Consider the following 57,671-nt stretch of genomic DNA (forward strand, 5'->3'; position numbering starts at 1 on the left):
GCCGTTATCCTTTGTCTTTCAGACTGCTTTGGCTAAAAGTTCTGACCTGTCAATTGACCTTTTGAAAATCCTTTCATGACGATACGCTACAATAATTGAACACCTCTCCATACCAATCCCTTCACTCAATGGGGTTCTGTCTTTCTATATTAGGAGGACAGTCCACTTCCCGTTCTCTATATGATCCCTTTTTAGTTGCATTCATGAAAATTGTCCTTCTCTCGTTATAAAACCAAGCTGCCCACCCATATATTAACCATGAAAACAACGAGAAAGCAGAAAGGTGGGTAGAGCGTGAGTTCAGATTCCCTTTCGTATTATCACCAAAAAAAGGATCAGTATTATCATGGGGTAAACCCGGTCATCGTCAGTCGTATTCGCGCGGAATGGACGTCTTTGTTGGATATCGGATGCGGCACAGGCAAGCTTGGAAAAGTCCTGAAACAAAAGGGCCGAACCATCTATGGCATTGAGTCATTTGAGGACGCAGCAAAAGAGGCTGAGCAAGAGCTGGATCATGTTCTCTGCGGAAATATTGAACAGATGGCTCTCCCTTATGACCATGAACAATTTGACTGCATTATTTTCGGAGATGTCCTCGAGCATTTATTGGACCCTTGGGCCGTTTTAAAAAAGGTGAAACCCTTCCTTAAAAAAGAGGGTGCCATCCTGTCATCTATTCCAAATATCGGCCACATTTCAACGGTTTTAGAATTACTAGCCGGCAGATTTACTTATACAGATGCAGGGTTAATGGATCAAACCCATTTACGCTTCTTCACGCTCCACGAAATACATGCACTCTTTCATTCAGCGGGTTTTCGCATTCGCGAATTCGAGGCTATTCGCGTACAGCATCCTTCCTATGCAAGCGTGTTGAATGATCTACATGAATTACTCATGAAACACGGCATTCGTTCTGATTTTCACGAGGCCGCTACAGCCTATCAATATGTAGTCGAGGCGGTTCCATTTCATGAGTAATCCGACCATCCTGTTTGTTTTATGTGTAAATGATGAATCGATGTTTCAGGCTTGCTTCCGGCAGCTCGCTTCGCTTCCGGCTCCTCATGGATACCATGTGGAGGTCTTACCAATCAGACAGGCATCAAGTATGACCTCTGCCTACAATGAAGCCATCACTCATCCAGCTCAGTTTAAAATTTATCTTCATCAGGATACCTTGATTGTCAAACAGCATATGCTGCTTGAGCTCATCCCCCTTTTTTTACAAAATCCATCACTTGGCATGATTGGCGTGATTGGAGCAGAAAACGTGCCTGACAATGGAATTTGGTGGGAGAGTGCTGATTGCAGGGGAAAAGTCATTGAATATCGCCACGACACCTATCAGCTGCTTTCCTTTGAAAGAGGCCGTCAGCAGCCCGAAGTACAAGATTATATCAAAGCTGCGGCTATTGATGGTCTATTCATGGCAACACAATACGATGTGAGGTGGCGTGAGGACCTCTTTGATGGCTTTCATTTTTATGATGTCTCGCAGTCCTTTGAATTCACTCAGCAGGGCTATGAAGTTGGAATTGCAAAACAAGAAGAGCCTTGGTGTATTCATAAATGCGGAGATCATTTTGACGCAGAAGCATATGAAAAAGCGAGAGAACAATTTCTTGCAAATTATCGATAGAAAGCACCCTTTTCGGGTGCCTTTTTTATGATATACTGTCATAAACAGCCAGATCGTCTCATATGCATTGGAGTACCTTGTCCCTAATTCGTACAAAGGAGGAAACAATGGCAGACAAAAAAGTTCATTATAAGAAGGTTGCCGCTTCAGAGGATTTTCGAAAACTTCTTGAGGAAAAACGCAGATTTATCGTACCGATGACGATTTTCTTTTTTCTCTTTTACTTTTCACTTCCGGTCGCTACATCCTACTTTACCTTTTTGAACACGCCGGCAATTGGCGCGATCTCATGGGCTTGGTTATTCGCCCTCACACAATTTGTCATGACCTGGGTTTTATGTGGACTTTACGCAAAAAAAGCAGCTAAGTTCGACAATTATGTAAGCGCTTTAAAAACTGAATCAAGAGGTGATGACGAATGAGCATGACCGCTTTTATTTTGTTCGTAGCGATCGTAGGTCTCACATTGGTCATCACATATTTTGCTGCGAAAAAAACAAGCAATGCGAGTGATTTTTACACTGCAGGAGGGGGCCTGACTGGGTTTCAAAACGGCCTTGCCATTGCTGGCGACTATATGTCTGCTGCATCCTTTTTAGGGATTGCTGGAATGATCGCGTTAAACGGATTTGACGGCTTTTTCTATAGCATTGGTTTTCTAGTAGCGTATCTTGTCGTTCTTTACGTTGTGGCTGAACCGCTACGAAATCTAGGGAAATATACGATGGCAGACATGATCGCTGCACGATTTAAGCGCCCTGCAATTCGAGGGGTTGCCGCCTTTAATACCATTACAGTCTCTACTTTTTATATGATTGCACAGCTTGTTGGAGCAGGTGCGTTAATCAAGCTGCTTCTTGGCATTGATTACTGGATCGCAGTGCTGATCGTGGGTGTCCTGATGACCATTTATGTCGTGTTTGGCGGCATGATTGCGACCAGCTGGGTACAGATCACCAAGGCTGTGCTTCTCATGCTTGGGACGCTCATTATTTCTCTGCTTGTGTTTGCAAAGTTTGATTTTAGTCTGCTAAAGATGTTTGAACAGATGAAAACTGCAACCCCGCTTGGTGAATCGTTTCTTCACCCGGGAAATAAATATGATGTGCCTTTAGAAACCTTGTCTCTTAACCTCGCCTTAGTGCTTGGGACAGCAGGTCTGCCGCACATTTTGATTCGTTTTTATACAGTAAAGGATGCGATTTCTGCGCGAAAATCGGTTCTTTCTGCTACTTGGATCATCGGGATTTTTTATTTAATGACGGTTTTCCTTGGCTTTGGTGCTGCTGCCTTTGTTGGAACAGAAGCGATAACAGCAGCAGATGCAGCCGGAAATATGGCCGCACCTCTTCTGGCACAAGCCCTTGGAGGAGATTTATTATTTGCCTTTGTTTCCGCTATCGCCTTTGCGACCATATTGGCAGTGGTGACTGGTCTTGTTTTATCCGCCGCGTCAGCTTTTGCCCATGACTTTTATAGTCAGATTATCCGCAAAGGAAAAGCGAGTGAGCGGGAGCAGGTGAAGGCAGCACGCTTTGCTTCAATCGGCGTGGCGATCCTCTCCATCATTCTTGCATTATTTGCCCAGTCCTTAAACGTCGCTTTTCTTGTGTCTCTTGCCTTCGCAGTCGCAGCGAGTGCGAATTTACCTTTGATTATCTTCACTGTTTTTTGGAAACGATTTAACTCTACGGGTGCCATCGCCGGAAGCTTAACAGGCCTTCTGAGCGCACTGATTATCGTCTCGCTCAGCCCAAGCGTCTGGGACCCATCAGGAGCAGCCATCTTCACAGGAGAGCCGCTCATCCCGCTGTCGAACCCTGGGATTATCTCGATTCCACTCGGATTCCTTGCCGCATACTTAGGCACGATATTCTCGTCTGAAAAAGCAGATGAAGACACCTTTACGGAAATTCAAGTAAAGGCACATACAGGCATGCATATGGATACTGATTCATAAGGAAAAGCCGGCTGCTCAGCCGGCTTTTTTTGTGTTCTTCTGTTCAAATCTCAGTAAGGTATAAATTGGCTTTTCAACTTATTTTTATACTTCTCTAATCTGGCAACCCTTCTAAACGTGATGAGAGAGCAGCATGTAATGAGGATTAACAGAATTTCATGAACTTCCCCTCTGTTATCAACCACATTCTTCATCTCTATCCCTCCTCGTAATGAATCTATTTATCGTTATGAATTCCCTGCAAGATGTCATTCCTATGTTATCATGTTATACACATACTGGAAATTATTTAAATCGACACGAAAGAAGTGGGATGACGTATGCAAAGGATTTATTCTGCAAAATTATTATTCGAATCCATCTCATCACCAAGCAGTATTCCCGATAAAATCTTTGAAGAACGAATCGTCTTGGTAAAAGCTAAGAACCAACTGCAAGTGAAGGAAATAGTCAAACAAGGCTTCCCAGAGGAAACCTATGATAATGCAGAAGGTGGCCAAACTAACATAAAATTAGCAGCCATTCTAGATATTTTTGAGCTTGTCGATCACTTAGAGCAAAAATCACTACACTTGAGTGAAGTGTACAGCCGCCACCTTATTTTTGATGAAGAAACTTCTGTTCAAGAAGCCATCGAGGCCTATTCTTTAGACAAATAAAAAAGCCGGCTGCTCAGCCGGCTTTTTAATAGCGCTGGAATAACTCTGGGTTTTTCGGAACGTTTTCTAAATAAACGATCTTCCCATGGTCGTCCAGCTCTGCGATATCAATTCCTTCTGCTGTATAGACACGGCCATCTGAAAGCTTTCCGCACACGGCCCAGTTTGTTTCATACTTTCCATCTTCTCTTTTAATCCATCCATCCCACATATGCTTAATGTCATCATGTACGTGGAAAAATGTGTTCAAAAATTGTGTGAATGCTTGGATTCCAGGCCTCCGGGCGCCATTTAAGACAATCATGACATCGTCAGAAAACAATGCCAGCAATTCATCCAGTTGCTCCTGCCCTTTTCCTGCTTCATCGTATCGGCGAAAATACGTATCGAGCACTTCCATGTTCATTCTCCTTTATTTACCTGTCATTTCGAAAACATTCGAACTATATAATTGTACACAATTGTTTCTCGCCTGTCTATTTTCCCCGACATAAGAAAAGACATGAATTGATTCAATCCATGTCTCCCTCAGATCAAAGAGATGCTTTTTCTGCTTCAACAAGTGATTTCAGCTTTTCTGCTGCTTTTTTTGGATCGGCGCTCTGGCTAATAGCACTAATGATGCTTACACCATCTGCTCCAGCTTGTATGACTGGTGCAGCGTTGTCGTATGTGATCCCTCCGATACCCACAATCGGAATTTGAAGGCCATGACGGCGGACTTCAGTAATCAAAGACACCCCCTGGACACTGCGTGTATCCTTTTTCGTTTCCGTTGGATAGACTGGGCCCATCCCGACATAATCTGCTCCGTCTTTCATGGCTTGTTTCACTTCATCTAAGTTATGCGTCGACACGCCTAATATTTTATTCCCGATCCTTTGTCTGACGTCTTGTGCGTTTGCGTCTTCCTGTCCAACATGAACGCCATCTGCATCAAGATCAATCGCTAGCTGTACATCATCATTCACAATAAAAGGAACATTTGCTTCTTGGCAAAGCGCTTGAATTTGACGAGCCAATTGTTTCTTCTCTTCAGCCTGCAAGGCGTTTTCACCCTTTTCACGAAATTGAAACATGGTGATTCCGCCTTGAATGGCCTCGTTCACAACATCAAGCGGCTGTCTCGTTGAATTTGCTGTTCCCATAATAAAATAAACCGATAATTGCTGTTTGATTTGCTGTTGATCAGCCTTTGTCATGTGAAACTCCCCCTAATTTCCCTAATGTCAGCACATCATCGCCGGTTGTGTGTGTTAGTGCGTTTAACAATTCCATTTGAAAGGTTCCCGGTCCTTTATCCTTTGTGTGCAGAGCTGCCTTTTCAGCTGCCACACCATAAAACAGCAATGCAGCGGCCGACGCATGAAGCGGCCGTTCACCTACTGCACAAAATGCTCCTATGATAGATGTCAGCAAACAGCCGGTTCCCGTCACCTTGGTGAGCCATTCATGTCCATTATGAATGGACAGCACCTCATTTCCATCTGACACCACATCGACTTTTCCTGTGATCACCACTATTGTCTGAAGTACAATGGACGCTTGTTTGGCTAATGCCGATACATCTCCATTCGCCGCTTTCGCATCAACGCCTTTTGACTCCCAGCCATCCACTCCAAGTAAATGAGCCACCTCAGCAGCATTCCCTCGGACAACGGTCATTTTTACTTTCTCTAACAGCTGTTTAGCCGCATTCGCTCGAAACGTTGTCGCACCGACGCCGACAGGATCTAACAAAACAGGTACACCTTTTTCATTGGCGGCTTGTCCAGCGAGAATCATGGCTTCCACCGTCTCATTGGTCAGTGTGCCAATATTAAGCACAAGTGCATCCGCTAATTGCGCCATTTCAGCCACTTCTTCTTTGGCGTTTGCCATGACTGGCGAAGCACCTAAAGCAAGCAGTCCATTCGCTGTGAAATTCGTCACGACTTGATTCGTGATATTATGGACGAGTGGATTTTCCTCTCGAACCTTCTCCAATAAATGAGACGCGCGGCTTGTTTTCATCTGTATCGTCCTCCTTTTACTCTGCATCCCACACGTAAGATTTCGTATGCTTTAACCATTCTCTTGCCGCAAACGACAAATAGCGGTCTTTTCGCCAAATGACACCTAAATGCCACGGGATTGATGGGTTTAGGGAAATGACCTTTACCTTTTCAGGATCAAGATCACGGCAGATTCGTTCTGGCAGAAGTCCAATCCCTAAGTTTTCAGCTACCATTTCACTAATGAAATCCCACTGAGACGTTTCATAAATGACATTTGGCCGGAATCCCGCATTCATACATTCATTTAAAATCCGGCTGTGCAGAACAAAATCTTCTCTAAAGAATATAAACGACTCTTCCCTTAAATCAGCTAAATGTACCTCCTCACGACCGGCCATCGGATGGGATGGATGCGTCACGAGCTTCATGTTCTCTTTAATAATGGTGTACGTATGAAAAATTTTATCATTTGCAGGCAGAACAATGACACCAATATCTAACGACCCATCCTCGACCCCTTCCTCTACTTTAATGGAGCCGTGCTCGACCAATTGAAATGTGACATCTGGATATTGCTGGCGGAATTCTCCCATGACATTCGGGAAGAAACTTGACCCAATCATCGGGGGCAGTCCGATTCGGATATGCCCTTTTTTCACATTCATTAAATCATTTAATTCGCTCGTTAAATTCTGAAATGACTGCGTGATTTCACTCGCCTGTGTATACATGGTTTGGCCGGCATCTGTCATTTCAACCTGCCGTCCATTTCGGTAAAACAACTGCACCCCCAGCTCATCCTCCAAGTTTTTGACCATCTTGGAAATGGTCGGCTGTGATACGTAAAGGGACTGCGATGCTTTCGTGAAGCTCTTTAATCTTGCCACTTCTAAGAAATATGTTAAATGTCTAATGTCCACATGCTTCATCCTTCCTATAGACAAAAGGAATAATTACTATTCGATATATGTATTTTACCTATAACTAAACGTGCTGTACACTTTAAAGTAAGCTCATTAATTGGAACGTTGTCATGTTTTTGTGAAATAGTGAACAATTTATATAGAAAAAGGAGTGAACAGAAAGTGAAATTGCTCAAAAAGCCGCTGATTGCTGCCCTTCAGATTATGGTCTTGTTTATTTTTGCGAAATTCATGAATGTGCTGGCGGCCTTTTTGCATTTAAGAATCCCGGGCACGATCTTAGGCATTCTTGTCATTTTCTTATTACTTCATTTTAAGATCATTCAATTAAAATGGATAGAACTTGGCGCCGTATGGCTGCTCGGAGAACTGCTGCTTTTCTTTATTCCATCAGCAGTTGGTGTCATTGATTATGGAAAACTGCTTTCTCAATCTGGCACAAGTATTGTCCTTGTCGTCTTACTTAGTACGTTTGTGGTCATGCTTTCAACTGGTATCATGACGCAAATGATTGCGAAACGAAAGGAGCGAAAAAAGCTATGTTAGTTGGCGGACTATTTCTGATTTTAACAGTTCTTTTATATCTCGGATCAAAAGCGGTGTACAAACGGCATCCGAAGGTTTATGTCTCACCATTACTTGTCACTCCGCTTGTTCTTGTCGTCTTGCTGTTAATCGTCAACATTCCTTACGATGCTTACAATCAAGGCGGGAAATGGCTCACGAATATGCTGCAGCCTGCGACTGTTGCTTTTGCCATTCCTTTATATAAGTATTTTCATATCCTGAAGAAGCATGCAGTGGAAATTCTTTTGAATGTGGCTTGCGGCTCTATCATTGCGATTTTATCTACGGCATTTATCGCCAAGTTATTTCATCTGGACACAGGCCTTATTGAGAGCCTTGTCCCAAGATCGGTCACAACACCTGTAGCAATGAGTGTGTCAGAAATGATCGGCGGCATGCCGTCCGTTACGGCTGTCTTCGTCATTTTAACCGCACTGTTTGGATCGATTATCGGTCCAATGGTGATCCGTTACTTCCGCATCGATAATGACATTGCCATGGGCGTCCTGCTTGGAACAGGTGCACACGGTGCAGGAACATCGAAAGCCTTTGAAATGAGCTCCGTCTCAGGGACGATCTCAAGTGTATCGATGATTATTTCAGCCATTATTACATTATGTGCAGCGCCGATCCTCATGTCGTTTGCCTTATAAAAAAAGCTATTTCCCTTATAGGAAATAGCTTTTAGATTGTTGACAAAATGCTAAAATGTTCTTTATTTTAGCACTTTATCTTCTTTTCAGCATGATAGAAAACCTTTGCAGCCCTAGGAAGGACGAGGAGCGGAGCGAATTTGACATTCGTGAGCACCGGAGCGCAGACCTGCGGGCGAATGCGAGGGTTTGTCTACACGCTGAAAGCCATTCCTTATCGGAAATGGCTTTTTCTTATGCTTGTATGAAGACAACCTTTAAATAGTTCCCTTCAGGATAATTCTTCGTTGTACGAAAATCCTCAGGAAGTGTATATTCTTCAAGAATCCGATAGGTTTTCCCTGATTCTTTAAAGGCCTGCGCAATAAATCCTTTGAACTTCTTCATGCCAAATGCACTGCTATTCGTTGATGCCACAATGACGCCGTTCTCAGCTGTGATTTGGATGGCTTCTTTTAATAGCTTCTTATAATCCTTCGCCGCACTGAATGTGTGCTTTTTCGTTCGTGCAAAGGAAGGCGGATCTAAGATGACAAGATCATAGGTCCAGCCTTTTTTCGCTGCAAACGGAAAATATTTAAAGACATCCATGACTTTGATATCCTGCCCGTCCACATCAATATCATTGACTTCAAACTGCTCAGATGTTTTTTTCAAGCTGCGGTTTGCAACATCCACACTTGTCGTACGGCTCGCTCCACCAAGCGCAGCTGCTACTGAGAAAGCGCCTGTATAGGAAAACGTATTGAGTACAGTCCTTCCCTTTGCATAACGATCTCGAATCGCTTTTCTCACATGACGCTGATCAAGGAAAATGCCCGTCATCGCACCATCATTTAAGTAAACTGCTACGTTCATGCCGTTTTCTTTCACGATGAGAGGAAATTCACCTTTCTCTCCCTTCACAAAATCATCATCTTCTATATACTGTCCAGACGTATCAAACCGTTTCTTTTCATAAATGCCTTTATAGTCTGGATATACTTGCTCAAGTGCAGTCAATACTTCTGCCTTTAATGTATAGACTCCTTCGCTATACCATTGGATGAGGTAGAATCCGTCATAATGATCAATCGTGACGCCGCCAATTCCATCCCCTTCTCCGTTGAACACACGAAAAGCAGTCGTCTGTGCATCACGAAATAAATGCGTTCTGCTTTTTGCTGCCTGCTCAAGCCTAGAGACAAAAAAAGCTTGATCTATTTTTTCGTTTGCATCAAAGGTTAGTACCCAGCCAATTCCTTTGTTTTGCACACCATAATACCCTTTTCCTAAAAAAGCGCCCCGCTCATCCACCCATTCAATGAGCTCGCCTTCCCGTACACCGTTCACATTCGATACTGCATCTTTGGAAATGAGCGGATATCCCTTTTTCACTTGTTCCGCAAATGTTTGTTTTAATGAGATTTTTTTCATTTGTGTCATCCTTATCCTTAATTGACTCTCTCTATCCTACCATATGAATGTATACGTTACTTCTATTATGATAAGATGAGGAGAAAAATATCAACATGACATAGAGGAGGCACTTCTTTTGACGACATTACGCTTAGATCATACAGGTATTATGGTTTCGAATATTGATCAATCGATTGATTTTTATGAAAAAGTGGTGGGGATGAAATTAAAGGACCGCATCACTCATACAAATGGAGTGATTGAGCTTGCATTTCTCGGTTTTAAAGATGAAACCGAAACGGAAATTGAGCTCATCCAAGGCTACAGCAGTGACCTGCCATCTGAAGGAAAGGTCCATCATCTCGCCTTCACAACAGACAACATTCATGCTGAATTCAATCGTATTCAAAAGCTGCGAATTGAATTAATTGATGAAGAAATCACGACATTACCAAATGGATATTGCTACTTCTTTTTCAGAGGACCAGACCAAGAATGGATCGAATTCTTCCAGCGCTAATATTTCCTAGGAAATGGGGCCGCTAATTCTCCCCCATTTATTCATAAAGAAAAGAGTAAGGGCATGTTTATGCCCTTACTCTTTTTTATAACACCTTACTAAGAAATGATTTTGTACGCTCATGCTGTGGGTTTCCAAAGAGAGCTTCTGGTTTGTCTTCCTCGACAATATATCCGCCATCCATAAAGATGACACGGTCTCCCACCTCTCTTGCAAAGCCCATTTCATGTGTAACCACAATCATTGTCATACCTTCGACAGCTAATTGTTTCATTACAGCTAATACATCCCCTACGACCTCAGGATCAAGAGCTGATGTCGGCTCATCGAATAATAGTACTTTCGGATCCATTGCCAACGCTCTCGCAATAGCGACACGTTGTTTTTGTCCACCAGATAATTGGTTAGGGTAGCTTTGGGCTTTGTCTTTTAAGCCGACTTTTTCAAGCAAGTCTAACGCTTTTTCGACTGCTGCCTTCTTCTCGATGCCTTTTACCTTTATCGGTGCAATTGTGATGTTTTCTAAAACGGTTTTATGAGGGAATAAATTAAAGTGCTGAAACACCATGCCTACTTCTTGTCGTACTTTATTAATATTCACCTTTGGGTCTGTGATCGTGTGTCCGTGGACAACGACCTCTCCAGCCGTGATATCTTCTAATTTATTGAGGCATCTAAGAAACGTGCTTTTCCCTGATCCAGAAGGACCAATGACACACACTACTTCCTTTTCCTCGATGACTGCATTAATATCCTTTAACACTTCGTGATCGCCAAAGGATTTCTTTAAGTTTTTTACCGTAATCATACTCATTTGATATCAAATCTCCTTTCTGCGTAGCTAGCCAGTAGAGAAAGTAAATAAATGATCACGAAATAAATGACACCGACAATGAGCCAGACATTCAATGGATCAAATGTAGCCGATGCTTGAACTTGTCCTCGCTGCATAATATCAGCAATCCCGATAATAGATAAGAGAGATGTATCTTTCAAGCTGATGATGGCTTGGTTTGTAATCGCTGGAAGCATGCGGCGGAAGGCCTGCGGAAGGACGATAAAGCGCATGTTTTGTCCCCCTGTAAAGCCTAATGAGCGCGCAGCTTCTGTTTGCCCTTTATCAATGGACTGAATCCCTGCACGAATAATTTCTGAGAAATAAGCCCCTGCATTAATCGCTACTGTAATAATTCCTGCGGGTACTCGATCAAGCGAAATGAATTCAAGTGTATTCAAACCAAAATAAATGAAGAATAGCTGTACGATAAATGGTGTGCCTCGAATGGCATTCACAAAGACGAGTGCGATGAAATTTAAGATTTTAAATGGTGACAGACGGAATAATGCCACAATTAAACCGATGATAAACCCTAAAATGATGGCAACAACAAAGATATATAAAGTGGTTTGCAAACCATCCATTAAATACGGAAATGCATTAATAATTGTATCCATGTTTCTCCCTCCCTAATTCACATACGGCTGACACATAAAGAAAGCGCGCTCGGAGCGCGCCTCGCTTGTGTTATGACTTCAAATATTTATCAATAATTTTGTCATATTCACCGTTTTTCTTTAGGTTCTCAAGGCCTTTATTGATCTTCTTCAATAGATCTTGGTTTTTCCCCTTCATGACAGAGATACCATACTGGTCTCCATTCAATCGGTCTCCAACTGTTTTCAATTTTAAATCTTGTTGTGCGATCGCATACGTAATGACAGGATAATCCTCAATTAAGGCATCTGCATTTCCGTTTGATACTTCCTGGAACATAGATGGGCTGTCATTGAATTGAACGACTTCATACCCATATTTATCTGCGTTATCAGATGCGAACTTTGCACCAGTCGTCCCGTTTTTAACAGCTAGCTTTTTCCCCTTTAAATCATTAATAGATTTGATGCTGCTGTCCTTTTTCACAACAACTGTCAGCCCAGCGTCGAAGTAAGGATCTGAGAAATCTACTTTCTTCTTACGCTCATCTGTAATACTCATTCCGCCCATTCCAACATCAAGCTGTCCTGCTTGCATCGCTGGAATGATGCCTGAGAAGTCCATCGCTTCAAGCTTCACTTTGAAACCTTGGTCTTTCGCGATTGCATTAATTAAATCAACGTCTATCCCTTCATATTTACCGCCCTTTTCAAATTCAAATGGCGGATAAGTTGTATCGATCCCAATTTTATATGTGCCTTTGCCTTCTCCCGAACCACTGTCCGATTTTGATCCACAGGCTGCCATGACAAGCACAACAATTAGTCCCATGATCAATAACATCGATTTCTTCATAAAACACGACCCCCATTGTCAGTTTTGTCTAAATATTCGCAATAACAATAATACTATAACACGCTAAAGCTATAGTGTGTGATGTTTTTTATCAATACCAAAGATCCATACAATTCTAGATCAATAGTCTCTTTAAATTTTACTTTTTTGCGAATAACTCATTTTATTCTAAAAGAAGAGTCATCCACAATTATAATGTAAGATAATCTTACAAAAAAATGAGACAGCACCTTGATAAATGATGTTTCTTTCTAGTATACGAAAGCAAACTCAACAACCGGCTTCCACTCTTTATTGATATTGTAGTATATTTTTTTCAAAACCCTCTTTTTACCTAAAAATATGTAAGCGTATACAAAATGTCGATTCTCCCTATTTCTTTCACTACTGGTTGAATTTACATCAAAAAACATGTTTTACAAACTGCATGAGAGAGCTTAAAATATAAGAAGATACTGGAATATGGAAAGTTGATTCAAAAGAACGGTTTTTAATAGATGAAGAAAGGAGGATATGAATTGGCAGAAGCAGGTGTTTTGTCGTCCGTTGATGTAGCAAATATGCTCAATGATTGGTATGTCATGATGAAAAAAAGAGAGATACAAGGTGCCATCCAGTTAAAAGAAGACATTCTTCAAGCGTTTGATCGAATGGAAGAAAATCAAGACGTCTTACTTTACTATCAACTGCTAGAGTACCGTTTTAAAGATCTAATAGAAGATACAGCTTCGTTAGATCATAGTCTTTTTGTTGATGAAAATGCCATCCGTACGGATGATATGCTCAGCTATTATTTCTATTTCTTTAAAGGGATGTATGAAATGCGCAGAGGCAATCAGGATACGGCATTTCACCATTTAAAATTGGCCGAAGATAAATTAGATCTCGTGCATGATGACATTGAAAAAGCCGAATTTCATTATAAAACAGGGTGTCTTTACTATAATATCAGGTCCACGCTTCTCTCCATCCACCACTTAAAGAAGGCTTCATCTATTTACGATGCAGATCCATGTTATGTGAAAAAATCAATCAGCTGTCAAATGATGCTTGCTTTGAATTATGCGGATCAGTCGAAATATGATGAGGCAGAATCGTTGTTCGAAGAAGTAATTCATTCACTAGAACAGATGGAAGATCCAGATTTGCTTGGACACGCCTATTGCAATGCAGCCTTTATTAAAAGTCTAAGAAATGAATACAGTGAAGCTGTGCCACTCCTAGAAAAGGCTTTAATGATAGAAACATTCGAAACTTCTTCTCCAGGCGGCTATTTACTTGCCATGTACGCCTACACAAAAGCACTATTTAAGCTAAAAAAGCCAGGTTTGTTCCACTATTATGTACAGCTTTCACTTCAAAAAGCAGAAAATTTAAAACAACGAAACATTTCACTTAAATTATCCATTTTAGAAACACTTATGATTCAGCCAGACAACATGATTGAGCAAATCAAGTCTTATTGTGATCAATTAGAATCGATGAATTTCCTTGTTGATCTTGAAGCTATTTGTCAGGATGCAGCTGCTTACTTAATGGATCTTGGACTTCATGAAGAATCCTCTTATTTTAGAAACAAGGCGTTGTCCTTAAAAACTTGTTAAGAATATGGAGTGATGTATGATGAAGAAATGGCTTATCACAAGTGCGATTTTTACCCTCTTGATAACAGGTGTTTCTATTGGTGCTTCCGTTCAAAAAGACAGCAAACCTGCACAATCTCAAGATATCATTCAAAAGAGGGATCGTGGAACCAACCCTTAATATGAAAAAAGCAGCTGTGATCAAAACAGCTGCTTTTTTATGTGTTAATCAATTTCTCGTTTGATATTTTGCATTTTTTCATCTAAGTAATGGGCAATATCTGCGGCTTCCTTCAGTTCATCGGTCAGCTGATGAGGAACATCGTTTTGCAGTTTATAATAGATTTTATGCTCTAGACTCGCCCAAAAATCCATCGCTATGGTCCGTACCTGAATCTCAACCTTCACATACTCCACACGATTCGTTAAGTAGACAGGAATCTCAACAATTAAGTGAAGGCTTCTGTAGCCATTTGGTTTCGGATGTTGAATGTAGTCCTTCACTTCAAGGATCTTTAAATCCTCTCTTTGCCTCAATACATCCATAATGTTATAGATATCTTGAATAAAAGAACAGATGATGCGGACACCTGCGATATCATGGATATGCTCCTTGGCACATTGTGTCGTGATATCGCATCCTTTTCTTGCTAGTTTATTCACAATGCTTTCAAAGGATTTGATCCGTGATTTTGTATGCTCTATAGGGTTATGTCCATGGATTAAATTATACTCCTGACTGATAATCGAAAACTTTGTATCCATTTCATCTAATGCAAATTTATATACTAATAGTTCATTTTTCCAGTCTTCCATGACATTTTTCAAATCTTCAACATGAGTTGCTGACATATTCATTTTCTTTGTCATCTCCTTTTGGGAAACGGCAGCTGTACCGCTTTCCGTTTACTAGACGGAGAGAGGACTCGAATGGTTTTAAAAAATACGCAGTTAGCCTCTTTGTTTGTAATATGTCAGCGCCAGTGCAAGGGCAAGCACAGAACCTTTCACAATATCCATTGCATAATAAGGGACAGACATCATCACAAGCCCATTTTGTAAGATTCCGATGAGTACAGCCCCGATAAAAGTACCAAATGCGTTTGGCTTACCTGCTCCCATGACGGAAAAGCCGATAAAAGCAGCCGCTACTCCATCCATTAAATATGGTGCACCAGCATTAATTTCTGCTGTCATCACTCTTGATGCCAGCACGATACCTCCGATCGCTGCAAATAACGCAGAAAGCAGATAGGCCGCAATTTTGTATTTGTTCACATGAATGCCAGACAATCGAGCCGCTTCCTTATTCCCACCGATGATGTACATGAATCTGCCATGCTTTGTGTAGGTCATGAAAACATGCGCAAATAGAACAATGGCAGCCATAATGAGAATGATATATGGCACCTGTCCGATTTTGCTGAAAAAGGCAGGGATCGTTCCCGTTGAAAACGTGCCATCGGGCAGCACCATATTTTCAGAAATGGTCGCCCCTTTCGTATACGTTTGAGCCAGCCCTTGAATGATAAACATCATGGCTAATGTCATGAGCATATCTGGAATTTTCATTTTGACGATCATCCATGCATTTAACAATCCAACAATGATAGAAGCCGCTAGTGCAGAAAGGATTGCAATCAGTGGGTTTTGCGAGAACCATACGAACATCGAAATGACAATGGCATTTGACAGCGTAGCGACTGATCCAACTGATAAATCAAAACCGTTTACTGCCAATGAGATGGTTAAGCCCACCGCAATGATGGTCACAATTGAGATAGACCGTAAAATATTGATGATATTTCCCGATTGCAAAAACGCTGGATTCGCTGCCGCAAATACCACAATTAACACGACAATGGTTAAAATCGTCCCATATCGATAAAAGAAATCAAACAGATGAAAGGATGGCCGCTGTTTTTTGATTTGCTGCACAGGGGCTGGAATTTGTTGTTCGCTCATGATTGTCCTCCTGTTGAATGATATAAAAGCTCCTCTTCAGTCGTCGGTGCAGTCATTTCCCGGGCAATGCTGCCATCATATAACACGTATACTCGGTCAGCGATACCTGCAATCTCTGACAGCTCACTCGACGCATAAATGACAGATTTTCCGCGGGCGGCAAGCTCTGCGATCAAAGTGAAAATATCTTTTTTCGCTCCAACGTCTACACCTTTAGTTGGTTCATCAAAGAGATACACATCTGCCTCAGCAAGCAGCCATTTTCCGATGGCAACCTTTTGCTGATTTCCACCAGATAGGTGCTTCACCTTTGCTTCAAGAGACGGCGTTTTGACACCAAGTCGTTTGACGATGTCGCCTGCACCCTGCTTTTCCTTCGAACGATGTAAGAAGCTGAATATCCGTGAAAATGAATGAAGACTTGCAGCCGTTAAGTTCCACCCCACGCTCTCTTCGGTCAGAACCCCTTCTTTTCTCCGCTCTTCAGGCACAAGGGCTATTCCAGCTCTCACAGCTTGATGAGGCGATGTGATGTGAATGGTTTGACCATGCAGCTGCACAGTCCCCGTCTTTTTTTCTGAGGCACCGAAAAGGGCTTTGCACAATTCTGTTTTTCCAGCACCGACAAGTCCTGCGATCCCGAGAATTTCTCCTTTTTTGACATAAAAGTGAATGTTGTTTAATTTGTTTTGATCGTTTAGCTCTTTCACTTCAAGCACAATAGGTGCATCTTTCAAAGGTTTGCGAGACGGGAATTGTTCCTCTAATGGCGCACCTAGCATTTCTTCAATGACTTGCTGCGGATTTGTGTCTTTGACAAGGTGGGCTGCAACATCCGTTCCATTTCGCATCACTGTCAGTTCATCACAGATGGTGAAAATTTCGGGCATGCGATGGGAGATAAACACGATCCCTGTCCCATGCTGTTTCAGCCGATCAATCATGGAGAATAATTTGCTTGTTTCTGCATGACTAAGCGGAGCTGTTGGTTCATCTAAGATTAAAATGCTGCATTGAATGGAAACGGCCTTAGCAATGAGCACCATCTGTTTTTCAGCAAGGGTCAGATCGCTGACAAGTCGTTTTGTGGAGATGTCGATGTCCATTTCTTTTAATAGCTGAGCCGCCTTGCGATGCAGCTCTTTCCAACTGACAAATGTTTTTTTCTCAATCTCATGCATCATCATATTCTCACCAACACTTAAGTAGGGAACAAGAGCCGTATCCACTTCTTGATGGACCGTCTGCACACCATATGAGGATGCATCCTTTGGGGTTTGAATGGTTGCCGCCTGGCCATTGATGTGGATGGTTCCGTCGAAGTGGGAATGAGCGCCAGAAAGAACTTTCATTAACGTGGACTTCCCAGCACCATTCGCTCCAATTAGCGCATGGACCGTCCCTTTTTTTAATGTGAAATTCACTTGATCTAAAGCTTTGACCCCTGGGAATTCAATTGAAATATTTTTCATACGAACAAGCGGCGCTGTCATAGGTGTCCTCCTTCTCTTGATATCATCTGAAAAACGAAACACCCTCTATGGAAAGAGAGTGCACGTCGCTTATTTTGTATAATGCTTCTTCAAGGTCTTCATCCAATCTTCCTCAAAAGCAGTCGATGAACCGAATCCCTTCACTTCGTCTGCAAGATTGACCATGTTAATGGCTTTTCCTGCTTGTTGAAGCTGCTTTTGCGAGATGAGAGAGGCCTCAAGGTCATAGGAAGATGGTGTTTTCTCACCAGCTATTTTCTTCGCAAGAATCCTCACGTCGACTGCGCCGATGAGCTTCGGATCAACCGCTGCTGTGTACTTCCATGGACTGTCCTTCGCTGTCATTTCTTGAAGATCAGCATTTGACACATCAATCCCATAAATCTTCACTTCTGTTCTTCCTGCTTCCTTTAACGCTCTTGCTGCCCCAATGGCAAAGGCATCCCATGTGGCAAAAATAGCGTCCAGTTTGCCCTTTGGATACTTATTCAGCATGGCTGCTACTGCATTTTGCGTTTGAACAGACGTATCAGAAGAGGCTACACCAAAGCGGTCAAGCTCCTTGATCCCTGAATGTTGTTTGAGCGTTTCTTGATAGACCTTATTTCGTCTCACCATTGGCGGGAATCCATCTACCCATAGGTACGCAATATTTGCTTTTCCTTTAAAATCAGAAACGAGCGCGTCTAATGATTTTTTCGCTAATTGTTCGTCATCTTGAGACGTCACTGTGACTCCTTTGATGTCCTTTAGCTTAGGATTTGAATCAAATGCTACAACTGGAATGCCTTTCGCTGTGATCTTTTTCACATCAGCGACTGTCGCCTCGTCGTCCCCGTGAGAGATGATAAAGCCATCATAATTTTCCTCCAGCGCCTGAGAGATGGCATCATGGAATTTTGCTGTATCACCATTTGCGGTGTAGACATCTACCGTAAAGCCGAGTGCTTCACCTTCTGCCTTCGTTCCAGCTAAAAATTGAGCTGTATGATCGTCTCCTCCAATTTTGCGGATCACTTTAATTTTTGCCCCCTGTCCCTTTGCAAATCGCTTCGGTACATTGTCAAAAGAGACTTTTTCGTTTGCATTTGCCTTTGAGCCTGCACTTGATCCAGTGCCGCAGCCAGATAATAGGACGGTTAATGCCGTTAATAAGACAAGAAATGATGTAAAATGCTTACGCTTCATTGCTGTTCCTCCTCAAGTTGTTTTAAATTTTTCACATCGGAAAACTAGGTAAAAAAGTGGAAATACGCCTGTCAAACAGGCATTTGATTCGAAAAAGAGACGAAAAAAAGCCTCTCTTGGAAAGAGAGGCTTGATCACCGTTGCATGAAACATGTATCGGGAAGTCTTCCTCTCTTATCTGTCAAAGCTGTAACAGCTTTGCAGGAATTAGCACCAATTTCTACAATAGAAACGGTTGCTGGGCGTCATAGGGCCAGTCCCTCTGCCTCTCTTGATAAGAGATCCGTTATGAAATTTGTTTTCGTTGAAATGTCTTCTTTACTTTAATGTGATGTCACATCAATGTCAATGACTTTTTTGAAAATTTCTAAAATATCATCAGCTTCCGATAATTTTCTTAGCAGGTGATGATTTCTTCAGACGGAAATCATATTTTTTCTCATTCACAAATTGTGGGTTGAGATGGGCTGATCCTTTATCTTGACCGCTATTAGAGAGATAGGTTTTGTAGCCTTCCATCCATTTCCCGCGCCAAATCCACTGTGATGCTTTCGCACCTTTGCGATCATCATAAACGTTCTTCTGGAAGGTATTCTTTTGGTTCACTTGATAAAGATTCACGACTAAGTAATGCGAGGCGCTAGCCGTCATGATATTATTCGTGATTCGATTGTTCACTGCTTGATACTGCATTAGCAATTGGCCGCCTTCTAAGCCGGCTGTGTCATTTTTGTACAAAATATTATGTGAAATCGTCGTATTGGTTGTACCGCCACGCTTCGTATCATAGCCGCCAATAGATATGCCTGTATAACGGTTTAAATATACTTGATTGTGTTCGATGCGGATGCGATCTGCCATTTTTCCTTTATGTTCGCTTGTGACTTCAATCCCCAGGTCATTGTTATGTGAGATGTTATGATCGATCACAATGTCTTTTCCGCCATCAACATAAATTCCGCCAGCGGAGATGTCGCTTCCATAGGCTGGGTTCCCTGCACTCGTAATCTCATATACCTTGTTTCTAGAGACGACTCCATTTCTAACTTGATCATACTTTTTAGAGGGTGCTACGTTCTCGAAACCAATTAAATCAATGCCAATATTATCAGTGTGCCGGACCGTGTTATGTGTCACACGGAACTTTTTGACGTTTCCATTTAGCACAAGCGCTTCACTGAAGCCCAGTTTTAATTTTTCAACGGTATTTCCTTTGATTTCAATGTCTTCTATTGCTGCAGGAGCTTTTGTCCCATAGACAGCAATTCCATGTGCATTTCCATTTTCATGTTTCGTCTGAATGTCATACACTCGGTTATTGAGCAGTTTTACGCCTTTACCGCTTCCTTTGATGAAAATACCAACTGGTGTTAAATCTTCTTTATTCGTCTTAAGATGTCCTACAGTGAGGCCTTTGAGGGTGATGTAGCTCTTTTGATCGACCGTGACAAGACCGCCATCGGCTTGATTTCCTTTAAGGGATGCCCCACTAATCACAGGTTTTTCTTTTCCGTAAGCTTGAAAGACAACGGGTGCTTTCTTTGTTCCGGAATAACGGACAATCAATTTCTCTTTGTATGTACCGCCTCTCATGTAAATGGTTGTCCCAGCCTTCGCCATACTTGCTGCTTTTTTCAGCGTGCGGAAAGGTTTTTGCTTTGTTCCCGGGTTTTTGTCGTTTCCGTTTACCGCTACGTAATAAGCTGTGCTTTGCTTAGCACCAGCTTCCTCTGTCATCGCTTGACAGCCAAAGCTGATCATGGACATGAATACAATGAGTAAAATGCTTGGTATCACTCGTTTCATCTTGTTGTTTGCTCCTTTCCCTTCTCTTCTTCCTTTATCGGTTAAAAAAAAGAGGATTAAAATATGACAATGTCCCTTGCAATGTACTAGTCAAAAGGTGTATGGTTGAAAGAATATCTTACAGGAAAACCATTCGTTTTTAAATTGTCAGATTAATCAGTTAATAACGTATTTGGATTTTATTTCTTTTTTAAAAAGGGGGGACATGAGCCAAACTGACAGCAGAGAGAAGGAAAGCGCTTTAACAGATTTTTCTTGTCTGAATTCCAGAAAACCTATTGCTAATATTTTGTGAAGGTATAGAATAGAATCATAATTATTTCATATTATTAGAATTTTCAAATAATCAAACAGCAAGGAGATTTACAATGCCAAAACAACCCATCCGCGTTGAACTTAGTTCAACAAAAAAACCAAAACCTCAATCTGATCAACTTGAATTCGGAAAAATCTTCACAGATCACATGTTTGTGATGGATTATTCAATTGATAAAGGCTGGTATGATCCAAGAATTATTCCTTATCAGGCTATTCCAATGGACCCAGCTTCGATGGTCTACCATTATGGTCAATCTGTTTTTGAAGGATTAAAGGCTTATGTTTCTGAGGATCAAAAAATTCTCTTATTCCGTCCAGAAAAGAACATGGAACGCTTAAACAGATCCAATGACCGCCTGTGTATTCCGCAAATTGATTCAGAAACAGTATTAGAGGGCTTAAATGAACTCATTCGCATTGATAAGGATTGGGTACCTGATGCAGAGGGCACTTCCTTGTATATTCGTCCATTCATTATTTCCACTGAGCCGTATTTAGGCGTTGCACCGTCTAGCACGTATAAGCTGATCATTATCTTATCTCCAGTGGGATCATACTATAAAGAAGGCATTCATCCGGTCAAAATTGCCGTTGAAAATGAGTTTGTCCGTGCCGTTAAGGGTGGAACAGGAAATGCCAAAACAGCTGGAAACTATGCCTCAAGCCTTAAAGCACAGCAAGTGGCTGAAACGAAAGGATTTTCACAAGTTCTTTGGCTTGATGGGGTCGAGAAAAAATACATTGAAGAAGTCGGCAGCATGAATATCTTCTTTAAAATCAACGGAGAAATCGTGACGCCTGAATTGAACGGCAGCATTTTAGAAGGCATCACACGTAACTCTGTACTTGAGCTGTTAAAGCATTGGGGAATTCCAGTCACAGAGCGCAAAATTTCAATTGATGAGTTAATTGAAGCACATCAATCTGGCGAGCTTGAAGAAATTTTTGGGACTGGAACGGCGGCCGTGATCTCTCCTGTCGGGGAATTAATTTATCATGATCAGCCATATGTGATCCAAAATGGTCAAACAGGCGAAGTATCCAAGAAATTGTATGAAGCCATTACTGGCATCCAAAAAGGAACACAGCCAGACATCTTCGGCTGGACAGTTGAAGTTGACTCGGTCGTCAAGCAAGCATAAGCATGTAAAAGAACCTTTCATTCACGAAGGGTTCTTTTTTGTTTATTTACCTCTCCAATATACCTTATAATGGTAATAAATTAAGGAGGGATGGTATGTTTTTTACTTATCTATTAGCGTTCATTGGGATCTGTATCGGATCGATGATCGTCGCTACTGGTTTCGACGATTCACCGTTCCTCACCCGGTTTCTATTTAAGGCGCTTGGGATTTCTATCCTTGCTCTTTCCATCTCTTTTGTAAAGGTTAGACGAAAGAAGTTACAGAAACAAAAGGCGAAAAAGGCTTAGTTGACTCGTCTGCTTCCCATCAAATCGTGCACCAAAACAAGACCGATACCCCAACAATCGCCCCAGCGTATATCCACTGTTTTCCCTTGATGCTTCGCTTTCTTTCGATCAGTAAAAAAATCTCAGGCAAAAAGATGATCATGATTTCTAGGATAAAGACAAGATAGTAAACAAGCGGCATCGGCTGGAAATCAAACTTTCTTGCATCTCCTCCAATCGTTGCGAAATACATCAACAGGTTAGTCACTGGAATGGTGAAACAAACAAGCAGGCGGAGAACATAAATCCACACATAGTCCTTATGCCGAATGAGACCAACAAATGAAGCAATAAGGCCATACAAAAACAAGATCACTGTGCCATAACTCATGACAGGCTGTACGACAAATCCGTAAAGCATTAAACCAATTGCAACCATATTCCAACAGTCCTTTCTTTGAAGCCATACATGCTGTTTTTTCTATCATACACTTCTTTCTCCAGTTTCCATATGAAGAAATCATAAAAAATGACCCCATAAAAGGGGTCACTCATTATGTGTTAAGCATTGACTGATTTGAAGAATTGCGGTAAATATTCACGATGCGCTTCAAGCATTTCATCTAAAATTTGCTTTGCAATCTCGTCAGATGGGACGAGCGGGTTGATCGTCATCGCAACAAGAGCCGTCTCGTAATCTCCAGTTACAGCCGCTTCAGCTGCCACACGCTCGAATGATTTGATTTGTTGAACGAGCCCTCTGACAGCTACAGGCAGATCACCTGTCGCGATTGGCTTTGGTCCGTCCTTCGTAATGATACAGTTTACTTCAACCGCTGATTCAGCCGGAATGCTGGCAATCGCCCCTTTGTTCACTGTATTGACTGGTTGAATGTCGTGCTTATCATTATAGATGGAGCTGATTAAGTTACAAGCCGCATCGCTGTAATAGGCTCCGCCTCTTTTTTCGAGCTGCGGTGGTTTAATCGACAAATCAGGATCTTTATAGAGCTCAAATAGTTCCCGCTCGACCTGCTGTACAACCTCCGCTCGTGTTCCTTTTTCTTGAGCCGCCTTTTGTTCTTCTTCCAGCATATCTTTCGTTTTATAGTAATAGCGGTGATACGGACATGGGATGACCCCTAATCCTTTCACAAAAGAAGGCTCCCAGTTTTTCGCTTCAATGTTTTTCATGGACCACTGGCTGTTTGGATTTCCTAGTTCATCAAGCACTTGATCCATAATGCTGACCCCGTCTAAATATACGTCTAATCCATAGACCATGTGATTGAGACCGGCAAACTGTACCTCAATGCGTTCTACATCCACTTCAAGCGCCTTAGCGATTCCCATTTTGATCCCAATCGGCACATTGCATAGACCGACGACTTTTTTGAGATTCGTGTAGCGTAAAACAGCTTCTGTGACCATGCCGGCTGGATTCGTAAAGTTCACAAGCCATGCGTCTGGGCAAAGCTCTTCCATATCCTTCACAATGTCTAAAATGACCGGGATGGTCCGAAGGCCTTTAAATAAACCGCCTGGTCCATTCGTTTCCTGACCGATGACGCCATATTTAAGCGGTATTCTTTCATCCTTTGCCCGTGCTTCCAGCAGTCCTACACGAAATTGTGTCGTCACAAAATCTGCGTCCTTTAAGGCTTCCCGGCGGTCAAGAGTCAGGTGTACCTCAATCGGTAGACCTGCTTTTTCGACCATACGTTTCGCCAGAGCGCCCACGATGTTTAACTTTTCCTGACCCGCTTCAATATCCACAAGCCATAATTCCTTTACAGGCAATTCATGATATCGTTTAATAAACCCTTCGACGAGCTCAGGCGTATAGCTCGATCCACCGCCTATTGTGACAATTTTGATTCCTTCTTTCATGAATTGACACCTCCGAGTTGCTTCATTTTTTCATGGAGCTCAATGATTTCTGCTGCGAGCTCCTTAACGGTCATTGCGTTCATGAGATGATCCTGCGCATGAATCATGAGGAGGCTAATATCCGTCTTTTCGCCCCTGATTTCTCCTTGGATCAGCTCTGTCTGTGCGTGATGCGCCTCATTTAACGCGTCTTGTGCTTCCTGCATTTTTTGCTTCGCCTCATCAAAATTACCTTGCTTTGCACACGTAATGGCTTCCATCGCTGAGCTTCTGCCATTTCCGCCGTGCAGGATGAGTTGAAACACAATTTGTTCCATTTCCATCGGCCGCACCCCCCTTTGTTCCCTCTATTACATGCTGACGACATTTTCATCAGTTGATGCTTTTGTTTCTAGCTCACTTTCTTCTTTCAATTTCTGCTTATCCCACATTCTAAAGAATGGGTAGTATAGAGCAAATGACAACGCAAGGTTAATCAGCTGCATGACAGCACCAGAGATTTTACCTCCTGTGGCGAGATAGCCTGAAATGATTGGCGGCATAGTCCATGGGACAGCAATCCCTGCCGGTTTTGCCACAAGGCCTGTGCTCATTCCGATATATGTGGTGATGATCATCATGATTGGCGTAAGGATAAACGGAATGAGAAGCATTGGGTTCATCACAATCGGCATTCCAAAAATGATCGGCTCGTTGATGTTAAAGATGGCTGGCCCAATGGCAAGGCGGCCAAGCTGTTTCATTTGTTTACTTCTAGCACGTAAGATCATGGTCAGCACCAAAGCTAGCGTTGCACCGCTTCCGCCGACGTTGATGAAGATTTCAAAGAACTGCGCTGTGAAAATATTCGGCAGCACTTCTCCTGCTTGAAATGCAAGACGGTTCTCATCCATTGCACCGAGCCAAATTGGCCCCATGACGCCCCCGACAATGGTTGCTCCGTGAATACCACATGCCCATAGGAGCATTTGCACACCCATCGCAACGATACTGCCGCCTAAGCTGCCACCAAGAATGGAAAGCGGTGTGCCAATTAAGACCGTGATGATATTATGAATACTCTCAAAAGGTGTCATCTCAATCACAAGTCTAGAGACCCAGATCAGCGTGATGACCACAAAACCTGGAATAAGTGCAATAAACGATTTACTGACTGCTGGCGGTACACCATCAGGCATTTTGATGACGATATTCCGCTGTACAATAAAGCGGTAAATTTCGGTTGAAAGCATGGCAATAATCATGGCAACGAATAAACCTTTACTGCCCATCAGTGTGACAGGAATTCCTCCGCCAACTAGGATAGCTTCTGTTGAGCCTTCAGGTGTGAAAGGTACTTGATATGGAGTAGCCAACAGGAAAGCCGCAACAGCGATCGCACCAGATGATAGTGCATCAACGGCATACTTTTCAGCTAGCCTGTAAGCAATCCCGAAGGTCGCAACAAGTGCCATAATGTCAAAGGTTGCATTAACAGGATAGGATAGTTTCGTGGCCCATTCTGCTCCGAAGATACTTGCCATAAAATCGCTGTATCCTGGGATCGGAAGGTTGGCTAAAATGAGAAACAGTGAACCGACAATAATGAGAGGCATCGTTAAAACAATTCCGTCACGCAATGCTTGTAAATGTCTTTGAGCGGCAATCTTCCCTGCAAACGGCATGACCTTCTCTTCTAGAAATCGGTTGAATCCATTCATCCCCTCCGCCCCCTTTATCCGTTCACTAGCTGTTCAGCAGATTTTAAAACCTCGGCGCCATTACATACGCCATAATGCACGGTATTAATTACGTCTACTGGTATTCCTTTTTCTTCTCCGAGCTTTTTCATTTGCGGTAATAAATATCGAACCTGAGGTCCTAATAAAAGCACATCGGCTTGATCAATATGATTTTTCGCAGAATCTCCAGATACTGCCCAAATACGATAATCTTTTCCTTGTTCTTGTGCGCTTTTCTCCATTTTTGTGACAAGTAAGCTTGTAGACATACCTGCTGCGCAAACCAATAAGATATTCATGTGTAAACGCCCCCTTTTCAAAGTGTGAAGCTATTCTTTACACATTCATCATATTATGAAACCGCTTTCATAAACACCCATACTTTTTCCTTTAGGAAGCGGAAAAAGTTAATATCACACAGTTAGTTCTTGTACGAAGGAGCCTTTTTATACATGATATCAAGCATGTCTTCAAATGTATCACAGGCGATCAGGTGCTGAATGAATTTCACATTATGCACAAGCTCCCCCAGCAGGCGGTACATGCCTTTTAAATCTTTGGCATTCTCTTTTTCGACACAAAGCAGGCAGACAAATTGAACCTTTTTCTCTCCCCAAATGATTGGTTTTTCTAATGTACATATCGCCCAAAACGTCTCATCTGTCAGCGGCGTCATCGGGTGCGGAATCGCCGTATAATGTCCGAAAGAGGTAGGAGCAGCCTTTTCTCTTTCCATGACAGATGGTGTGAGCTCAGCTGGCGCTAATCCCATATCGATGACTTTTTGCGTTAAAAAGGTGATGACCTCTTCTTTTGTGTGAAAGGTGCGTTTTGTAAAAACCAATTCCTTTTTCATATATTGCGAGGCCAATGTCACCCTTGTTTCACTCGTCAGGGCTTCTTCAATTTTTAAAAAATCGCCGCCTCCCAAAATGGTGTTCACTTGAATGACTGGAACCGGTAATTCCATATGAATTGGAATGGTTGTAATAATTAAATCCAGTGCATGTAAAGAGACATGCGGAAGCGAATATAGCTCTGCTGTTCCTAAAATGGTCAGTTTTGATCCAAATTGTGAACGCAAACGATCCTGCAGCAGCCTTGCACTCCCTGCACCAGACGCACAGACAATGAGACACCGCTTCGGCGGGATCTCCATTTTCCTCCGCTCTAAAGCCGCACCAAAATGAAGCGCCATATATCCGATTTCATTCTCATGAATACTCAGCCCCTCCTCTTCTTCAAGGACCCTGCTGGCGATAATCCCCGCTTCAAAGGCAAGTGGATACCCCGCTTTTATTTCATCAAGCATCGGATTTCTTAAGTTCATTCCATATTTACATCGGTTGATGGCAGGCTTTAAGTGCAGACTCAATCCAATCATTAGTTCCGTATCTCCGGCTAAATCAAGCTGCAATTTTTGATCAATGGCCTTCAGCATGAGCTGTACAAGCCGACTCGTGTCATCATCGACAATTTGTTTTTGACCGCTCGAGGAAAAGGACTGTACCATTTTGGCTGTTCCTAGTAAATGAATGGTGATATAGACGATTTCCTCTTGTGGAAATGAGACATCCAGCAGCCCTTCAAGACGCTCCACCATTTTTTTAGCGACCTTGTATTCTTTTGCCCGCGGAATTTCGCTGATTTCCTCTGGAAGAACAGATACATAGTTTCCGTGTCTAATTCGTTTGCAGGCAATAGCAACATGAACGATTAAATTATTCATGCAAATGTCTGATAGATTCATGCCTTCCTCATTGATATAATCTATCATTGTTTTCTGAAGCAATTCGAGTTCATGCTTTGGCAAAATGGTGACCGCTGTGTTCAGCATCGTTTGATAAGAACGACGTTCATTGAATAAATATTCTGACATGCAATAACGAATTTTCATCTCTGATCCCTTGATCCGGCAGCCTTTGCTCGGCTTCGCTTCCAGCTTCAGATCAAAGGGCTCCAGCTTACGTTTGACCGATTTCACATCGTTGCTCATCGTCGATTTACTAATAAACAGCTGCTCCTGTAAATCCTCCAGCTTCACATAGGATTCTGCCAAAAGAAGCCTTTTTAAAATAAACCGAACTCGCTCCTCTGGCAGCACAGCAAGCGGCTCTTCCTGCTCAACCTCCTCCTTCATAAAACGGCGAAAGGCATTCTCATCGTTGATCAACAGCTCATAGCCAGCTCCTCTTACAGCTGTTACAGCTGCTTGATAAGGGGCAAGACGGTCGTTCAGTTCCTTTATGTCTGTACGAATGGTGCGGCTTGTCACTTGTAAACTGGCAGATAGTGCAGCGCTTGTGAGCGGGGTCTCAGCTGCCATGAGCTGACTTAAGATGTGCGCCAGTCTTTTACTCAGCATCAGATCGGCCTCCTTATGTAGGGGTGGAGAATCTGCCTTGTCTGGACAGGTTGTATACGCTTGCAGTTCTCTTCATTACTCATATTCTACTGAAAAGAAATAAAAATTGCCAACTCATTTATATGACAAATGCCCCTATTTATACAACTAACCATATCTAATGTCCTATGAATCTTTTTGAAAGATACTTGCGAAAACCACGAAAAAAAGGCGTACACCATCGTGTATCCGCCTTCTTTATGAAGAGATCATCTGGGTAAAGACAACCAATCTTTTTTCATGCGTGCCTGTAGCATGATCAAATGTCCCTGTACAAGTGATTAAATTGAGATTCCGTGTAAAGGCGTATCCAAAAAACGCATTGGGCTTCTCCTCACGCGGATAGCTTCTTACTTTTATGACTTCAAAGGTTCGCTTTTTCCCCGATGAGGACGTGACGATCACCTTGTCTCCTTTTTTTAGCTCCTTTAATCGATAAAAAACCGATGGCCCCCATTTATTATCTACATGGCCATTCATGACGGCATTCCCTTTATCTCCCGGTTTTGGACCATCTTTAAACCAAGCTGTGTTGTCTGTATCCCGAGGGACACCCATACTGCCATCCTTTAATAAAGCTGTTTTCTCCACTTTTGCTTTGACATCAATAGCGGGAATGGCGATTTCAGCTGGCACAATACCAGATGGCTCGTCTTTTAATGTATCGTGTGAGTGGTTCTGTTTCTCAGCTTGATGTGTGGTCATTTCCTTAGAAGCTACTATGTTTTTTGAGGATGACGATTCATCCATTGACTGTGATGAACAGCCTGTGATGATGAGAAACGAAAGAATGCTGAGCAGCCAATTCTTCATCTAAGCCGGCCTCCTTTTGAAGAAAGGAACGGCACGATTGTGCACGTTCCCATCTGTCTTTATGAGTTAGAATTTGATGCCTTACGGCGATTAAGGAAGAATGCACCTGCCACGCCGCCTGCGAGGATCAAACTTGCGATCATTCCCACAAATGCTTCATAGGACATGCCTAAAGGACCGGCTGTGCCCCCCATACCTGTTTTCGGCATTTCATTAGGCATGTTCGATTTGAACAGCTCAGGATGCTGATCAACAATCGCTGCTGCGACATCCTGACCAACCATGAACATATGACCATAAGCCTCTCTCACTGTCGGGTAAAGCTGATCATATTCACCATTATGATAAGACGTATATGTTTTGATCAGCTCATCAATATGTGTTTTCAAACCAGCTTCTAAATCAGCTGCCTTCAAACGTCCATCTGTCGCTTGATCTAGGAATTTCGCTTGCTTCATTCGATACGCATCTAAATCTTTGACAGCCTTTTCTTTTGCTTGATGATCCCCTGATGCATCCGCTTTGACATAATCAACTAAGTAACCGATATGGCTTGACCAAATGTCTTTGAATTGTTTGCCTGCATCCTTACCATAAACAGATGCAATTGCATCAGATAAATCATTTGTGTTTTCATTTAAAGCCGCTGCTGCTTGCTCAAAGTCCTTGCTGCCATCATTTCCTTTTTGCATGGCAACTACTGCGAGTGCCAAATGCTCTGAGAACAAGTAGTTTAAATCTTCACGAAGATCCGCTGCTGGTGTATCCACTGACTTTTGATCAAATTTCCCAGGAAATTGATCTGTGATGGCCCATGACACGCCTTTTCCTACCTCAAACATATGATGAATGGATTTTCTCACCGTTTCATAGGTCGTATCAAAATCCTTTTCATTATAGCTATCAAACGCTTTTAGCAGTTCGTTCACATGCATCTTCAAGCCCTCTTCAAGCTCACTTGCTTTCAGTCTGCCGTCTGTTGCTTGATCGAGCATATCGGCTTGTTTCATTCGATATTGGTCAAGCTGCTTGATCGCTTTCTTTTTACCTGCATCATCTTTTTTCGCTGTGGCTTGTACATAGTCAACAAAGTAGCCGATATGACTTGACCAAATGTCTTTGAATTGTTTGCCTGCTTTTTTACCATACACAGAGGCTATTGCATCTGATAAGTCATTCGTGTTGTCATTTAAAGCCGCCGCTGCTTGATCGAAGTCTTTACTGCCGTCAATTCCTTTTTGCATCGTGATCACCGCTAAATAGGCATGCTCTGAAAACAGCTGATCTAGTGCTGCTCGAAGATCTGTTGCTTTATTTGATACCTCTTGTGACGAAGACGTCTTCTTCGCCTCCCCATGCATATGTCCTTCGTGTGCACTTGCGCTATGAGCCGCCGGGAATAGTAACGCTGCGCTCAGTGGAATGGTTAACATTGCTTTCTTCATGTTCATCTTTTATTTCCTCCTCTTTCCGTTTGTTATGTACTTAACGGAGAGAGGGATGAAATGGATCATTCGATTCTATTATTTTTTTTACAACACAGGATCTGTATGTTTACATAAAAAAAGCCGGATTATCCGGCTGATACGTTACGACGTTTAGATGCTTTTCGCTCTTTATATATTTTCCTCACCACTGGATAAATCACAGGTGCCCATTTGACAATTTGTTTCAGCCATTTTTTCATTTCTCCCGCGCCTCCTTATTGTCATTCTTAAAGGACGATTCCCCATCTTGTCATGAAATAAACAGGTGCGGGAGAGCAGGAGTTAAATCACGCCTTGTGCGATCATGGCATCTGCCACCTTACGAAATCCTGCAATATTTGCTCCAACCATGATGTTCCCTGAGTGTCCATATTCGTCCGCTGTCTCTGTACATTGACGATAAATAGACTGCATCATTTGTTTCAGCTGATCATCTACTTCTTCAAATGTCCAAGACATTCTTGCACTGTTTTGCGCCATTTCTAGTGCTGAGACACCTACTCCGCCAGCATTCGCCGCTTTTGCCGGCGCAAACAAAATACGATTCTCTTCAAATACTTTGACCGCCTTAAGAGTGGACGGCATATTGGCTCCTTCTCCAACAGCGATGACACCATTTGCCACAAGCTGCTGTGCATGCGCCTCTGATATTTCATTTTGTGTTGCACATGGCAGCGCAATATCACAAGGAACGGACCAAATTTGTTCGCAATCTTCAATTAATTCAGCATGCGGGTGAATGTCTAGGTATGCCCCAATCCGCTGATTCTCGACTTCCTTCAGCTGCTTAATGGTCTCAAGTGAAATCCCTTGAGGATCATAAATTGCTCCGCTTGAATCACTGCAAGCCACAACCTTACCGCCTAATTCCATTACCTTTTCCATTGCATAAATAGACACATTTCCTGAGCCCGACACAACAACTGAACGCCCTTCAAATTGGAGCCCATGTGCTTTCAGCATTTCTTCCATGAAGTACACCAGTCCGTAGCCTGTCGCCTCTTTTCTCGCTAAGCTGCCTCCAAATCCAGGGCTTTTCCCCGTGAGTACACCCGCTTCATAAGCGCCGCGCATTTTCTTATACTGTCCGAACATATAGCCAATTTCGCGTGCTCCTACACCAATATCACCTGCTGGCACATCTTGATCAGGTCCGATATATCGGCCGAGTTCACTCATAAAGCTTTGAACGAAACGCATGATTTCTCCATCAGACTTTCCTTTAGGGTCAAAATCCGATCCGCCTTTCCCTCCACCGATCGGCATACCAGTCAGTGCGTTTTTAAAGATTTGTTCAAACCCTAAAAACTTGATAATGCTTGCATTGACGGTTGGATGGAAACGAATGCCTCCTTTATAAGGACCGATGGCACTATTGAATTGAACCCTAAACCCTCGATTGACTTGTACTTTGCCCTCATCGTCTACCCATGGCACTCGAAATACCACAAGCCGCTCAGGCTCAATGAGCCGTTCTAAAATGCCCTGTTTTTCATACTCTGGATGCTTCGCAAAAACTGGGACGAGTGATTCCAGAATTTCTTTTACCGCTTGCTGGAATTCCTCCTCGCCGGGATTTCGTTTTTCCACCTCTTCTAACACACGGTGGATGTAGCTTTGTGCTGTTTGTGCTGCTCGATCTAAGGTCAACATGCCGCATCTGCCTCCTTGTAGATATCTCCACACTTTTAATTGTTAGATTTTCTAACGCATATTGAGATTAATTTAACACCAATTGTAAAATCTGATCAATATTGATAACAGATGAAAATGATGCCGAATTGAGATAGATCAAGCAGCCGCAGCAATTGACTTTAAAAATAAGCGCTCAAGGAATGACTAATGTGCTAGAAACGAACGAGCGGATGTTTCTCGTCCCGTTTTCTTTGACAAATACATGAATCATGATGAATTTCTAGCTTGTTTTCCAACGAAAAAAGGGTCAAAAGTTTGATCGGATGCACTCAATCTTTTCGGAGCTTCCCGCCTCTTTTTCGATCAGGTAGCACGACACAAAGCCAATATAAAATAGAAGACGATGGAAAGTTAATGAGACCGACAATGCCCCAGAACCACTTGTAACGCCCTCTTTTCTTTGCATCCATAAATAAAAGAAAGCCCTGTGCAAACAATAACGGCAAGACGCACAATAAGATGATCATTTCCGTCTGACTCATAAGGAAGACCCTCCTTTAATATGTTGATATTCCTTGTAGCCAACAATAAAGCAGATGGGTACGCTCACTATTTGGAGAAGAATGAAGATGATAGGCAAATGGGTAATGGCAGCTGCAAAGAGTGCCAGAATGGTCAAACTAGTCAAAACGTATGCCAGCACTTCTTGTTTAAAACGCCTTTTCTCTTGTTCCTTCGCCTGTTTCAGCATCATCATGACAGCCTGCTCACTTGGCTGTTCCACTTCAATTTGTTCGTCTAGCTGCCGCAGCTCTTCTTTTAAACGTTCGGTCAAACGATCTTCCTTCATACATCCCACTCCTTTCGAATTTTCTTTAATCCATGATGAACCCTCGATTTCACAGTGCCTTCTCTCATTCCGAGCATTGAAGCCATTTCTGGGTAGGTAAAGCCATAATAATAGTGCAGAATAATCGGTGCTCTCTCCTGAGCCTTTAGTTCATTTAAAGCATCCCACATGTCATGCCATTTGTTCCCCTTTTGCTGAACGTCCCATTTGAAACGGCGTATGGCCTCCTGATTGGCTTTTCCTTCTCTCAATTGTTCACGTTTTCTTTTCTTCTGGTGATCTAAAAATTGCCTAGATGCAATCGAAATGAGCCAGGTTGAAAATAAGGCATCTCCTCTAAATGAAGAAAGTTTCATATACGCTTTCAGCATCGTTTCTTGCATGATTTCCTCTGCCAGCTCTTGTTGAAGGGTCAGCTTCAGCATATATCGGTAAAGAAAGGAATAATGATGCCGATAAAGGGCTGTAAACGCGGCATCATCGCCCTGTTTTGCCCGCTGAATCAATAATGTCTCTTCTGTCTGCTCCAAACACGTCCCTCCTTCCCTTTCTTCTCTTACTCATGAGACGACACGAATGACAATACCGTTTAAAATAGACCTTATTTTTTAGCATAACTTCTATGAAACCCATTTTATATGCCATTTTTTCTTATGTAATGATTATGGCATTCCTTCTTCTCTAACAAAATGATGCGTTTTGATTTTCTAGCAAATGGAGAGCCTCCTCTCCATAATCATGATGTCATCCACATACCTATCGACAATGGTCCTTATCTCATGAAGATGAAATAAAATAATCATTGGCTTAGCTTCCTAGAAAATCATGGAATACGCCGCGCCTATCCTTAGCCGATGATACCTTTTTGCATGCTATGCTCTTCCTACATTCCGAATGAGGCGATGCTTGTGAAGGAAGGAGGATTGGTTGAATCACAGCTTATTTTGGAAACGTTTTCATTAAAACAAAATAGAGAATGGAGATGTTGACTTTGAAGAGAAAAGTTCCAATGTTAGCCGGTGTATTAGCTGTTGGTCTCGTCACTTCATTATTTGCACCAAACGGGGAGGCAAAGGCAGCAGCCAAATACCCAGAAAGCCCTTCTATTATGGCCAACTTTAATCAACAAGGCTTCTCCACATTAAATGGCGGCACAACAGGCGGTGAAGGCGGTAAAACCGTCACAGTCAAGACTGGAAATGAATTATTGGCTGCCCTCAAAAATAAAGGAACAAACGAAAAATTAAAAATTGTAGTAGACGGGACGATTACCCCTTCTAATACATCAGCCAATAAAATCGATGTGAAAGATACAAATAATGTTTCGATCGTCGGTAAAGGGACGAACGGCGAATTTAATGGGATTGGCATTAAAGTATGGCGTGCCAATAACATCATCATCCGCAACTTGAAAATCCACCACAGCAAAATCGGTGACAAAGATGCGATCGGGATCGAAGGCGGTTCTAAAAACATATGGGTCGACCATAATGAACTGTACAACACATTGAATTCTGGGAAGGATGACTACGATGGTTTATTTGATGTAAAAAATGACTCTGACTATATTACCTTCTCGTGGAACTATGTACATGACAGCTGGAAAACAATGCTCATGGGCAGCTCCGATAACGATAACTATAATCGAAAAATTACGTTCCACAACAACCGTTTTGAAAACCTGAACTCTCGTGTACCGTCTATGCGCTTCGGGGAAGGCCATGTCTATAACAACTATTATAAAGGCATCTTGGCAACAGCGATTAACTCACGTATGGGCGCAAAGATGAGAATAGAACACAACTTATTTGAAAACACCAATAATGCCATTGGAAGCTGGGACAGCCGTCAAGTTGGAACATGGCATGTCATCAACAACTCTTATATTAACAGCACAGGCAGTCTGCCAACATCTTCAACAGGTACGTATAACCCTCCTTATAACTACTCTTTGCTTAACGTGAACAATGTGAAATCAGAAGTGATCTCAAATGCAGGTGTTGGTAAAGTAAACCCTTAAACCACAAAACGTTCGGGCAGAGATTTCCTGTCCGAACGTTTTTGTCATTTCATTTAGATTGTAGAAAAAGGACGATCCATTTCATACAACTTTTGATAACGCTTGTTTTCTTTTAGTAAAACCTGATGCTGACCCTGCATCTCAATGCGTCCGTCTTCAATAAACATGATGCGGTCACACGCCTCACAGCCAGTCAGATGATGGGTTATCCAAATAACTGTTTTCCCTTTTAACACACGGAAGATGGTTTCAAGCAATTCACGCTCTGTCCGTGGATCAAGCCCGACGGTCGGTTCATCTAATACAACAACCGGCGTGTCCTGCAGCAAAATCCGAGCTAATGCCATACGCTGTCTTTCTCCACCTGAAAATCGAACCCCTGTCTCCTGAACACCTGTGTGATAACCTTCTGGCAAAGACTCGATGTAATCATGCAGCTGCACTTGTCTAGCTGCTTCTTTTACCTGCTCTTCTGTCGCCTCTGGAGATCCTAAACGGATATTGTTTAAAACAGACGTATCAAATAAATAAGGCTGTTGATTGAGCACAGACACATAGGCAGACACCTTCTCTTGAATGCTTTGAACCGGTTTTCCTTGAATGCTGACAGCTCCTTGATTTGGAACGACTGCCCCTTCTAACAATTTTAAAATGGTCGATTTGCCGGCACCGCTTTTTCCTAGGAGCGCGAGTGATTCCCCTTGCTTCAGAGAAAAGGACAGGTCTTGAAGTACATATTGATGCGTGTCATACCGAAAGGACACTTGATCGAAACAGACAGCTTCATCGTGAGAAAGGGTTGACTGATCCACTGCCTCGCTCTCAGTTTCTCCTTCATATGACTGCTTTTCATAATGATGTAATCTGCTGACAGCATGCTGATAGACAGGGATATCACCTGCCGCATCTGACAGCGGAAGAAAGGCTTCTGTTAACGGAAACAGCACAAGCACAAAGGCTGCAATCAGTGTGTGTGACATGGATCCTGACTGAACGACCAAGCCGCTCCAATACACGACTAGTACGACAGCTCCTCCAATCAAGAGCTGTGCAAAAAATTGGCGCAAGCGGATAAACCGGTGCTTGGCTGATTCAAGCGCTAACAGCTGCGCTTCTTTTTGTTCATAACCATCAACAAAATCTTTCTGCCTGCCGCTGAACAGCCAGTCACTAACGCCCATAACTGCATCTGTTAAATGGCTGTACAGTTCATTTCTGCCTTTTTTCATTTGAATTTGTCTTGCCCGGTTCACAAGCACTGTGACGTATGGGAAGACGAAGACGAGAAGTGCCATATAAAGCAGCATCAGTCCAGCAAAAGGCCATGAGAAAAGGCCAAGTGCTCCAATGGATGCGGCATATAAAAGCAGTGCACCGATGGATGGGAAGATGGTTTTTAAATAGGCATCCTGCAGTCTCTCCACATCATCTGACAAAAGACCAAGCATTTCACCTGTCCCCAGCTTTGTCTGTTTCGCACTTCGTTCAGCCATGTCATACAGACGCACACGCATTTTTTCAATCATTGTCAAAATGAGTTGATGGCTCGCCAGCCTTTCTGCATAGCGGGCAGCAGAGCGCGAAATACCAAAGGTACGTACAGCCACGATTGGGACGTAGACCATGAGTATATTCTCAGGTCTTGTCGCGGCTTTTGAAATGAGAAAGCCCGACGTGTACATCAGCATAGATGCAGAGAATACCGCAATGGCCCCTAAAAATAAAACCAAGGCAAACAGCTTTCGATTCTCCTTGATATAAGGTATAAACCAGCCTTTACTGATCATGTGTGACCGCCCCCATTTGCTCCTGTACCAATTGATAATACACGCCTTTTCTTTGCATTAATGAATCATGTGTCCCCATTTCTGCGACGGTTCCTTGATCCATGACAATGATTTCATCCATGTCCGGCATCCAATGGAGTCTGTGTGTCGCTAAGAACACAAGTTTATGTTCAAACAGTGGAAGCATTGTTTTCTTCAGTTCGTACTCTGTTTCAATATCGAGATGCGCCGTTGGTTCATCTAACAGCATAATGGACCGCTGGCCCAGCACAGTTCGAGCAAGGGCAATTCTTTGCGCCTGTCCGCCGCTTAGCCCTCTTCCCTGTTCTCCAATGACCTCATCCAGACCATTTGGCAGCTGTGTGACAAGCTGAGTTAAACCAGCCTCATGCACAGCTCTTTCCACTTCCGCGTCTGTTGCATTCGGTTCATAAAAACGAATGTTTTCTCTTAATGTCATGTGAAATAAATAGGGATGCTGCGGCATATAGACAACTTCCTTTTGCCATTCCTTCATCTGTAAATGAACAAGCGGCTGGCCGTTCAGCGTGATTTGACCCGAAGACGGTTCAACAAAGCCGCCGAGGACATCGGTTAACGTCGATTTCCCTGAACCACTGGCACCAATAATGCCGATTTTTTTCTTCCCTTTGACAGTGAGATCTACATCCTGAATGGAATAAGGGGCATGTTCATCATGCTGGACACAAACATCTTGCAGCGTGAGCACGGATTGTGCATCCCACTTGCCTAGCTGCACAGATTGTGTCTCCTGCGTGCGGAAGCCCTTTTCTTCTAAAATGACCTGCATAGCTTCATTCGCTTCTTTTCCATTTAACGTCGCATGATAATCATTTCCTACTTCACGTACCGGCAGGAAATACTCTGGCGCCAGCATAAGCGCCGTCAAAGCCGGCAATAAGAGAAGCTCTCCTTCAATTAATCGCAAGCCAAGAAAAACAGCGACGGTTGCAATTGATAGCATGGAAAAGAAATCGAGCGCAAACGATGACAGAAAGGCGACCTTCAGTGTGCTCATGGTCGCTTTGCGATATCGCTTTGATACCTCCGCAATATTACGGGAGTGTTTTTTGCTGATACCTAAGTAACGAAGCGTCTCAAGGCCGCGGAGAGAGTCAGTAAAATGATTGGATAATTTCTCATACGATCTCCATTGTTTGGCCGCTTTACGCTGAGCAACAAGGCCTAGCAAAATCATAAAAATAATTAATATAGGCAGCGTCACAATTAAAATGACAGCCGATGTTTCATCTAATGTCCACACATAGATAAGGACCATTGCCGGAATCACTGCCATGTTCACCATTTTCGGCAAAAACAGCTGTAAATACTGACGGTATTGAGCAATTCCTTCCATTGCTAGTGTGACAAGCTTTCCTGTCCCTTTTTTCTTTGCGAAGGCAGGCCCTAATCGAAAGAGTTGGTCTAGCAGCTGCTTTCTGACGTCTGCTCCAATTCGGGAAGAGTACGTAAACATGACCTTCTCCCGAATCAAGGTGAGACCGTGCCGCACAAGAAAGGCAGCAAGAAACAGCAGGACATAAGGCGTTGCCTGCGAGAGGCTTTTCCCGTCAAACAGCGTTGTAATGGCATGTGCCAGCCACTGTGCTTGGAAAATAATACTTGCTCCTTGGATGAGTGACACAATACCTAAGAGGGCAAGAAGCCCTCTCATTCCTTTTAGTTGAAGCAGACGTTTATCCATTAGTAGGTCATTGGCTCCTTACCGCTTACACGTTTACGGAAGACGTAATAGCTCCAAATTTGATACCCAAGCACAAAGGGCAGCAAAGAAATGGCCACAATCGTCATGACCGTCAGTGAATAAGATCCAGATGCAGCGTTTTGAATCGTGAGATCAAATGAATGGCTGATTGAACTAATCATGACGCGCGGGAACAATGCAGTGAACAGCATGGACACCGTCACCATGATGCCTGCGCCTGTGAATAAGAATGTCCAGCCATCACGTTCTTTTCTCATCAAAACAAGAGCAGCTATATAACAAGCCACAATCAGCACAGTTAACGGAATGGTGATGATCGGGCGTACGGTATAAATATCTGTTTCAATGATAGACACACCGACAAAGATGACAAGAACAGGGAGTGCAATGAGCAGGACACGCTGACCTAGTTTTCTTGCACGATCTCTTAGATCACCTTCTGTACGAAGTGTGACGAAAATCAAGCCATGCAGCAGGCAAAGAACTGTCACAGCTACCCCGCCGATCACTGAATAAAGATTCACAAAGTCCGTAAAACCAGCGTACATGTTCATGTCTTGATCAATTGGCATCCCGCGTAAAATACTCGTGAATAATACACCTAGTAAAAATGGCGGAAGCAGACTGCCAAAGAAGATGACCCAGTCCCACACCTTGATCCAAGAGGCTTTCTCAACCTTCCCTCGGAATTCAAAGGCGACCCCGCGCCCAATGAGCGCTAAGAGGAGAACCGCAAACGGAATATAGTATCCGCTGAACATCGTGGCATACCAGTTAGGAAATGCAGCGAAAATAGCGCCGCCAGCTGTAATCAGCCAGACCTCATTCGCATCCCAGAAAGGACCAATCGTATTGATTAAAATGCGGCGCTCGTGCGCGTCCTTTCCAAGCAGCTGCATGGACATCCCGACACCAAAATCAAATCCTTCTAAGAAGAAAAATCCAACAAACAATACTGCGACAAGAATAAACCAAATCTCGTTAAGATATGCCATGATATGCGCCTCCATCAAATGGATCTGTAGACAGGTCCGTTTCATCCTTTTGATCTGTATCTTCTTCAGAATGTGCACCTTTTTTAATTTCTCGAATGAATAAGTAAGCGAGCACAATAGCAAGAATCAGATACATCGCCGTAAAGCTAATGACTGAGAATAACAGCATGCCATACGATACGTTCGGTGAAATCGATTGAGCCGTCGTCATCATGCCAAAGACGGTCCACGGCTGACGCCCGATCTCAGTCATGATCCAGCCGGCTGAGTTCGCAATAAACGGGAACGCAATCATCCATACCATGAAGCGTAAATACCATTTGTTTGTTTCGAGTTTCTTTCTAAAGCTTAAGTATAAGCCAATCATACTAGCAAAAATCATCAGCATGCCTGCACCGACCATGATTCTAAAGCTCCAGAATGTTGTTTTCACTGGCGGAATGTAGTCCCCGGGACCAAACTTGGCTTCATATTCTTTTTGAAGCGTCAGCATACCTGGAACGTCTCCACTGAACTTCGAATAAGCCAAATAACTTAAGGCAAACGGAATATTGATCTCCGCAGAGTTTTCTTTTTTATCTGTGTCAATGTTGGCAAATAGTGTCCAAGCCGCTGGATCTCCACTATCCTTCCAAAGGGCTTCACTTGCTGCCATTTTCATTGGCTGTGATTTCATTAAATGCTTCGCTTGATCATGTCCAGAGAACGCCACACCTAAGCCAGAAATTAAAGCGAGGACCATCGCAATCTGGAATGACTTTTTGAAAAAGGCGATTTCTTGTTTTTTAATCATTTTATAGGCACTAACTCCTGCAATAAAGAAAGCTCCTGTTGCCAGTGCACCAAACAGAACGTGCGGGAACTCAACCCAAAGCTGCGGGTTCGTCACAAGAGCGCCAAAATCATTCATTTCTGCACGGCCATTTTTAATGGCAAATCCAACTGGCTCCTGCATAAATGAGTTGGCGAGTAAAATCCAAAACGCCGAAAAGATCGTACCAAGGGAAACAAGCCAAATGCACAATAAATGAATTTTCTTCGGCAGACGATCCCAGCCGAATATCCAAAGTCCAATAAATGTAGATTCAAGGAAAAAGGCCAAAAGCGCTTCAATGGCAAGCGGTGCACCAAAGACATCACCGACAAACCTTGAATAATCTGACCAGTTCATCCCAAACTGGAATTCCTGCAGAATCCCTGTCACCACACCTACTGCAAAGTTAAGTAAGAACAGGTGACCCCAAAACTTCGCCATCTTTTTATAGATGTCTTTTTTCTTGACGACATAAAGGGTCTGCATCAATGCGACGATAAACACCAAACCTATTGACATAGGAACAAAAATAAAATGAAATAATGTCGTTGAAGCAAATTGAAATCTTGCTAAAAACAGCTCACTCACAGCCTTACATCCTCCCTTACTTTCACATGCCGAACGATTCATGCTCACCATTTCACAAAATGTTCACTATTTGTTCAATGTTTCACAAATAAAAGTCCATTTGAAATGGTTCACTCGGTGAAATTTTACTCTTGATTTTCATTCGGTTAGTTATTTATACCTGTACTTTACACCCATACGCTTCAAAAATAAAGTAAATTTTACCTAAAAATTGGATGGTATTGTGTCAGTTATTTGAATACTTTGTCAACAATATGTGACGGAAAATAAAAAACCGCAAAAAAAGAGCGCTGCATGTGGGCCGCAGCGCTGTATTTCTTTTTTAGGCTTTTTTCTGTAATGCAGGTCTTGTGACTTGCACTTCATAATACGTAATTTTATTTTTTAAAATGCCTTCAGGTTTTGCTTTTCCGTGAGCGTGTGCATCTCCAAATGCCTGAGATTTTGTCCAATTCACAAAATCTTCTTTTCGATTCCAGCGGGTATGAATGGTCACTTCATCGTAATCGGTTGTCTGCTGTGTGACCCAGACTTCCATGCCTAAAAATCCTTCCATGAATTCTACTTGTCCCTGCTTGTTAAAACGCTTGACGAGGTGGTCTGCACTGCCTTTTTCTACTCTAACCTGGTTGTTTACAATGATCATGTTTGGTTCATCTCCCTTTTGTTGTTGGATCGAAGCGATTGGGATAATGAGCGGATGCTCTCCATCTAAGTGAACCTCTGCCTGAATCCCAAAGACTTCTTTGAAAAAGTTTTCTGTTAATACTTCGTTTGGTGTCCCTATTTGGTAAACCTGACCACTCTTCATCGCAATCAGGCGGTCACAATATTTTGCTGCCTGCTGCAGGTCATGAAGAACCATTAAAATGGTGATCCCATGCGTTTCATTCAGCTGTTTGAGCAGCTCCAGTAAATCAAGCTGGTGCGCAATATCTAAGAAAGTGGTAGGCTCATCCAGAATAATCGTCTCTGTCTTCTGAGCCAGTGCCATTGCAATATACGCCTTTTGCCTTTCTCCGCCTGACAATGTATGCAGCATCCTGTTTTCATTTACGCGGCTATTTGTCACATCAAGCGCCCACTCTATCGCTTCCTGATCTGCCTGCGAGCTCTTTTTCCAGATCGAACGATGCGGACTGCGTCCAAGTGCAACCAGCTCACGTACTGTCATCGATGGGATGGCAGTTCTCGTCTGCATTAGAACGGCGATTTCCTGTGCAATCTCCTGCGCTGTCATTTCTTTTTGCGGGATATCGTGAATATAAATCATGCCGCTTTCGATCGACGTAAGGCGTGCGGCCGCTTTAATTAACGTCGACTTCCCTGACCCATTCGGTCCAATAATTCCTGTTACACTCCCTTTAGGCACAGCTGCTGAAATAGACGACAATCGAAAGCCTCCTTGACTGAGACTCACGTCATTCATCGCAATCACATCCAACTTAACCCCTCCCTTTCTTTTTTAATAAATAGAGGAAGAAAGGTGCACCGATACAGGCAAGCAGAATACCCACAGGCAGTTCAACCGGTGTAAACCATACCCGTGCCGCTGTATCTGCAAAGACCACAAGTACGCCGCCGCCCAGCATTGAGATCGGAAGCAGGTACCGGTAGTCATCTCCAATTAAAAGGCGGATAAAATGAGGGACGACAAGACCGACAAATCCAATTAAACCGCTCACGCTTACCGCCGCACCCGCCAAAAGCGCCGCCAGTGCAATTAAGAAAAAACGGGTTCGCTCGACTCTAAGGCCGAGCAGCTGCGCTGACTCATCACCAAGTAAAAGAAGATTTGCGGGCTTGATCGCAAAAAAACAAAGACACAAACCGGCAAGCGCATAGGGTGACACAAAGCTCAGATGATGCCAGCTCCGTCCATTTAATCCTCCCGATAAAAAAGGCAGAACAGCCTGCACACGCTCACTATAAAGCACCATCAACCCATTCATGACCGCACCAAGCAGCGCATTGACTGCCACTCCCGCCAGAATCAATTTCAGTGGCGAAACCCCTTGGTCAAACGACAGGATATACACAACGAGTGCCGCTAATAAAGCGCCAAGGAAGGCAGCTGCTGGAAGCAGATATGTGAATTGTGGAAACACAATCATGCTGAGTACAGCAGCTAACCCACCGCCGGCGGTCACACCGATGATGCCGGGATCAGCGAGTGGATTTCGGACGACTCCTTGTAAAATCGCTCCTGATGCTGCGAGACAGGCCCCGACGATGAAGCCTATGAGAACGCGCGGCAGGCGTAAATCCATGACGATTTTTTCATGGACAGGCTGGCCTGATCGCGTCAAAGCAGCGATCAAATCTGGCAGCGATAATTGAACAGAACCTAATGCAAGCCCTAAACATAAGCCCACACCAAGCGAGAGAAGTAGTCCCGGTATCAACCATTTTCGTCTCGACTGTCTTTTTTGAAAATCTAACTCTGCATTCACCTTCATGATGACAATCGCTTCAATCTCTTCTCTAGTTCATCAATCGCCTTGATGACGTCTGCGCCTGGATTCGTCCCGAATAAATCACTAGGCAAAATCTCCACGCGGCCATTTTTGACAGCTGATACGTCGTGCCATGCTGCATTTTGTTTCATTTCACTCATAAAGCCCGCTTTCACATCTTCAGGATTGCTGTGTGTCATGAGCAGAATGAGATCAGGATCGGCTTCGATCACCATTTCAGCATTGATTTGGGCGTATTGAGGGAATTTTTCGAGTGCCGGTTCATTCTCAGCAATGTTTGCACCCCCGGCGATATGCAATAAATCTCCGCTTAAGGATTGAGGAAGCGCCGCCATATATGTGCCGGGTGCACCGTACACAACGAGTGTTTTTACTTTTTTCTTAGGCTGCTTGACCTGCTTTTTCCGCTCATCAATTTGATCATTGAGTGCTTTAGCCTTTTGCTGCTTCCCAAGCAACTCCCCAAATAACGAAATTTGGCGCTGGATGTCCTTCACTGAATTGGCGCTTGTCAAAAGAAGCTGTGAACCAATTCCTTCTATTGTAAAGATGTCCTTGCTGTTTAATTGTTCATTTCCAAGCACAACATCAGGGTTTAAGCTTGTGATCAGCTCTACATCAAATTGATGCGTTGTGCCAATCGTTTGTACGGACTTTGCCTTTTGTAAGCTGTCTGGTAACTCGGCAGTTGGCCTGCCGACCGCCTCACCGCCTAAAGCATATAGAATGCTCAAGTCCCCGGTCGATAAGGCGACAATACGCTGAGGGGATTCATCAAATGACAGCGTTCTTCCGGTAAAATCCTTTATCTTCAGCGCTCCTGCCGCGCTTTCTTTCTCTACAGGTGCTGCCTGACTGCATCCGCCGAGGAGAAGCATTAAGACGAGTCCCGCCAAGATCACATATGAAATTTTCAACCGTCTGTCTCTCCTTTTCTAGTAAACTTTCTTTAGCTTTGCCTGTACCACGAGACGCCCGTTTTTAGGTGCAAGCACATGATCACAGGTCGATAAGGTGAGGATGAGGTCATCTGTGGACACGTCTGTCTTCGTTTGATAGATTGATTTCTTCCGCACAGCTTGCAAGTAATGGGCATATTCGCCAAGATCCTGAAAATCGGTTTGAATATAATCGAAGTCAACCGTCGTTTCATACACGGCAAAAATCTCCGCTTCATAGCTTTGATACAGCGTATCGTACTGAAATGTCCGGTGCTCATTAAAGAAATCTTTTTTTAGATAGTTTGTGAGTCCAGCAAACATGGATCCATCCCTCATCCGATGGCCGTACACCACTGTATTTGGGCTTTCATGCAGGACATCATTACGATAATCCATAAAGATACTGCCTGCCCGGGTGTCGTTTTTTAAATAATTACGAGTTAAGTAGAACGCATTATCGCGAGATTGAACGATCGGATACTGAATCATCGTATCCTCCATATTGATCCAGCCGACAATGTCCTCATTCACCTTCCGCAGCTCATCAAATGACGAACGGATCTTTCCCGACTCCCGTTTTTCATTCATTTCTTCATGTCCATACATCGTCTGGGCCTTTGCAAGCACCTGGCGATTTTGATAATAACCGAAAAGCTCGAAGCCGATAGCTGTACCGCTATAAATAAATACGCCTAAACAAACGATCGTCAGCATCCGCTGCCAAAGCCGTTTTCCTCGTTTCACACTGTCTCACCTGCTTTTTGCCCAGCTTATATACCAACAGGCACGATGTACATCCCTGTTTCTGCATCCTGTCTAATCGTCACGGACACATCATAAATGTGTCGCACATTTTCCTCTGTTAACACATCATTTGGCTGTCCTTCACTGATAATCTGTCCATCCTTCATCGCTATGATGATATCGCTGTAGCGGACAGCCTGATTCATATCGTGGAGCACCATGACAATGGTTAATCCGTGCCTGGCATTCAGCTCCCGAATCAGCTCAAGAATGTCAAATTGATAGTAGATATCCAAATAAGTTGTCGGTTCATCTAAGAAAAGGATCGGTGTTTTTTGCGCAAGTGCCATCGCAATCCATACACGCTGCCGCTCTCCACCTGACAGTGAGGCGAGCGGCACCTTTCGTTTGTCCGTTAGCTTTGTACTGGACAGCGCCCATTCTATCGCTCTCTCGTCCTCTTCCTTGTCTCCTCCGCGCATTGTCTGATACGGCGTTCTGCCGAATGCCACGACCCGTTCGATCGTTAAATCAAGAGGCGCTTCATTTTGCTGATGGACGACAGCGAGCTTTTTCGCCAGCTCCTTTGGCTTGAACGCATTCAGCGCTTGCCCGTCTAAGTGTATCTGCCCTTTATTTGGACAATGATTATTTGCCATTAAGGAAAGCAGTGTGGATTTTCCCGAGCCATTTGGACCGATAATGGTTGTGATTTTCCCCTTTTCAATCTGTGTTGTTACCGATTGAACGATGTCCTTCTGCTGGTCATATGAGAATGACACCTCACGAATGTCCATGGAGACGGTCCCCCCTTCTTAATAAAAAGATCAGAAACGGCCCGCCAATCACGGCCATGATCGTAGAAGCAGGAATCTCATTTGGCGCCACAAGCGTCCTGCCAAGCGTATCAGCCGTCAAAATCAGCAAAGCCCCGCTTAACGCAGAAAATGGAATCAGTACTCGGTGATCCGAGCCGACAAGCCTTCTTGAAATGTGCGGAATGAGCAAGCCGACAAAGGCTATTACGCCCGCTACTGCTGCTGTCACTGCCGCAAGTAAAACGGCTGTGATGGAAATCAAAAGGCGCATTCTGGTCACACGCAATCCTAAGTTTTTCGCTGTCTTGTCTTGAAGAGCCAACAGGTTACACCATCTGCTGAAGAAGAGTGCCACGACAAGGCCAACGACACCATAAACACCGATTAAACGGACATCTCCCCACGTTTTCATCGTGAGATTCGACTGTCCTGACTGATTAATTGTGATATTGAAATAGCTGCAAATGGTCACAAATGCTTCAGCCATCCCAGTAAACATGGCATTGATGGCGATCCCAACTAAGATCATGCGGATCGGGCTTAAACCACCCTTCCAAGATAGAACGTATACGAGGAAACAAGCAATCGCCCCGCCTAATACCGAAAATAAAGGTGAGTAGAAATAAAATTGAGGAAGCGCTGTAATCGCCATTAATGAAAAGAAGCTGGCTCCTGATGAAATCCCAATGACGCCGGCATCAGCTAACGGATTCCTCATGACCGACTGCAGCAGTACACCGGAGACAGATAAGGCGGCCCCTGTAAACATCGCGATGAGCACGCGGGGGATTCTCAAATCTTTAATGATTTCTACCTGTGCATGTTGACCGGTGATGAGCCCTTCTAATAATTCAATTGGGGTCACATGAATGCTCCCAGTAATGGCTGAATAAATAAACACGCAGACCAGTAAGAGACTGACTATCAGAAATAAAAATCCTGTTTTTTTCATCTTGAACGTCCTTTTATCATTAAGATTCGCAAACTTATGACGGATACAACATACGAGTCAATTCATCTAATGCCTCTGCTGCCTTTAAATTGCCTGTTGTCCCGAATAAGCTTTCTTCGAGGTCATACACCCGGTCTTGTTTGACCGCATTAAAATGTTTCCAGATGTCATTTGTTTTAAATTCTTGATCAAACATTTTGACGACTTCATCCGGCATCCCATGTGCGGCTCGGAGAATGATATCTGGATTGGCTTTTTGTAAATACTCCGTATTGGATTCCAAATACTCCATTTTCTCGCCTTCCACAATGTTCTTTCCTCCTGCGATACGTACAAGATCACCAATATATGAATTTTCTGTCGCCACCAAATAACTTCCTGGCACACCAAGCAAAATCAGAACGGACGGCTTGCGTTTTCCTTTTGTCTTCTCTTGTATGTCTTTCTTTTTTTGCTCAAACGCAGACACAATGCGCTCAGCCTGCTTCTTCCTGTCATACTTATCCCCAAGCTTCGTGATGGCCTTCTCCATGTTGACCATACTCTCGAGATTTAAGTATGTGGCAGGGACACCTGCTTGCTGAAAGGGTTTCTCTAAATCATATTGAAGGGTTGTGACAGACAGGACATCTGTCGGTTGAAGTGATTGGATGATTTCCATGTCCGGGCTCATGGGATTGCCGACTTCCGGCAGTCCTTTGTAACGAGCTGGCAAGGATTTTTGACTTGTTGGCACCCCGACAAGATCAACCTCTAAAGCATCCATGATTTCCGCGGCTGCTACAGTCGTTGCTACAATACGCTCACTTGATTCAGCGCTTTTTTTGCCTTTTGCTGAGCTTTCAGCTGACTGTGAGCAGCCAGATAAGATCATGCACACACTGAAGGCAGCGATCAAGGTACATAACATTCGATGCTTCAAAAACAGAAGCCTCCTTTCGAAAAAAGAGAGTGGATGCGCCGAGGAAAAAGACGCATCTCACTTAAAATAAAACGAACTATCTTGTCCGTGTTTGATATTTTCTGACGAGTACGAATAACGAACCGCCGAATAAAAGAATATACACCCAAAGAAGAGAGGTATCTCCCGTTTTCGGATTCAGCTGTCCAGACTCAGATTTGGTTTGGTCATCTGATGGCGTAAATGTCATCTGCTCCGCACCCGTTTCCTCTGGTGCTATATTCTCAAGTTGAGGTGTTTGAGAATCGTGATCATTTGGATTTTTGACAAATCCGATACTCTCATCGTCTCCAATGACCGTTGAAATGCCGCTTCCCTCACCGAGAGCGATTCCTTTTGTGTCGTAGACAAGTTTGACATCGTACTGCTCATGATAGTTCGCAGCTGGAATATCAATTTTTACGCGTGCAGCCTGAGCACTGCTTAAACTTTTTGCTTCATATTGAATGACACGTGTATCTGCTTTTTGATCTGTTTTCGCGACAAGTGTCTCTTCAAACTTTCCGCCTGTTCCTACTTGGAATGACGTGATGGCTGAGCTGTTTTTCACTTTATATGAAACGAAATGGCGGCCATTTTTCACAACCAGTGTCGCAGGGCTCACGACGTAATCGTTCATGCGGGAAAGCTCATCCTTGTCTGCTTTCTTCATTGAGAAAGGAAGCTTGTATACACCATCTTTTAGCTGAGTAGTCTCTTGATCAGCTCCGCTGTTATTTGTTTCTGGTGATGGTGTATTTGGTTTTGGCGTTTCTGGTGTAGCTGGTGGTTCTTCCTCTACCACCTGTCCGTCCTTCACTGGAGCGATACTCTTTGAGTCAAATTGAAAACGAATATCGTAGGTTTGGTCATAGTTAGCGGCTGCTACTACAATGTGTACTTTTCCTTTCACCGCTTTTTTCAAATCAGCAGCATCAAATGAAACCACTCTTGTGTTCTTCGTTTCATCCTTGCTGACTGTTTTCGCTTCTTGATAAGAACCGTCTTTCTCTGTTTTCAAAGAAGCTACAGACTTATCGTCTTTCACCGTAAAGGAGATGGTTTGTTTTCCATTTTTGACAGTTAAAGATGCAGGATGTGAGAAGTAATTGCTCATTCGAGATGCCTCATCCGTATCCCCTTTTAGCACACTGTAATTGATACGATATACGCCATCTTTTAATTGATTTTGCGCAGAATCATCTGGTTTTGTGCCATTGTTATTGCCTGGTGTTGTCGATTGATCGTCTGGCTTTGTGCCATTTTGATCATCCGGTTTTGTTTCATTGTCATCTGGCTTTGTACCGTTTTGATCATCCGGTTTTGTTTCGTTATCGTCTGGCTTTGTACCGTTTTGATCATCTGGCTTTGGTTCGTTATCGTCTGGCTTTGTGCCATTTTGATCATCTGGTTTTGGTTCGTTTTCTTCTGGCTCTGCAGAATTAACGAGTGTAAGGCTGCTTTGATCGAATGCAAGCTGTACGTCATATGCTTCGTCATAAATAAAGCCGCCTAAATCCCAGTAAATTTTCACCCAGCCGTTTAATTTCGCTGATAAGTCGGCGACATCAAATTTGATCACACGTGTATTGGCTGTTTCGTCCTCACTGACTGTTTCAGTGGTGACGAGCGCACCATTTTGTTCAACCTTGAAGTCTGTAATTTCTTGGCTTTGTTTCAGTGTGACATAAGCTGTTGTCTTGCCATTTTCCACAATCAGCTTAGCTGGCTTTTCTGTATAGGTATCCATCATAGACGCTTCTGAGGTACCATCTTTTAAAATGGTGAATCCGACTGTGTATTCCCCATCAACGAATGATGCCGCTTGAGCTGTTCCTTGAGGAATCTGAAACGCAGTCAACAAACTGAATAAAACAAGCAGAATGGCTGCCTTTAGATGAAAAAGACGTTTCAAATGGTGACACTTCCTTCCGTTAATGCTTGATGATCCACTTTCTTGCTAAAAATCCGCCTGAACATAAGACAAGCACAAGGAGCCATCCTATCTGGCTTGTATCACCAGTTTGAGGGTTGTCTTCTTGTTGTTTCGTTGTGGATGTATCAGCTTTGTTTGTTGATTCTTTTGATGGCTGCTGACTTTCTTGTGCACCCGTTGATTTATTTTCACTGGTAGACGATAGCGATTTCATACTGCTTTCATCAAATTTCAGCTGAATGGTGTAATCATGATCATAATCAGCAGATTTTACAGTGACATGAATTTTTGACTTGATCGGTTTAGACAAGCTCTGAGCTTGGAACTGAACGAGTCTTGTATTCGCTTTTTTATTCGTTGAGAGAACAGTTGTGTCGACATAGCCGCCATTTCCAGGCACTTTAAATTCCGTTACCCAGCTGCTATTTTTAATCGTCATTTGCACAGTCAACTTCCCATTTTTCGCAACCACTTTTGCCGGCTTCAGCCAGTAATCATTTGCCATTGATACCGCATTTCCTTCAGCTTTCAGCACAGTATAATTGACGGAGTATGTACCATCCTTTAACGTGGCAGCCTGTGCGTTTGAAAAAGGCAGTAGAAGTGCCAGTAAAAAAACCGCCATGAAGACTGACAGCCTCATTCTTTTTTTCATCAAGCGAATTTCCTCCCTTTCTATTGAACAGTTGCCGCATCAAACTTGAGGCGAATGTCGTAATTGCCTGTATATCCGATTGCTGGTACAGTCACACTCACTTTTGCTGGTACAACCTCAGTCAGGCTGTTCACATTGAATTCTACGGTTCTCTTATTCGCAGCTGTATTTGTACTGATCACCTTCGCATCTTTGTAGACACCTTGATCGAGCGTTTTAAAGCTTGTGATCCAAGAGCTATTCGTTAACGTGACTTGCGCTTTGATTTTTCCATCCTTTACGACAAGCTTAGCTGGTTTTTCAAAATACGTATTCGCTGTTGAAGTCGAATCGCTATCTGCCTTCCATACCACATATTGCGCTGAATATTGACCATCTGCTAAGCCAGCTGCTGAAGCTGAGCTAACAGGGGCTAGAGCAAATAATAGAACAAAACTAAGGAATAATAATACGGGTGATGTTGAACGAATGACTTTCATGTGAACCCTCCTAAATGATATTGATAATTATTCTCAATAGATAATAAAAAAAATAACCTTCACAAGTGCTGGAACACACTTATAGATGATTATGATAATCATTATCAATTGAGTTGAAAAAATAAATCTTTGCTTCCTAAAAGTCAAAGATGTCTGCTTCTAAATGATGGATTGATACGAGTTTTAGGCAATCTGTCCCATTTATAATACCATGGCATAACCTCCATTCCATTACAGGGAAAAGAACCCTCTTCTCCTTGATATTATATAATGCATGAAATGATTGTCAACATCATTTTTCATACTATTGTCTTAGTTTTCTGGAAAATCACACAAAAAAATTTCGATCAGACACACTGATCGAAATGGATTAAGATGAAACATGTTCCTCTATTTTGCTGTGTTTACGATCTAAAGACCAAGCATACATTTCACGAATAATCGGTTCAATTTTCTTCCCTTGAACTGTTAATTCGTATTCAATCCGCACTGGAATATCGGGGTATACTTTTTTCTCAACAAGTCCCTCAGCTTCTAAATCCTTCAGCCTTTCTGATAGTAATCTTCCGCTGATGTTCATTTCATTTTCAAGCTGACAAAAACGCTTAGGCCCTGTCAGAAGCTGATTGATGATGAGAATGACCCACTTCTTGCCTAGAATCTCCATGGCATCTGTAATTGGACAGCCATCTACTTGAGCCATATCTTACTCCCTCCTGCTTTTTTCTCTTTTTTTTATTATAACACAATTAATTACTTGAAATAAGTCACTAACTATTATATAGTTTAGTTACTAAAAGTAACAAGGTATTCATTTTTTATAGATTTTCAAAAACATTTGAACATGCCGATGCATATATCATGAAGGAGATGACCGAGCTTGAAGACAATTGAGCAGCTAAGGCTGGGTGTAACAGAATTACATGTGTCCAGCTTTGATCGTTCTTTACCTTTTTATACAGACATTTTAGGATTTTCTATATTAGAAAAGACAGATTCCACGGTGACACTTGGCAGCAATGCAAAGGAACCGATTCTTTTGTTAAAAGAAGATGCACAACTGAAAGAAAAGCCTGATCATGAGCCAGGACTTTATCATTTTGCTGTTTTATTACCTACCAGAAAAAACCTGGGCACATGGCTGGCACATGTAATCAAAAAAGGCTATCCTTTAATTGGAGCAAGCGATCACTTTTTCAGTGAAGCCATTTATTTAAGTGATCCTGACGGCATTGGCGTAGAAATTTATGCTGACCGTCCTCAGGACATTTGGGTCGGTGAGCATGGAGAACTGAAAGGTGGCGGAAATGCACCGCTTGATGGAGATGGACTCCTGCAAGAAGCAGCTGATACCACATGGGAAGGACTCCCTGCCGGTACAGTGATGGGACACTTGCATTTCCATCTCAACCCAGAAGAAGCGGATTCCTTTTATGTCAATACGCTCGGTTTTCATATCCGAATGGCTCCACCAGCAAGCGTATTTATCGCCGCTGGTGTGTACCACCACCACCTTGCCTTTAATGCATGGGGACGCGGACGAAAAGGAGCCATTGATCCACGTTTTTCAGGAATTAGAAGCTATACACTGGTTTTCCCAGAAGAAGCAGACAGACAATCCGTCGTCGAACGTCTGACAAAAGCAGGCACTCAAGTCAACACGACAGGAAAAAGCAGCGAATTTGTTGATCCATTTGGCGTTCTCGTTCGTTTACAGATTGAAGAAACAGACTAAAAAGAAGGTGCAGAATATGGACAAACACACAGAGCTTAAAACAGCCATATTAAAAGATAAAATCAAACGAGTACAGCAAGAAGACGGGTATATCTATATCACTGGACCCATTAAACTGCCAGTGAATTTAGACGGCAGAACCGTGATGTTTAACTGGTATTCATGGTTAAAAGACGATGGAAAAGAGCCACTGTCAGATGAAGCTTTAATTGAAAGCCTTTCGTCCCGCCAGCTGGCTGATCATCAGCAGTCAAGCGTTCTTGTGTATGGGGATTTCGAGCACGCTGACGAAGCTCTTATCCGTATGCATTCCATTTGCCACACTGGCGATATTTTCGGAAGCAAGCGCTGCGACTGTGGATTCCAATTGAAGCAGTCTATGCGAATGATTGAGGACAATGGAGCAGGAGCCCTGTTTTACTTAGCCAATCATGAAGGCCGCGGCATTGGTCTTTTCAGTAAAGCCATGGCTTATATTCTTCAAGAAAACGGCTATGATACAGTAGAAGCGAATGAAGCACTTGGTTTTGAAGATGACACACGTCAATACGAAGAAGCCATTGCCGTTCTTCAAACACTTCGTACAAAGCCGGTCAGACTCATTACCAATAACCCGAAAAAGACAGATGCGATCAGCCATGCAGGTTTATCTCTTTCTGGACGCATTCCGCTTTGGGGAGATGTCTCTGAATTTAACGAGAAATACTTGCAGACAAAAATCAACCGCTCAGGTCACATGAAGGCGGAGCAAGAGGTGCGTACGATTGCCACATCATGAGCGATATATGAAGCTAGCCCTTGATAATGCACGAGCAATGAAAGGTCAGACATCTCCGAATCCGCTCGTCGGGGCTGTGATTGTGCGAGAGAATGAGATTGTTGGAGTCGGCGCTCATATGAAAGCCGGTGAACCGCATGCTGAAATTCATGCACTTAACATGGCTGGAGACAAGGCAAAAGGAGCCACGATTTATGTGACCCTTGAGCCTTGTTCCCACCATGGGCGCACAGGCCCTTGTGCCGAAGCACTTGTGAAAGCCGGCGTCGAAACCGTTGTCGTCGCAGCTCTTGATCCGAATCCACTTGTCGCTGGCCGCGGGATTGCCATTTTACAAGACGCGGGCATCCAAGTTATCACGGGCGTACTTGAACAAGAATCCATACTGATGAATGAAGTATTTAATCACTTTATTACGAAAAAAACACCTTTCGTGACGCTCAAAGCGGGCATTACCTTAGATGGGAAAATCGCCTCTGCCACGTCTGACAGCAAGTGGATTACATCTGAGACATCCCGTTATGATGCTCACCATATCCGCAGTATCAATGATGCGATTTTGGTCGGTGCTCAAACTGTCATTCACGATGATCCTTCATTAACTGCGCGGATTCCAAATGGAAACAATCCGATTCGAATTGTCTTAGACTCTAAGCTGTCTACACCACTGACAGCAAAGATCGTCACAGATCAGATGGCACCTACATGGATTTTTACAACAAAGCAAGCCGATGAGGAAAAACGAGCGGCTTTAGAAGAAGCTGGCGTCCGTGTCTTTATGACTGACAGCGACACGCGGGTTCCCCTGCAGGAAGTGCTTCAAGTACTGGGAGAAAAAAATATCTCCTCTCTCATGATTGAAGGCGGCGGCCAGATTAACGCCTCTTTCTTAGAACAGCAGCTTGTAGATAAATTGGTCATCTATATGGCGCCTAAACTCATTGGCGGACGACTTTCCCCTTCCTTTTTCGGAGGCGAAGGCATACGCCTCATGAGTGATGCCATTGAACTGGATCAACTCACCGTGGAACCACTCGGGAAAGATATCAAAATGACGGGCTATCCCGTTTATCAATAAACAAAAAAAGGTTGTAGATCGACATCTACAACCTTTTTTCTCATCATTTATTATGAGGTGATTAATTTGAAAGTAAAAGGAATAAACCATCTGTTATTTTCTGTTTCAGATTTAGAGGCATCTATTGATTTTTACACAAAGATCTTTGATGCTACATTGTTAGCAAAGGGACGAACGACAGCTTACTTCGATTTGAACGGACTATGGCTTGCCCTCAATGTAGAAAAGGATATTCCTCGCCAAGATATTCATGAATCATACACACACATCGCTTTTTCAATTGATGAAGAGGATATAAATTACATGTACAACAAACTAAAAAATATGAACGTCAACTTATTGCAAGGCCGTCCAAGAGATGAAAAGGATCGTCAATCGATCTACTTTACGGACCCTGATGGACATAAATTCGAATTTCATACTGGAACACTAAAAAATCGATTGGAGTATTATAAGCAAGAGAAAACCCATATAGAATTTTTTGACAAATGATGAAAGAATGCGAGGAAAAACCAAAGTGCTATTCGTTATTTAATAGAAGTAATGGTAAAATATACATAGAAACGTGTAGCAATCGATAGTCCTCCCCCCTTCTATACTAAAGGTGTTTTTATGCCGAGAAAGGAGGGGTCAGTTTGGGAACAAAACTTGTGCGTTCACGCGTTGAAAGACGCAAGAACAAAAAGAAAGAAGCTTGTACCTGCAAGTACAAGCTTTGGTTTCTTATCTTAAATTTAATACGAACTCTAGTCCAGTTCATAGCATGGATGATAGATAAGAGACCGTTCTGAAATAACCCTTAAAATGATAATGAAAAATAAAGTGGCACCTTCATTACCTCTAGTCAAGGTAATGCTGGTTCTATCTCGTTTCTGTTTTTTGGAGGGCTGCTTTATTTTTTCTATATTACTTCAGTATATTCATCACATTTTAAATTTATACATAGAAAAAGCACACGGTAGTCAGCCGAGTGCTCAAATTAAATTTCTTTTCAGTTATATGGTGACGTTCAAGAAATTCACCTTGAAGCTCTCGTGCTTCAGTTTGAAAACTAGTTCAACTTAGTCCGAGTTGAACAAAAAACTTGTGCAATTACATGTTACCATAAGTAACAAATTGTTACCATAGATAAGCGTACTTTTTAAAGCTTAATGTGTAAAAAACTATAAGAGCTTTAGTTACAGTAATTTAAAATTAGAGTGTGCTCAATTGATCAAATAACTTGTTCAACAATCTTATAAATTAGAAGTCTGAGTACTTTTCTTCTATGCCCCCTACTTTATATTGGCAACTGTATGACCTAGTTTAACTAAATAAAAAAGAATCAGTATATTAAAAACTGATTCCTTATATTGCATGAATCTATTTAAATCCAAAACAAGTTTTATTCAGGTATCGCGAAACTTGTCGTAAAATGTTTCATGTGAAACATTGATCTTTACTTCGCTTCAACGAGCCTGCCAAAGCTTTCTGGTGAAAGTCCCGGTGAAATGCGGACGCGGTGCAAGGACATCATGCCTTGTTCCTTCTTCGCATGTCCTGGTTCAGTGGTAACAGCCATTTGGTATCCGGCTTCCTTCGCCAGCTTCAACGTCTCTTCATTATAGCGCCCGACAGGATAGCTGACCATTCTCGTACGCTGAGAAAATCGCTGATCAAAGAATGTCTTTGATCCTTTTAACTCCTCTTCCTGCTGCTGCTTTGATAATTGATTGAGCTCTAAATGATGAATCGTATGACTCTCAATCGAGATCCCATGTGCCATCATCTCATCCATTTGCTCATCCGTTAAGTGATTCGGACGGCCAATGGATTGCTCAATCATGAAAATCGTTGCTTTCATTCCATGCTGTTTTAAAATCGGAAATGCCTTTGTATAGTTATCCGTATATCCATCATCAAATGTAATGAGGACACTCTTCTTACTTGGCATCGAATTTGTTGTGAAAACGCGGTACGCCTCTTCTGGCGACAGTGTGACATAGTCGTTGTCCTTCAGCCATTTCATATGGGATGCAAATTCGCTCTTTGGCACACGTAACGAGTTACCGCTTGAGATGCTGTGATACATCAAAATTGGAAGCTCGACCGGCTCCTTTTGCTTCATCCAGTTTTGTGTCTTTATCACTGCCGTTTCTTTTTTCTGATGCATATCTTTTGTTTGTAATGGACCCTTTTCCTCTTTGACGACTTGCTGGCTTCCTTCCGCCTGCTCCTTCATTCCCGTACAGCCCGAAATGAGCAGCAGCATAAGACCAACCGTCATCAGCATACATGTTTTCTTCATTCACCAATCCTGCTTTCTCTTTATCTACCGAATGATTATAACAGAAATTGGTTATTCATTGATATCTATTTTGACAGGGTATTCATTTTTTTACACATTTCGATCATCTCGATGGCGAGCAGATGAATGGTCTCTGTTGTGAGCATTTGATCTTCTGCGTGTATCAGCAGTAAAGAAAACGGAAGCTGTTCACCTGCCGCTTCTTTTTGAATCAGCGACAAGTGCAGGTTGTGGATGCTTCGAAACGCTTCCTCCCCTTTTTCGATCAACTGCTGCGCTTTTTCAAAATCATCAGCTCTTGCTAGACGAATCGCTTCTACATAATGACTTCTTGCCTCGCCTGCATGGGCAATGATTTGAAAGGCTGCTCCCTGCATTTCCTCTAATACCGTCATCTGCTTCTCCTCCAATTACTCAAGATTCATTTGCTAGTTTCAGTGCATGATCTAGGATTTTTTCTCCGTTTGCTGTTCCGTATAATCTCACATTGACGACATCGACAGGGATTTGATAAGGTGCCGCTGTTTTTTCTGCTGCTTTTTTCATAAAACTTACTTGCGGTCCAAGTAAAATCGCCTGTACATCCTCTCCATGCTCTTCTAGTTCATCCGCAATGGCTCCTTCAGGTATAGCATAAATATAGTAATCCAGCCCTTTAGCTTCTGCGGCGGCCTTCATTTTCGACACCACAATGGACGTCGACATTCCTGCTGCACAAGCGAGA

The 57,671-nt window shown here is 42.9% G+C and carries 61 protein-coding genes and 1 riboswitch (1 of these 62 cut by a window edge); of the genes, 17 read left to right on the forward strand and 44 right to left on the reverse strand.

Annotated elements, in window-relative coordinates:
- Positions 1-294: 294 nt before the first annotated feature.
- The 5 genes from AC3WTB_RS08925 to AC3WTB_RS08945 all read left to right on the forward strand — a co-directional run bounded on the left by AC3WTB_RS08925 (position 295) and on the right by AC3WTB_RS08945 (position 4,264).
- Positions 295-984, forward strand: a complete 690-nt coding sequence (locus AC3WTB_RS08925; protein WP_492333605.1) for a class I SAM-dependent methyltransferase — start codon at positions 295-297, stop codon at positions 982-984.
- Positions 977-1,645: a glycosyltransferase family protein gene (locus tag AC3WTB_RS08930; RefSeq protein WP_268473527.1), complete on the forward strand. Its 669-nt coding sequence runs from the start codon at positions 977-979 to the stop codon at positions 1,643-1,645. The genes AC3WTB_RS08925 and AC3WTB_RS08930 overlap by 8 nt, the downstream gene beginning before the upstream one ends.
- 107 nt (positions 1,646-1,752) lie before the next feature.
- Positions 1,753-2,067: a DUF485 domain-containing protein gene (locus tag AC3WTB_RS08935; protein ID WP_024423845.1), complete on the forward strand. Its 315-nt coding sequence runs from the start codon at positions 1,753-1,755 to the stop codon at positions 2,065-2,067.
- Positions 2,064-3,605 (forward strand): solute symporter family protein, encoded by a 1,542-nt coding sequence (locus AC3WTB_RS08940; RefSeq protein WP_024423846.1) that lies wholly within the window; start codon positions 2,064-2,066, stop codon positions 3,603-3,605. The genes AC3WTB_RS08935 and AC3WTB_RS08940 overlap by 4 nt, the downstream gene beginning before the upstream one ends.
- Positions 3,606-3,925: 320 nt before the next feature.
- On the forward strand, positions 3,926-4,264 hold the full coding sequence (locus AC3WTB_RS08945) for a DUF4288 domain-containing protein (RefSeq protein WP_058838474.1): 339 nt from the start codon (positions 3,926-3,928) through the stop codon (positions 4,262-4,264).
- 25 nt (positions 4,265-4,289) lie between these two features.
- Here AC3WTB_RS08945 and AC3WTB_RS08950 read toward each other — a convergent pair whose 3' ends face one another.
- From AC3WTB_RS08950 to cidR, 4 genes are all read right to left on the reverse strand, one after another.
- Positions 4,290-4,664 carry a nuclear transport factor 2 family protein gene (locus AC3WTB_RS08950; RefSeq protein WP_039182402.1) on the reverse strand — a complete coding sequence of 125 codons (375 nt, stop codon included), beginning with the start codon at positions 4,662-4,664 and terminating at the stop codon, positions 4,290-4,292.
- A gap of 133 nt (positions 4,665-4,797) precedes the next feature.
- On the reverse strand, positions 4,798-5,466 hold the full coding sequence (gene thiE, locus AC3WTB_RS08955; RefSeq protein WP_492333606.1) for a thiamine phosphate synthase: 669 nt from the start codon (positions 5,464-5,466) through the stop codon (positions 4,798-4,800).
- A complete protein-coding gene (thiM, locus tag AC3WTB_RS08960; protein ID WP_492333607.1) occupies positions 5,453-6,277 on the reverse strand; it encodes a hydroxyethylthiazole kinase in 825 nt (274 codons plus the stop codon). Before thiM ends, thiE begins: the two co-directional genes overlap by 14 nt.
- Positions 6,278-6,293: 16 nt before the next feature.
- Complete coding sequence (gene cidR / locus AC3WTB_RS08965) at positions 6,294-7,181, reverse strand: cidABC operon transcriptional activator CidR (protein WP_039182411.1); 888 nt, start codon at positions 7,179-7,181, stop codon at positions 6,294-6,296.
- Positions 7,182-7,346: 165 nt separating this feature from the next.
- Between cidR and AC3WTB_RS08970 the strand changes: the two genes are divergently transcribed.
- Together AC3WTB_RS08970 and AC3WTB_RS08975 are read left to right on the forward strand one after the other, a co-directional pair.
- A complete protein-coding gene (locus AC3WTB_RS08970; protein ID WP_106025464.1) occupies positions 7,347-7,730 on the forward strand; it encodes a CidA/LrgA family holin-like protein in 384 nt (127 codons plus the stop codon).
- Positions 7,724-8,404: a CidB/LrgB family autolysis modulator gene (locus AC3WTB_RS08975; RefSeq protein WP_039182414.1), complete on the forward strand. Its 681-nt coding sequence runs from the start codon at positions 7,724-7,726 to the stop codon at positions 8,402-8,404. The genes AC3WTB_RS08970 and AC3WTB_RS08975 overlap by 7 nt, the downstream gene beginning before the upstream one ends.
- A 234-nt stretch (positions 8,405-8,638) precedes the next feature.
- On the opposite strand, the gene AC3WTB_RS08980 is transcribed toward AC3WTB_RS08975, so the two are convergent.
- Positions 8,639-9,820: a class I SAM-dependent rRNA methyltransferase gene (locus AC3WTB_RS08980; protein WP_492333608.1), complete on the reverse strand. Its 1,182-nt coding sequence runs from the start codon at positions 9,818-9,820 to the stop codon at positions 8,639-8,641.
- 118 nt (positions 9,821-9,938) lie between these two features.
- Between AC3WTB_RS08980 and glxA the strand changes: the two genes are divergently transcribed.
- On the forward strand, positions 9,939-10,322 hold the full coding sequence (gene glxA / locus AC3WTB_RS08985; protein ID WP_492333609.1) for a glyoxalase GlxA: 384 nt from the start codon (positions 9,939-9,941) through the stop codon (positions 10,320-10,322).
- An 85-nt stretch (positions 10,323-10,407) separates the two neighbouring features.
- Here glxA and AC3WTB_RS08990 read toward each other — a convergent pair whose 3' ends face one another.
- The 3 genes from AC3WTB_RS08990 to AC3WTB_RS09000 all read right to left on the reverse strand — a co-directional run bounded on the left by AC3WTB_RS08990 (position 10,408) and on the right by AC3WTB_RS09000 (position 12,612).
- Positions 10,408-11,136 (reverse strand): amino acid ABC transporter ATP-binding protein, encoded by a 729-nt coding sequence (locus tag AC3WTB_RS08990; RefSeq protein WP_034281322.1) that lies wholly within the window; start codon positions 11,134-11,136, stop codon positions 10,408-10,410.
- Entirely contained in the window at positions 11,133-11,777 is a 645-nt protein-coding gene (locus AC3WTB_RS08995) for an amino acid ABC transporter permease (RefSeq protein ID WP_024423856.1), read from the reverse strand. Before AC3WTB_RS08995 ends, AC3WTB_RS08990 begins: the two co-directional genes overlap by 4 nt.
- Before the next feature lie 70 nt (positions 11,778-11,847).
- The gene (locus tag AC3WTB_RS09000; RefSeq protein WP_024423857.1) at positions 11,848-12,612 is read right to left on the reverse strand and encodes a transporter substrate-binding domain-containing protein; all 765 of its coding nucleotides are present in this window, start codon (positions 12,610-12,612) and stop codon (positions 11,848-11,850) included.
- 518 nt (positions 12,613-13,130) lie between these two features.
- On the opposite strand from AC3WTB_RS09000, the gene AC3WTB_RS09005 reads away from it, so the two are divergent.
- Both AC3WTB_RS09005 and AC3WTB_RS09010 read left to right on the forward strand, forming a co-directional pair.
- Complete coding sequence (locus tag AC3WTB_RS09005; protein ID WP_039182425.1) at positions 13,131-14,216, forward strand: Rap family tetratricopeptide repeat protein; 1,086 nt, start codon at positions 13,131-13,133, stop codon at positions 14,214-14,216.
- 19 nt (positions 14,217-14,235) lie between these two features.
- Positions 14,236-14,376, forward strand: coding sequence for a hypothetical protein (locus tag AC3WTB_RS09010; RefSeq protein ID WP_189292475.1), 141 nt, complete (start codon positions 14,236-14,238; stop codon positions 14,374-14,376).
- A 44-nt stretch (positions 14,377-14,420) separates the two neighbouring features.
- Here the strand turns inward: AC3WTB_RS09010 and ywaC are convergent, their stop codons facing one another.
- The 5 genes from ywaC to AC3WTB_RS09035 form a co-directional block, all read right to left on the reverse strand.
- On the reverse strand, positions 14,421-15,053 hold the full coding sequence (gene ywaC / locus AC3WTB_RS09015) for a GTP pyrophosphokinase YwaC (RefSeq protein ID WP_039182427.1): 633 nt from the start codon (positions 15,051-15,053) through the stop codon (positions 14,421-14,423).
- 93 nt (positions 15,054-15,146) lie between these two features.
- Positions 15,147-16,160, reverse strand: coding sequence for an ABC transporter permease (locus tag AC3WTB_RS09020; protein ID WP_039182429.1), 1,014 nt, complete (start codon positions 16,158-16,160; stop codon positions 15,147-15,149).
- On the reverse strand, positions 16,157-17,653 hold the full coding sequence (locus AC3WTB_RS09025; protein WP_126682480.1) for a sugar ABC transporter ATP-binding protein: 1,497 nt from the start codon (positions 17,651-17,653) through the stop codon (positions 16,157-16,159). Before AC3WTB_RS09025 ends, AC3WTB_RS09020 begins: the two co-directional genes overlap by 4 nt.
- Before the next feature lie 69 nt (positions 17,654-17,722).
- A complete protein-coding gene (locus AC3WTB_RS09030; protein WP_041087658.1) occupies positions 17,723-18,841 on the reverse strand; it encodes a sugar ABC transporter substrate-binding protein in 1,119 nt (372 codons plus the stop codon).
- Between the two features lie 171 nt (positions 18,842-19,012).
- Positions 19,013-19,122: riboswitch (SAM riboswitch) on the reverse strand.
- 97 nt (positions 19,123-19,219) lie between these two features.
- On the reverse strand, positions 19,220-20,647 hold the full coding sequence (locus AC3WTB_RS09035) for a right-handed parallel beta-helix repeat-containing protein (protein ID WP_251180940.1): 1,428 nt from the start codon (positions 20,645-20,647) through the stop codon (positions 19,220-19,222).
- A gap of 368 nt (positions 20,648-21,015) precedes the next feature.
- On the opposite strand from AC3WTB_RS09035, the gene AC3WTB_RS09040 reads away from it, so the two are divergent.
- Together AC3WTB_RS09040 and AC3WTB_RS09045 are read left to right on the forward strand one after the other, a co-directional pair.
- A complete protein-coding gene (locus AC3WTB_RS09040; protein ID WP_039182437.1) occupies positions 21,016-22,107 on the forward strand; it encodes a branched-chain amino acid aminotransferase in 1,092 nt (363 codons plus the stop codon).
- A 95-nt stretch (positions 22,108-22,202) separates the two neighbouring features.
- Positions 22,203-22,397: a hypothetical protein gene (locus AC3WTB_RS09045; RefSeq protein WP_099663799.1), complete on the forward strand. Its 195-nt coding sequence runs from the start codon at positions 22,203-22,205 to the stop codon at positions 22,395-22,397.
- Between the two features lie 19 nt (positions 22,398-22,416).
- Here AC3WTB_RS09045 and AC3WTB_RS09050 read toward each other — a convergent pair whose 3' ends face one another.
- The 13 genes from AC3WTB_RS09050 to sigY all read right to left on the reverse strand — a co-directional run bounded on the left by AC3WTB_RS09050 (position 22,417) and on the right by sigY (position 33,706).
- Positions 22,417-22,815: a hypothetical protein gene (locus AC3WTB_RS09050; protein ID WP_099663800.1), complete on the reverse strand. Its 399-nt coding sequence runs from the start codon at positions 22,813-22,815 to the stop codon at positions 22,417-22,419.
- 122 nt (positions 22,816-22,937) lie between these two features.
- Complete coding sequence (locus AC3WTB_RS09055) at positions 22,938-24,266, reverse strand: 6-phospho-beta-glucosidase (RefSeq protein ID WP_251180939.1); 1,329 nt, start codon at positions 24,264-24,266, stop codon at positions 22,938-22,940.
- A complete protein-coding gene (locus AC3WTB_RS09060) occupies positions 24,263-24,589 on the reverse strand; it encodes a PTS lactose/cellobiose transporter subunit IIA (RefSeq protein ID WP_039182451.1) in 327 nt (108 codons plus the stop codon). The genes AC3WTB_RS09055 and AC3WTB_RS09060 overlap by 4 nt, the downstream gene beginning before the upstream one ends.
- 27 nt (positions 24,590-24,616) lie before the next feature.
- Positions 24,617-25,966, reverse strand: a complete 1,350-nt coding sequence (gene celB, locus AC3WTB_RS09065) for a PTS cellobiose transporter subunit IIC (protein WP_492333610.1) — start codon at positions 25,964-25,966, stop codon at positions 24,617-24,619.
- A gap of 14 nt (positions 25,967-25,980) precedes the next feature.
- Positions 25,981-26,286, reverse strand: coding sequence for a PTS sugar transporter subunit IIB (locus AC3WTB_RS09070; RefSeq protein ID WP_003214824.1), 306 nt, complete (start codon positions 26,284-26,286; stop codon positions 25,981-25,983).
- A 122-nt stretch (positions 26,287-26,408) separates the two neighbouring features.
- Positions 26,409-28,352 carry a BglG family transcription antiterminator gene (locus tag AC3WTB_RS09075; protein ID WP_492333611.1) on the reverse strand — a complete coding sequence of 648 codons (1,944 nt, stop codon included), beginning with the start codon at positions 28,350-28,352 and terminating at the stop codon, positions 26,409-26,411.
- A gap of 237 nt (positions 28,353-28,589) precedes the next feature.
- Positions 28,590-29,204, reverse strand: coding sequence for a class F sortase (locus AC3WTB_RS09080; protein ID WP_492333612.1), 615 nt, complete (start codon positions 29,202-29,204; stop codon positions 28,590-28,592).
- A gap of 59 nt (positions 29,205-29,263) precedes the next feature.
- Entirely contained in the window at positions 29,264-30,655 is a 1,392-nt protein-coding gene (locus AC3WTB_RS09085; protein ID WP_426052429.1) for a copper amine oxidase, read from the reverse strand.
- A 122-nt stretch (positions 30,656-30,777) separates the two neighbouring features.
- Positions 30,778-30,891, reverse strand: coding sequence for a small protein YxzF (locus tag AC3WTB_RS09090; protein ID WP_223250414.1), 114 nt, complete (start codon positions 30,889-30,891; stop codon positions 30,778-30,780).
- Between the two features lie 82 nt (positions 30,892-30,973).
- Entirely contained in the window at positions 30,974-32,344 is a 1,371-nt protein-coding gene (gdhA, locus tag AC3WTB_RS09095; RefSeq protein ID WP_268473507.1) for an NADP-specific glutamate dehydrogenase, read from the reverse strand.
- A gap of 311 nt (positions 32,345-32,655) precedes the next feature.
- The gene (locus AC3WTB_RS09100; RefSeq protein WP_039182469.1) at positions 32,656-32,868 is read right to left on the reverse strand and encodes a hypothetical protein; all 213 of its coding nucleotides are present in this window, start codon (positions 32,866-32,868) and stop codon (positions 32,656-32,658) included.
- A complete protein-coding gene (locus AC3WTB_RS09105; RefSeq protein WP_492333613.1) occupies positions 32,865-33,176 on the reverse strand; it encodes a YxlC family protein in 312 nt (103 codons plus the stop codon). The genes AC3WTB_RS09100 and AC3WTB_RS09105 overlap by 4 nt, the downstream gene beginning before the upstream one ends.
- Positions 33,173-33,706 carry an RNA polymerase sigma factor SigY gene (sigY, locus tag AC3WTB_RS09110; protein ID WP_492333614.1) on the reverse strand — a complete coding sequence of 178 codons (534 nt, stop codon included), beginning with the start codon at positions 33,704-33,706 and terminating at the stop codon, positions 33,173-33,175. The genes AC3WTB_RS09105 and sigY overlap by 4 nt, the downstream gene beginning before the upstream one ends.
- A gap of 452 nt (positions 33,707-34,158) precedes the next feature.
- Between sigY and AC3WTB_RS09115 the strand changes: the two genes are divergently transcribed.
- Positions 34,159-35,196, forward strand: a complete 1,038-nt coding sequence (locus tag AC3WTB_RS09115; protein WP_492333615.1) for a pectate lyase family protein — start codon at positions 34,159-34,161, stop codon at positions 35,194-35,196.
- 53 nt (positions 35,197-35,249) lie between these two features.
- Here AC3WTB_RS09115 and cydC read toward each other — a convergent pair whose 3' ends face one another.
- From cydC to AC3WTB_RS09190, 15 genes are all read right to left on the reverse strand, one after another.
- A complete protein-coding gene (gene cydC / locus AC3WTB_RS09120) occupies positions 35,250-36,983 on the reverse strand; it encodes a thiol reductant ABC exporter subunit CydC (protein ID WP_492333616.1) in 1,734 nt (577 codons plus the stop codon).
- Positions 36,973-38,709, reverse strand: a complete 1,737-nt coding sequence (gene cydD / locus AC3WTB_RS09125) for a thiol reductant ABC exporter subunit CydD (protein ID WP_492333617.1) — start codon at positions 38,707-38,709, stop codon at positions 36,973-36,975. The genes cydC and cydD overlap by 11 nt, the downstream gene beginning before the upstream one ends.
- On the reverse strand, positions 38,709-39,725 hold the full coding sequence (gene cydB / locus AC3WTB_RS09130) for a cytochrome d ubiquinol oxidase subunit II (protein ID WP_047202951.1): 1,017 nt from the start codon (positions 39,723-39,725) through the stop codon (positions 38,709-38,711). Before cydB ends, cydD begins: the two co-directional genes overlap by 1 nt.
- Positions 39,712-41,127 (reverse strand): cytochrome ubiquinol oxidase subunit I, encoded by a 1,416-nt coding sequence (locus AC3WTB_RS09135; protein WP_039182485.1) that lies wholly within the window; start codon positions 41,125-41,127, stop codon positions 39,712-39,714. Before AC3WTB_RS09135 ends, cydB begins: the two co-directional genes overlap by 14 nt.
- A gap of 322 nt (positions 41,128-41,449) precedes the next feature.
- The gene (isdG, locus tag AC3WTB_RS09140) at positions 41,450-42,565 is read right to left on the reverse strand and encodes a heme oxygenase (protein ID WP_492333688.1); all 1,116 of its coding nucleotides are present in this window, start codon (positions 42,563-42,565) and stop codon (positions 41,450-41,452) included.
- A gap of 7 nt (positions 42,566-42,572) precedes the next feature.
- On the reverse strand, positions 42,573-43,586 hold the full coding sequence (locus AC3WTB_RS09145; protein WP_492333618.1) for a FecCD family ABC transporter permease: 1,014 nt from the start codon (positions 43,584-43,586) through the stop codon (positions 42,573-42,575).
- Positions 43,583-44,521, reverse strand: a complete 939-nt coding sequence (locus tag AC3WTB_RS09150; RefSeq protein ID WP_126682495.1) for an ABC transporter substrate-binding protein — start codon at positions 44,519-44,521, stop codon at positions 43,583-43,585. The genes AC3WTB_RS09145 and AC3WTB_RS09150 overlap by 4 nt, the downstream gene beginning before the upstream one ends.
- Positions 44,522-44,539: 18 nt before the next feature.
- Positions 44,540-45,289, reverse strand: coding sequence for a class B sortase (gene srtB, locus AC3WTB_RS09155; RefSeq protein WP_492333619.1), 750 nt, complete (start codon positions 45,287-45,289; stop codon positions 44,540-44,542).
- A 26-nt stretch (positions 45,290-45,315) separates the two neighbouring features.
- Positions 45,316-46,086 carry an ABC transporter ATP-binding protein gene (locus AC3WTB_RS09160; RefSeq protein ID WP_064498835.1) on the reverse strand — a complete coding sequence of 257 codons (771 nt, stop codon included), beginning with the start codon at positions 46,084-46,086 and terminating at the stop codon, positions 45,316-45,318.
- The gene (locus tag AC3WTB_RS09165) at positions 46,073-47,059 is read right to left on the reverse strand and encodes a FecCD family ABC transporter permease (protein ID WP_039182499.1); all 987 of its coding nucleotides are present in this window, start codon (positions 47,057-47,059) and stop codon (positions 46,073-46,075) included. The genes AC3WTB_RS09160 and AC3WTB_RS09165 overlap by 14 nt, the downstream gene beginning before the upstream one ends.
- A gap of 34 nt (positions 47,060-47,093) precedes the next feature.
- The gene (gene isdE, locus AC3WTB_RS09170; protein WP_126682497.1) at positions 47,094-47,981 is read right to left on the reverse strand and encodes a heme ABC transporter substrate-binding protein IsdE; all 888 of its coding nucleotides are present in this window, start codon (positions 47,979-47,981) and stop codon (positions 47,094-47,096) included.
- A gap of 76 nt (positions 47,982-48,057) precedes the next feature.
- The gene (locus AC3WTB_RS09175) at positions 48,058-49,914 is read right to left on the reverse strand and encodes an NEAT domain-containing protein (protein WP_268473497.1); all 1,857 of its coding nucleotides are present in this window, start codon (positions 49,912-49,914) and stop codon (positions 48,058-48,060) included.
- Between the two features lie 19 nt (positions 49,915-49,933).
- Positions 49,934-50,590, reverse strand: a complete 657-nt coding sequence (isdC, locus tag AC3WTB_RS09180) for a heme uptake protein IsdC (protein ID WP_366206472.1) — start codon at positions 50,588-50,590, stop codon at positions 49,934-49,936.
- A 20-nt stretch (positions 50,591-50,610) separates the two neighbouring features.
- Positions 50,611-51,069 (reverse strand): NEAT domain-containing protein, encoded by a 459-nt coding sequence (locus AC3WTB_RS09185; RefSeq protein WP_268473495.1) that lies wholly within the window; start codon positions 51,067-51,069, stop codon positions 50,611-50,613.
- A gap of 370 nt (positions 51,070-51,439) precedes the next feature.
- On the reverse strand, positions 51,440-51,772 hold the full coding sequence (locus tag AC3WTB_RS09190; RefSeq protein WP_047202942.1) for a winged helix-turn-helix transcriptional regulator: 333 nt from the start codon (positions 51,770-51,772) through the stop codon (positions 51,440-51,442).
- A gap of 177 nt (positions 51,773-51,949) precedes the next feature.
- Here AC3WTB_RS09190 and AC3WTB_RS09195 point away from each other — a divergent pair, with 177 nt between their 5' ends.
- From AC3WTB_RS09195 to fosB, 4 genes are all read left to right on the forward strand, one after another.
- Positions 51,950-52,804 (forward strand): VOC family protein, encoded by an 855-nt coding sequence (locus AC3WTB_RS09195; RefSeq protein ID WP_047202941.1) that lies wholly within the window; start codon positions 51,950-51,952, stop codon positions 52,802-52,804.
- A 16-nt stretch (positions 52,805-52,820) separates the two neighbouring features.
- A complete protein-coding gene (locus AC3WTB_RS09200; protein WP_024427515.1) occupies positions 52,821-53,582 on the forward strand; it encodes a GTP cyclohydrolase II in 762 nt (253 codons plus the stop codon).
- Positions 53,569-54,660 (forward strand): bifunctional diaminohydroxyphosphoribosylaminopyrimidine deaminase/5-amino-6-(5-phosphoribosylamino)uracil reductase RibD, encoded by a 1,092-nt coding sequence (gene ribD, locus AC3WTB_RS09205; RefSeq protein WP_047202940.1) that lies wholly within the window; start codon positions 53,569-53,571, stop codon positions 54,658-54,660. Before AC3WTB_RS09200 ends, ribD begins: the two co-directional genes overlap by 14 nt.
- A gap of 66 nt (positions 54,661-54,726) precedes the next feature.
- Positions 54,727-55,152: a metallothiol transferase FosB gene (gene fosB, locus AC3WTB_RS09210; RefSeq protein ID WP_492333620.1), complete on the forward strand. Its 426-nt coding sequence runs from the start codon at positions 54,727-54,729 to the stop codon at positions 55,150-55,152.
- 946 nt (positions 55,153-56,098) lie between these two features.
- Here fosB and AC3WTB_RS09215 read toward each other — a convergent pair.
- The 3 genes from AC3WTB_RS09215 to AC3WTB_RS09225 all read right to left on the reverse strand — a co-directional run.
- Positions 56,099-56,947 carry a polysaccharide deacetylase family protein gene (locus tag AC3WTB_RS09215; RefSeq protein ID WP_492333621.1) on the reverse strand — a complete coding sequence of 283 codons (849 nt, stop codon included), beginning with the start codon at positions 56,945-56,947 and terminating at the stop codon, positions 56,099-56,101.
- A gap of 65 nt (positions 56,948-57,012) precedes the next feature.
- Positions 57,013-57,342 (reverse strand): PTS sugar transporter subunit IIA, encoded by a 330-nt coding sequence (locus AC3WTB_RS09220; RefSeq protein ID WP_024423898.1) that lies wholly within the window; start codon positions 57,340-57,342, stop codon positions 57,013-57,015.
- 19 nt (positions 57,343-57,361) lie between these two features.
- On the reverse strand, positions 57,362-57,671 hold the 3' portion of the coding sequence (locus AC3WTB_RS09225) for a PTS sugar transporter subunit IIB (protein WP_212043633.1). It continues 14 nt past the right edge of the window; only the last 310 of its 324 coding nucleotides appear in the window; the start codon falls outside the window, past its right edge — the gene reads right to left on this strand; its stop codon occupies positions 57,362-57,364.

It is taken from the genome of Bacillus sp. EB106-04-04-XG123 (assembly GCF_058791855.1).

Coding starts and splice junctions, on each gene's coding strand:
- AC3WTB_RS08930 (WP_268473527.1), top strand. CDS start 977: ATGAGTAATCCGACCATCCTGTTTGTTTTATGTGTAAATGATGAATCG.
- AC3WTB_RS08935 (WP_024423845.1), top strand. CDS start 1,753: ATGGCAGACAAAAAAGTTCATTATAAGAAGGTTGCCGCTTCAGAGGAT.
- AC3WTB_RS08940 (WP_024423846.1), top strand. CDS start 2,064: ATGAGCATGACCGCTTTTATTTTGTTCGTAGCGATCGTAGGTCTCACA.
- AC3WTB_RS08945 (WP_058838474.1), top strand. CDS start 3,926: ATGCAAAGGATTTATTCTGCAAAATTATTATTCGAATCCATCTCATCA.
- AC3WTB_RS08950 (WP_039182402.1), bottom strand. CDS start 4,664: ATGGAAGTGCTCGATACGTATTTTCGCCGATACGATGAAGCAGGAAAA.
- thiE (WP_492333606.1), bottom strand. CDS start 5,466: ATGACAAAGGCTGATCAACAGCAAATCAAACAGCAATTATCGGTTTAT.
- thiM (WP_492333607.1), bottom strand. CDS start 6,277: ATGAAAACAAGCCGCGCGTCTCATTTATTGGAGAAGGTTCGAGAGGAA.
- AC3WTB_RS08975 (WP_039182414.1), top strand. CDS start 7,724: ATGTTAGTTGGCGGACTATTTCTGATTTTAACAGTTCTTTTATATCTC.
- AC3WTB_RS08980 (WP_492333608.1), bottom strand. CDS start 9,820: ATGAAAAAAATCTCATTAAAACAAACATTTGCGGAACAAGTGAAAAAG.
- AC3WTB_RS08990 (WP_034281322.1), bottom strand. CDS start 11,136: ATGAGTATGATTACGGTAAAAAACTTAAAGAAATCCTTTGGCGATCAC.
- AC3WTB_RS08995 (WP_024423856.1), bottom strand. CDS start 11,777: ATGGATACAATTATTAATGCATTTCCGTATTTAATGGATGGTTTGCAA.
- AC3WTB_RS09000 (WP_024423857.1), bottom strand. CDS start 12,612: ATGAAGAAATCGATGTTATTGATCATGGGACTAATTGTTGTGCTTGTC.
- AC3WTB_RS09010 (WP_189292475.1), top strand. CDS start 14,236: ATGAAGAAATGGCTTATCACAAGTGCGATTTTTACCCTCTTGATAACA.
- ywaC (WP_039182427.1), bottom strand. CDS start 15,053: ATGAATATGTCAGCAACTCATGTTGAAGATTTGAAAAATGTCATGGAA.
- AC3WTB_RS09020 (WP_039182429.1), bottom strand. CDS start 16,160: ATGAGCGAACAACAAATTCCAGCCCCTGTGCAGCAAATCAAAAAACAG.
- AC3WTB_RS09025 (WP_126682480.1), bottom strand. CDS start 17,653: ATGACAGCGCCGCTTGTTCGTATGAAAAATATTTCAATTGAATTCCCA.
- AC3WTB_RS09030 (WP_041087658.1), bottom strand. CDS start 18,841: ATGAAGCGTAAGCATTTTACATCATTTCTTGTCTTATTAACGGCATTA.
- AC3WTB_RS09035 (WP_251180940.1), bottom strand. CDS start 20,647: ATGAAACGAGTGATACCAAGCATTTTACTCATTGTATTCATGTCCATG.
- AC3WTB_RS09040 (WP_039182437.1), top strand. CDS start 21,016: ATGCCAAAACAACCCATCCGCGTTGAACTTAGTTCAACAAAAAAACCA.
- AC3WTB_RS09045 (WP_099663799.1), top strand. CDS start 22,203: ATGTTTTTTACTTATCTATTAGCGTTCATTGGGATCTGTATCGGATCG.
- AC3WTB_RS09050 (WP_099663800.1), bottom strand. CDS start 22,815: ATGGTTGCAATTGGTTTAATGCTTTACGGATTTGTCGTACAGCCTGTC.
- AC3WTB_RS09055 (WP_251180939.1), bottom strand. CDS start 24,266: ATGAAAGAAGGAATCAAAATTGTCACAATAGGCGGTGGATCGAGCTAT.
- AC3WTB_RS09060 (WP_039182451.1), bottom strand. CDS start 24,589: ATGGAAATGGAACAAATTGTGTTTCAACTCATCCTGCACGGCGGAAAT.
- celB (WP_492333610.1), bottom strand. CDS start 25,966: ATGAATGGATTCAACCGATTTCTAGAAGAGAAGGTCATGCCGTTTGCA.
- AC3WTB_RS09070 (WP_003214824.1), bottom strand. CDS start 26,286: ATGAATATCTTATTGGTTTGCGCAGCAGGTATGTCTACAAGCTTACTT.
- AC3WTB_RS09075 (WP_492333611.1), bottom strand. CDS start 28,352: ATGCTGAGTAAAAGACTGGCGCACATCTTAAGTCAGCTCATGGCAGCT.
- AC3WTB_RS09080 (WP_492333612.1), bottom strand. CDS start 29,204: ATGAAGAATTGGCTGCTCAGCATTCTTTCGTTTCTCATCATCACAGGC.
- AC3WTB_RS09085 (WP_426052429.1), bottom strand. CDS start 30,655: ATGAACATGAAGAAAGCAATGTTAACCATTCCACTGAGCGCAGCGTTA.
- AC3WTB_RS09090 (WP_223250414.1), bottom strand. CDS start 30,891: ATGAAAAAATGGCTGAAACAAATTGTCAAATGGGCACCTGTGATTTAT.
- gdhA (WP_268473507.1), bottom strand. CDS start 32,344: ATGTTGACCTTAGATCGAGCAGCACAAACAGCACAAAGCTACATCCAC.
- AC3WTB_RS09100 (WP_039182469.1), bottom strand. CDS start 32,868: ATGAGTCAGACGGAAATGATCATCTTATTGTGCGTCTTGCCGTTATTG.
- AC3WTB_RS09105 (WP_492333613.1), bottom strand. CDS start 33,176: ATGAAGGAAGATCGTTTGACCGAACGTTTAAAAGAAGAGCTGCGGCAG.
- AC3WTB_RS09115 (WP_492333615.1), top strand. CDS start 34,159: ATGTTGACTTTGAAGAGAAAAGTTCCAATGTTAGCCGGTGTATTAGCT.
- cydC (WP_492333616.1), bottom strand. CDS start 36,983: ATGATCAGTAAAGGCTGGTTTATACCTTATATCAAGGAGAATCGAAAG.
- cydD (WP_492333617.1), bottom strand. CDS start 38,709: ATGGATAAACGTCTGCTTCAACTAAAAGGAATGAGAGGGCTTCTTGCC.
- cydB (WP_047202951.1), bottom strand. CDS start 39,725: ATGGCATATCTTAACGAGATTTGGTTTATTCTTGTCGCAGTATTGTTT.
- AC3WTB_RS09145 (WP_492333618.1), bottom strand. CDS start 43,586: ATGAAGGTGAATGCAGAGTTAGATTTTCAAAAAAGACAGTCGAGACGA.
- AC3WTB_RS09160 (WP_064498835.1), bottom strand. CDS start 46,086: ATGGACATTCGTGAGGTGTCATTCTCATATGACCAGCAGAAGGACATC.
- AC3WTB_RS09165 (WP_039182499.1), bottom strand. CDS start 47,059: ATGAAAAAAACAGGATTTTTATTTCTGATAGTCAGTCTCTTACTGGTC.
- isdC (WP_366206472.1), bottom strand. CDS start 50,590: ATGAAAAAAAGAATGAGGCTGTCAGTCTTCATGGCGGTTTTTTTACTG.
- AC3WTB_RS09185 (WP_268473495.1), bottom strand. CDS start 51,069: ATGAAAGTCATTCGTTCAACATCACCCGTATTATTATTCCTTAGTTTT.
- AC3WTB_RS09190 (WP_047202942.1), bottom strand. CDS start 51,772: ATGGCTCAAGTAGATGGCTGTCCAATTACAGATGCCATGGAGATTCTA.
- AC3WTB_RS09200 (WP_024427515.1), top strand. CDS start 52,821: ATGGACAAACACACAGAGCTTAAAACAGCCATATTAAAAGATAAAATC.
- AC3WTB_RS09215 (WP_492333621.1), bottom strand. CDS start 56,947: ATGAAGAAAACATGTATGCTGATGACGGTTGGTCTTATGCTGCTGCTC.
- AC3WTB_RS09220 (WP_024423898.1), bottom strand. CDS start 57,342: ATGACGGTATTAGAGGAAATGCAGGGAGCAGCCTTTCAAATCATTGCC.